This window comes from Cellulophaga sp. 3_MG-2023 (genome assembly GCF_030546975.1).
Taxonomy (GTDB): Bacteria; Bacteroidota; Bacteroidia; order Flavobacteriales; family Flavobacteriaceae; genus Cellulophaga.
Genome location: NZ_JAUOPS010000010.1, coordinates 1 through 57,671, shown reverse-complemented (window position 1 = coordinate 57,671; position 57,671 = coordinate 1). Strand labels below are relative to the sequence as shown.

At 31.5% G+C, this 57,671-nt stretch carries 58 protein-coding genes; 37 read left to right on the top strand and 21 right to left on the bottom strand.

What is annotated here, in order from left to right:
- Window positions 1-44: 44 nt before the first annotated feature.
- The 9 genes from Q4487_RS16905 (at window position 45) to Q4487_RS16865 (ending at window position 6,751) form a co-directional block, all read left to right on the top strand.
- The gene (locus tag Q4487_RS16905; protein WP_303545356.1) at window positions 45-608 is read left to right on the top strand and encodes a Crp/Fnr family transcriptional regulator; all 564 of its coding nucleotides are present in this window, start codon (window positions 45-47) and stop codon (window positions 606-608) included.
- Between the two features lie 60 nt (window positions 609-668).
- Window positions 669-1,247 carry an NAD(P)H-dependent oxidoreductase gene (locus Q4487_RS16900; RefSeq protein WP_303545359.1) on the top strand — a complete coding sequence of 193 codons (579 nt, stop codon included), beginning with the start codon at window positions 669-671 and terminating at the stop codon, window positions 1,245-1,247.
- 167 nt (window positions 1,248-1,414) lie between these two features.
- Window positions 1,415-2,008, top strand: coding sequence for a hypothetical protein (locus Q4487_RS16895; RefSeq protein WP_303545362.1), 594 nt, complete (start codon window positions 1,415-1,417; stop codon window positions 2,006-2,008).
- 228 nt (window positions 2,009-2,236) lie between these two features.
- Window positions 2,237-3,124: an energy transducer TonB gene (locus tag Q4487_RS16890; RefSeq protein ID WP_303545365.1), complete on the top strand. Its 888-nt coding sequence runs from the start codon at window positions 2,237-2,239 to the stop codon at window positions 3,122-3,124.
- A 79-nt stretch (window positions 3,125-3,203) separates the two neighbouring features.
- Window positions 3,204-3,872: a hypothetical protein gene (locus tag Q4487_RS16885; protein WP_303545367.1), complete on the top strand. Its 669-nt coding sequence runs from the start codon at window positions 3,204-3,206 to the stop codon at window positions 3,870-3,872.
- Window positions 3,873-3,972: 100 nt separating this feature from the next.
- Window positions 3,973-4,662 (top strand): M949_RS01915 family surface polysaccharide biosynthesis protein, encoded by a 690-nt coding sequence (locus Q4487_RS16880; RefSeq protein ID WP_303545370.1) that lies wholly within the window; start codon window positions 3,973-3,975, stop codon window positions 4,660-4,662.
- Window positions 4,663-4,957: 295 nt separating this feature from the next.
- On the top strand, window positions 4,958-5,572 hold the full coding sequence (locus tag Q4487_RS16875; protein WP_303545373.1) for a hypothetical protein: 615 nt from the start codon (window positions 4,958-4,960) through the stop codon (window positions 5,570-5,572).
- 198 nt (window positions 5,573-5,770) lie between these two features.
- On the top strand, window positions 5,771-6,259 hold the full coding sequence (locus Q4487_RS16870; protein WP_303545375.1) for a DinB family protein: 489 nt from the start codon (window positions 5,771-5,773) through the stop codon (window positions 6,257-6,259).
- Window positions 6,260-6,580: 321 nt separating this feature from the next.
- The gene (locus Q4487_RS16865) at window positions 6,581-6,751 is read left to right on the top strand and encodes a hypothetical protein (protein WP_303545378.1); all 171 of its coding nucleotides are present in this window, start codon (window positions 6,581-6,583) and stop codon (window positions 6,749-6,751) included.
- Between the two features lie 121 nt (window positions 6,752-6,872).
- On the opposite strand, the gene purU is transcribed toward Q4487_RS16865, so the two are convergent.
- Entirely contained in the window at window positions 6,873-7,718 is an 846-nt protein-coding gene (purU, locus tag Q4487_RS16860; protein ID WP_303545380.1) for a formyltetrahydrofolate deformylase, read from the bottom strand.
- A gap of 144 nt (window positions 7,719-7,862) precedes the next feature.
- Between purU and Q4487_RS16855 the strand changes: the two genes are divergently transcribed.
- On the top strand, window positions 7,863-11,312 hold the full coding sequence (locus Q4487_RS16855) for a methylmalonyl-CoA mutase family protein (RefSeq protein ID WP_303545383.1): 3,450 nt from the start codon (window positions 7,863-7,865) through the stop codon (window positions 11,310-11,312).
- Window positions 11,313-11,404: 92 nt separating this feature from the next.
- Here Q4487_RS16855 and Q4487_RS16850 read toward each other — a convergent pair whose 3' ends face one another.
- A complete protein-coding gene (locus Q4487_RS16850) occupies window positions 11,405-11,794 on the bottom strand; it encodes a hypothetical protein (RefSeq protein WP_100895299.1) in 390 nt (129 codons plus the stop codon).
- Between the two features lie 114 nt (window positions 11,795-11,908).
- Between Q4487_RS16850 and Q4487_RS16845 the strand changes: the two genes are divergently transcribed.
- From Q4487_RS16845 to Q4487_RS16835, 3 genes are all read left to right on the top strand, one after another.
- On the top strand, window positions 11,909-12,361 hold the full coding sequence (locus Q4487_RS16845; protein ID WP_303545388.1) for an Lrp/AsnC family transcriptional regulator: 453 nt from the start codon (window positions 11,909-11,911) through the stop codon (window positions 12,359-12,361).
- 70 nt (window positions 12,362-12,431) lie between these two features.
- Window positions 12,432-13,265 carry a mechanosensitive ion channel family protein gene (locus Q4487_RS16840; protein WP_100895301.1) on the top strand — a complete coding sequence of 278 codons (834 nt, stop codon included), beginning with the start codon at window positions 12,432-12,434 and terminating at the stop codon, window positions 13,263-13,265.
- Window positions 13,266-13,388: 123 nt separating this feature from the next.
- On the top strand, window positions 13,389-14,801 hold the full coding sequence (locus tag Q4487_RS16835; RefSeq protein WP_303545392.1) for an alpha/beta hydrolase: 1,413 nt from the start codon (window positions 13,389-13,391) through the stop codon (window positions 14,799-14,801).
- On the opposite strand, the gene Q4487_RS16830 is transcribed toward Q4487_RS16835, so the two are convergent.
- Together Q4487_RS16830 and Q4487_RS16825 are read right to left on the bottom strand one after the other, a co-directional pair.
- A complete protein-coding gene (locus tag Q4487_RS16830) occupies window positions 14,782-15,549 on the bottom strand; it encodes a DJ-1/PfpI family protein (protein WP_303545395.1) in 768 nt (255 codons plus the stop codon). The two genes, Q4487_RS16835 and Q4487_RS16830, sit on opposite strands and share 20 nt — an antisense overlap.
- The gene (locus Q4487_RS16825) at window positions 15,546-16,748 is read right to left on the bottom strand and encodes an MFS transporter (RefSeq protein WP_303545397.1); all 1,203 of its coding nucleotides are present in this window, start codon (window positions 16,746-16,748) and stop codon (window positions 15,546-15,548) included. Before Q4487_RS16825 ends, Q4487_RS16830 begins: the two co-directional genes overlap by 4 nt.
- A 223-nt stretch (window positions 16,749-16,971) precedes the next feature.
- On the opposite strand from Q4487_RS16825, the gene Q4487_RS16820 reads away from it, so the two are divergent.
- Complete coding sequence (locus Q4487_RS16820; protein WP_100895305.1) at window positions 16,972-17,622, top strand: DUF1684 domain-containing protein; 651 nt, start codon at window positions 16,972-16,974, stop codon at window positions 17,620-17,622.
- Window positions 17,623-17,692: 70 nt separating this feature from the next.
- Here Q4487_RS16820 and Q4487_RS16815 read toward each other — a convergent pair whose 3' ends face one another.
- From Q4487_RS16815 to crcB, 4 genes are all read right to left on the bottom strand, one after another.
- Window positions 17,693-18,709 carry an outer membrane beta-barrel protein gene (locus tag Q4487_RS16815; protein WP_303545402.1) on the bottom strand — a complete coding sequence of 339 codons (1,017 nt, stop codon included), beginning with the start codon at window positions 18,707-18,709 and terminating at the stop codon, window positions 17,693-17,695.
- A gap of 116 nt (window positions 18,710-18,825) precedes the next feature.
- Window positions 18,826-20,106 (bottom strand): ammonium transporter, encoded by a 1,281-nt coding sequence (locus Q4487_RS16810; protein WP_198519421.1) that lies wholly within the window; start codon window positions 20,104-20,106, stop codon window positions 18,826-18,828.
- Between the two features lie 32 nt (window positions 20,107-20,138).
- Window positions 20,139-20,477 carry a P-II family nitrogen regulator gene (locus Q4487_RS16805; protein WP_100895307.1) on the bottom strand — a complete coding sequence of 113 codons (339 nt, stop codon included), beginning with the start codon at window positions 20,475-20,477 and terminating at the stop codon, window positions 20,139-20,141.
- Window positions 20,478-20,730: 253 nt separating this feature from the next.
- Window positions 20,731-21,102, bottom strand: a complete 372-nt coding sequence (gene crcB / locus Q4487_RS16800; RefSeq protein WP_100895308.1) for a fluoride efflux transporter CrcB — start codon at window positions 21,100-21,102, stop codon at window positions 20,731-20,733.
- A 543-nt stretch (window positions 21,103-21,645) separates the two neighbouring features.
- Between crcB and Q4487_RS16790 the strand changes: the two genes are divergently transcribed.
- Window positions 21,646-22,032 (top strand): nucleoside triphosphate pyrophosphohydrolase family protein, encoded by a 387-nt coding sequence (locus tag Q4487_RS16790; RefSeq protein WP_100895311.1) that lies wholly within the window; start codon window positions 21,646-21,648, stop codon window positions 22,030-22,032.
- A 51-nt stretch (window positions 22,033-22,083) separates the two neighbouring features.
- Here the strand turns inward: Q4487_RS16790 and Q4487_RS16785 are convergent, their stop codons facing one another.
- A complete protein-coding gene (locus Q4487_RS16785; protein ID WP_303545478.1) occupies window positions 22,084-23,151 on the bottom strand; it encodes a branched-chain amino acid aminotransferase in 1,068 nt (355 codons plus the stop codon).
- 107 nt (window positions 23,152-23,258) lie between these two features.
- Between Q4487_RS16785 and Q4487_RS16780 the strand changes: the two genes are divergently transcribed.
- The 9 genes from Q4487_RS16780 to Q4487_RS16740 all read left to right on the top strand — a co-directional run bounded on the left by Q4487_RS16780 (window position 23,259) and on the right by Q4487_RS16740 (window position 31,563).
- On the top strand, window positions 23,259-23,762 hold the full coding sequence (locus tag Q4487_RS16780; RefSeq protein ID WP_303545413.1) for a DUF4920 domain-containing protein: 504 nt from the start codon (window positions 23,259-23,261) through the stop codon (window positions 23,760-23,762).
- Between the two features lie 4 nt (window positions 23,763-23,766).
- The gene (mnmD, locus tag Q4487_RS16775; protein WP_303545416.1) at window positions 23,767-24,429 is read left to right on the top strand and encodes a tRNA (5-methylaminomethyl-2-thiouridine)(34)-methyltransferase MnmD; all 663 of its coding nucleotides are present in this window, start codon (window positions 23,767-23,769) and stop codon (window positions 24,427-24,429) included.
- 100 nt (window positions 24,430-24,529) lie between these two features.
- The gene (locus Q4487_RS16770; RefSeq protein WP_100895315.1) at window positions 24,530-25,090 is read left to right on the top strand and encodes a nucleotide exchange factor GrpE; all 561 of its coding nucleotides are present in this window, start codon (window positions 24,530-24,532) and stop codon (window positions 25,088-25,090) included.
- Window positions 25,091-25,099: 9 nt separating this feature from the next.
- The gene (gene dnaJ / locus Q4487_RS16765) at window positions 25,100-26,221 is read left to right on the top strand and encodes a molecular chaperone DnaJ (protein WP_303545420.1); all 1,122 of its coding nucleotides are present in this window, start codon (window positions 25,100-25,102) and stop codon (window positions 26,219-26,221) included.
- Between the two features lie 153 nt (window positions 26,222-26,374).
- Window positions 26,375-27,304 carry an ABC transporter ATP-binding protein gene (locus Q4487_RS16760; RefSeq protein ID WP_303545423.1) on the top strand — a complete coding sequence of 310 codons (930 nt, stop codon included), beginning with the start codon at window positions 26,375-26,377 and terminating at the stop codon, window positions 27,302-27,304.
- Window positions 27,304-28,641: an ABC transporter permease gene (locus tag Q4487_RS16755; RefSeq protein WP_303545426.1), complete on the top strand. Its 1,338-nt coding sequence runs from the start codon at window positions 27,304-27,306 to the stop codon at window positions 28,639-28,641. Before Q4487_RS16760 ends, Q4487_RS16755 begins: the two co-directional genes overlap by 1 nt.
- A 1-nt stretch (window position 28,642) precedes the next feature.
- Window positions 28,643-29,488, top strand: a complete 846-nt coding sequence (locus tag Q4487_RS16750; protein ID WP_100895319.1) for a mechanosensitive ion channel family protein — start codon at window positions 28,643-28,645, stop codon at window positions 29,486-29,488.
- Between the two features lie 35 nt (window positions 29,489-29,523).
- Window positions 29,524-30,390 (top strand): DUF6268 family outer membrane beta-barrel protein, encoded by an 867-nt coding sequence (locus Q4487_RS16745; protein ID WP_100895320.1) that lies wholly within the window; start codon window positions 29,524-29,526, stop codon window positions 30,388-30,390.
- Window positions 30,391-30,399: 9 nt separating this feature from the next.
- Complete coding sequence (locus tag Q4487_RS16740) at window positions 30,400-31,563, top strand: sigma-54 dependent transcriptional regulator (RefSeq protein ID WP_100895321.1); 1,164 nt, start codon at window positions 30,400-30,402, stop codon at window positions 31,561-31,563.
- A gap of 73 nt (window positions 31,564-31,636) precedes the next feature.
- Here the strand turns inward: Q4487_RS16740 and Q4487_RS16735 are convergent, their stop codons facing one another.
- The 6 genes from Q4487_RS16735 to Q4487_RS16710 all read right to left on the bottom strand — a co-directional run bounded on the left by Q4487_RS16735 (window position 31,637) and on the right by Q4487_RS16710 (window position 36,547).
- Entirely contained in the window at window positions 31,637-32,014 is a 378-nt protein-coding gene (locus Q4487_RS16735; RefSeq protein WP_100895322.1) for a PH domain-containing protein, read from the bottom strand.
- A 14-nt stretch (window positions 32,015-32,028) separates the two neighbouring features.
- Window positions 32,029-32,382, bottom strand: a complete 354-nt coding sequence (locus tag Q4487_RS16730) for a hypothetical protein (protein ID WP_100895323.1) — start codon at window positions 32,380-32,382, stop codon at window positions 32,029-32,031.
- 47 nt (window positions 32,383-32,429) lie between these two features.
- Window positions 32,430-33,209 carry a carboxypeptidase-like regulatory domain-containing protein gene (locus Q4487_RS16725; RefSeq protein WP_303545433.1) on the bottom strand — a complete coding sequence of 260 codons (780 nt, stop codon included), beginning with the start codon at window positions 33,207-33,209 and terminating at the stop codon, window positions 32,430-32,432.
- A gap of 158 nt (window positions 33,210-33,367) precedes the next feature.
- The gene (locus Q4487_RS16720) at window positions 33,368-35,185 is read right to left on the bottom strand and encodes a DEAD/DEAH box helicase (protein ID WP_100895325.1); all 1,818 of its coding nucleotides are present in this window, start codon (window positions 35,183-35,185) and stop codon (window positions 33,368-33,370) included.
- Between the two features lie 155 nt (window positions 35,186-35,340).
- The gene (locus Q4487_RS16715) at window positions 35,341-35,970 is read right to left on the bottom strand and encodes a DUF4337 domain-containing protein (RefSeq protein WP_303545437.1); all 630 of its coding nucleotides are present in this window, start codon (window positions 35,968-35,970) and stop codon (window positions 35,341-35,343) included.
- Window positions 35,963-36,547, bottom strand: coding sequence for a non-canonical purine NTP diphosphatase (locus tag Q4487_RS16710; protein WP_303545440.1), 585 nt, complete (start codon window positions 36,545-36,547; stop codon window positions 35,963-35,965). The genes Q4487_RS16715 and Q4487_RS16710 overlap by 8 nt, the downstream gene beginning before the upstream one ends.
- Before the next feature lie 95 nt (window positions 36,548-36,642).
- On the opposite strand from Q4487_RS16710, the gene Q4487_RS16705 reads away from it, so the two are divergent.
- Together Q4487_RS16705 and serA are read left to right on the top strand one after the other, a co-directional pair.
- Window positions 36,643-37,095, top strand: a complete 453-nt coding sequence (locus Q4487_RS16705; protein ID WP_100895328.1) for an isoprenylcysteine carboxylmethyltransferase family protein — start codon at window positions 36,643-36,645, stop codon at window positions 37,093-37,095.
- 147 nt (window positions 37,096-37,242) lie between these two features.
- On the top strand, window positions 37,243-39,135 hold the full coding sequence (serA, locus tag Q4487_RS16700) for a phosphoglycerate dehydrogenase (protein WP_303545443.1): 1,893 nt from the start codon (window positions 37,243-37,245) through the stop codon (window positions 39,133-39,135).
- 65 nt (window positions 39,136-39,200) lie between these two features.
- Here the strand turns inward: serA and Q4487_RS16695 are convergent, their stop codons facing one another.
- The 3 genes from Q4487_RS16695 to rlmH all read right to left on the bottom strand — a co-directional run bounded on the left by Q4487_RS16695 (window position 39,201) and on the right by rlmH (window position 42,477).
- Window positions 39,201-40,352, bottom strand: coding sequence for a hypothetical protein (locus Q4487_RS16695; protein WP_303545446.1), 1,152 nt, complete (start codon window positions 40,350-40,352; stop codon window positions 39,201-39,203).
- 9 nt (window positions 40,353-40,361) lie between these two features.
- The gene (locus Q4487_RS16690; RefSeq protein ID WP_303545449.1) at window positions 40,362-41,918 is read right to left on the bottom strand and encodes a thioredoxin-like domain-containing protein; all 1,557 of its coding nucleotides are present in this window, start codon (window positions 41,916-41,918) and stop codon (window positions 40,362-40,364) included.
- Between the two features lie 85 nt (window positions 41,919-42,003).
- Complete coding sequence (gene rlmH / locus Q4487_RS16685) at window positions 42,004-42,477, bottom strand: 23S rRNA (pseudouridine(1915)-N(3))-methyltransferase RlmH (RefSeq protein WP_303545452.1); 474 nt, start codon at window positions 42,475-42,477, stop codon at window positions 42,004-42,006.
- A gap of 124 nt (window positions 42,478-42,601) precedes the next feature.
- Here rlmH and nadC point away from each other — a divergent pair, with 124 nt between their 5' ends.
- The 4 genes from nadC to priA are packed head-to-tail and all read left to right on the top strand — an operon-like array spanning window position 42,602 to window position 47,337.
- Complete coding sequence (gene nadC / locus Q4487_RS16680) at window positions 42,602-43,459, top strand: carboxylating nicotinate-nucleotide diphosphorylase (RefSeq protein WP_100895333.1); 858 nt, start codon at window positions 42,602-42,604, stop codon at window positions 43,457-43,459.
- A complete protein-coding gene (locus Q4487_RS16675) occupies window positions 43,459-44,445 on the top strand; it encodes a YihY/virulence factor BrkB family protein (RefSeq protein WP_100895334.1) in 987 nt (328 codons plus the stop codon). Before nadC ends, Q4487_RS16675 begins: the two co-directional genes overlap by 1 nt.
- A complete protein-coding gene (locus Q4487_RS16670) occupies window positions 44,432-44,872 on the top strand; it encodes a DUF2147 domain-containing protein (RefSeq protein WP_303545457.1) in 441 nt (146 codons plus the stop codon). The genes Q4487_RS16675 and Q4487_RS16670 overlap by 14 nt, the downstream gene beginning before the upstream one ends.
- A gap of 8 nt (window positions 44,873-44,880) precedes the next feature.
- Window positions 44,881-47,337, top strand: a complete 2,457-nt coding sequence (gene priA / locus Q4487_RS16665; protein WP_303545460.1) for a primosomal protein N' — start codon at window positions 44,881-44,883, stop codon at window positions 47,335-47,337.
- A gap of 57 nt (window positions 47,338-47,394) precedes the next feature.
- On the opposite strand, the gene Q4487_RS16660 is transcribed toward priA, so the two are convergent.
- On the bottom strand, window positions 47,395-48,087 hold the full coding sequence (locus Q4487_RS16660) for a LytTR family DNA-binding domain-containing protein (RefSeq protein WP_100895337.1): 693 nt from the start codon (window positions 48,085-48,087) through the stop codon (window positions 47,395-47,397).
- Between the two features lie 289 nt (window positions 48,088-48,376).
- Here Q4487_RS16660 and rpsF point away from each other — a divergent pair, with 289 nt between their 5' ends.
- The 6 genes from rpsF (at window position 48,377) to hisS (ending at window position 54,742) form a co-directional block, all read left to right on the top strand.
- Window positions 48,377-48,715 (top strand): 30S ribosomal protein S6, encoded by a 339-nt coding sequence (rpsF, locus tag Q4487_RS16655; protein ID WP_013619894.1) that lies wholly within the window; start codon window positions 48,377-48,379, stop codon window positions 48,713-48,715.
- Between the two features lie 2 nt (window positions 48,716-48,717).
- Window positions 48,718-49,017, top strand: coding sequence for a 30S ribosomal protein S18 (gene rpsR, locus Q4487_RS16650; RefSeq protein WP_170854752.1), 300 nt, complete (start codon window positions 48,718-48,720; stop codon window positions 49,015-49,017).
- Window positions 49,018-49,030: 13 nt separating this feature from the next.
- Window positions 49,031-49,483 carry a 50S ribosomal protein L9 gene (rplI, locus tag Q4487_RS16645; RefSeq protein WP_303545463.1) on the top strand — a complete coding sequence of 151 codons (453 nt, stop codon included), beginning with the start codon at window positions 49,031-49,033 and terminating at the stop codon, window positions 49,481-49,483.
- A gap of 100 nt (window positions 49,484-49,583) precedes the next feature.
- Entirely contained in the window at window positions 49,584-52,739 is a 3,156-nt protein-coding gene (locus tag Q4487_RS16640; protein ID WP_303545465.1) for a carboxypeptidase regulatory-like domain-containing protein, read from the top strand.
- A gap of 66 nt (window positions 52,740-52,805) precedes the next feature.
- Window positions 52,806-53,276 carry a DUF6495 family protein gene (locus Q4487_RS16635; protein ID WP_303545466.1) on the top strand — a complete coding sequence of 157 codons (471 nt, stop codon included), beginning with the start codon at window positions 52,806-52,808 and terminating at the stop codon, window positions 53,274-53,276.
- A gap of 89 nt (window positions 53,277-53,365) precedes the next feature.
- The gene (hisS, locus tag Q4487_RS16630; protein ID WP_303545468.1) at window positions 53,366-54,742 is read left to right on the top strand and encodes a histidine--tRNA ligase; all 1,377 of its coding nucleotides are present in this window, start codon (window positions 53,366-53,368) and stop codon (window positions 54,740-54,742) included.
- A 90-nt stretch (window positions 54,743-54,832) separates the two neighbouring features.
- On the opposite strand, the gene Q4487_RS16625 is transcribed toward hisS, so the two are convergent.
- Together Q4487_RS16625 and Q4487_RS16620 are read right to left on the bottom strand one after the other, a co-directional pair.
- A complete protein-coding gene (locus Q4487_RS16625; protein ID WP_303545470.1) occupies window positions 54,833-55,381 on the bottom strand; it encodes an NUDIX domain-containing protein in 549 nt (182 codons plus the stop codon).
- Between the two features lie 53 nt (window positions 55,382-55,434).
- Window positions 55,435-56,523, bottom strand: a complete 1,089-nt coding sequence (locus Q4487_RS16620; protein WP_100895343.1) for a M42 family metallopeptidase — start codon at window positions 56,521-56,523, stop codon at window positions 55,435-55,437.
- A gap of 96 nt (window positions 56,524-56,619) precedes the next feature.
- Here Q4487_RS16620 and Q4487_RS16615 point away from each other — a divergent pair, with 96 nt between their 5' ends.
- Window positions 56,620-57,300 carry a DUF4294 domain-containing protein gene (locus Q4487_RS16615; protein ID WP_303545475.1) on the top strand — a complete coding sequence of 227 codons (681 nt, stop codon included), beginning with the start codon at window positions 56,620-56,622 and terminating at the stop codon, window positions 57,298-57,300.
- The last annotated feature ends 371 nt before the right edge of the window (window positions 57,301-57,671 follow it).

Here is a 57,671-nt window from a genome sequence, read left to right as displayed (position 1 = left end):
CGCTAATTTTTATACACTAGATCGTTGGCAGTAATTAAAAAAAAATGAGGAACTACCTACAAGCATTTGATATTTTAAGCGAAAAAGAGATAGATCTTTTTGAGAGTAAAGTGCGTAATAAGAAATTGAAAAAAGGAGATTTTTTTATTAAAGAAAATCGAATATCCAAAGAAGTAGCATTTGTGGTTTCTGGTTTGTTTAGATCATTTTATTATTCGTCATCCAAAGAGGAAGTTACCTATTGTTTTACCTTTTCAAATTCTTTTGTAAGTGCTTACTCTTCTTTTCTGTCACAAGCAAAAACTATTGAAAATATTCAGGCATTAACAGATATAGAATTATTAACTATATCAAGAGAAGAAATTTTAACTTTAGAGAAATCGAGTACTAATTGGCTAAAATTTTTCAAATTAATTGCAGAACAAGAATACATCAAAATGGAAAAAAGAGTTTTCTTGTTGCAAAAAGAATCCGCAGAAAAAAAATATAAAGATTTACTAATAAATCAACCTGAATATTTACAATCAATCCCTTTAAATTTTCTGGCTTCATATCTAGGAATTACCCAAAGGCATTTGAGTAGAATAAGAAAAACGATTACGAATTAGACAAATGTCCTTTTAAAAAACTAAGTAAGTATTGTTCTTTGTTTAAAAGAAAGAACAAATATGAAACAAGTATTGGTTATAAATGGGCATCCTGATAAAGAAAGCTTTAATTACGCATTATCAGAAGCTTATATAAAAGGAGTACATAAAACAAGCTCTATAATATCTCAAATTAATATTGCGGAATTAGATTTTAATCCTAATCTGCAATTTGGTTATAGAGAACGAATGGAATTGGAACCTGATTTGGTAAAGGCTATAGAGAAAATTAAAAAGGCAGACCATATTGTTTGGGTTTTTCCAATGTGGTGGTATGGTTACCCAGCTCTTATGAAAGGATTTATAGACAGAACATTTTTGCCGTCAATTACATATCAACCGATAGAAGGAAAAGCGTTACCTGAAAAACTATTGAAAGGAAAATCTGCACGACTAATTATTACTGCAGATACGCCAAAATGGTATGATTTTTTGATAATGAAAAGTCCAACAATCAATCAATTTAAAAACGGAACTTTAAAGTTTTGTGGAATAAGCCCTGTGAAAACAACTTATATTGCCTCAGTAAAAAAATCAACTTCAGATTTTAGGGTAAAGTGGTTAAAAAAAGTAACATTGTTAGGAGAAGGTATAAACTAACTTCTGTTAGCAATTTATATAAAAGATAGGAGGGAAAGTTATAAAAATAACTCAAGGAGTTGTTGCTATTATAAGGTTAAGTGTTTATACGTTAAAACATTAAATATAAGTTAATTCTTTGTTTTTAAGTAAGTCTTAGATTACTTTTAAAACAAAAAACAAACATTATGAAAACTTTAAAAATTACATTGATTCTATTTTTTATGGCTATTTTTTTTGTCAGTTGTTCTAATTCTGAAGATTCTGAATTTTATAATTTAGAAAACAGAGAAGTTGTCTATGTGGATGATAGCAAATCTACTTATGAAGTAGGAGACATTCTATGGTTAAATATGAATGTAGAAAGCAAGCAGAACGATGATAGGTCAGACAAAGAAATTGACATTTATAACTTAACTAATGCTTCAGAAACATTTTACGGTTTTTCGGTTTTTTTAATCGAAGATGATAATTTTTCACCTGTAACATTAGAACAAGAAAACTTAGTAGAAGAAATAGGGAAGTTAAATTTATCTGTAAATACAGTACCTGAAAATTCAGAACTTTTAGGAGTAGCTCCTTATAGTGAAGGCAACTATAAATTACGTGTAGGAATAAAATTAGAAAAGGCTGGTAATTACTTTATAGCCAATGCTAGCCTAGGTTTAGGAGAGCAAATGCTTACATTTAATCCTACTAACGGAAAAGATGTTCAAATAAACTTTCATACTAAAATAAGGAATTCAGATGCTAACGGAAGATTTCTTTTTACGGTAAAATAAGAGTAAATAGTGTTTTAACAATAATTTAGAAGCTAAATTTTTAGTCTTGTAAACTTTAAGATTGCTAATGCCATTAAGCATTAGCAGTCTTTTTTGTTAGAAATTATAAGTTTCTGCAGAAAAAGTTTAATGCCAAATATGAATTAAAAACTAACGAATATAGGTTGATGGTTACATTAGTCTCAAAAATGTTTAATATTTACGTTGTTAACTATACAATAAAACATTATGAAATTAAAAATAGCTTATAGCACGTTCTTTGCCACTTTGTTTTTTACAGTCACATTAAGTGCGCAATACAACCAGACTAATGGTGATGGTGCAGAAATAACTTCTTACAGACCTTTTGAAGTGGCTACTGATTATGCCAACTTTAGCAAATGTATAATGCCTAGTGCAGGAGCACAAAAAGCTTGTTTTACAGACAAATTACAAGAGCTTTTTAATGAGAATTTAAAAATGCCTAAAGATTCTATTTCTCAAAACTTTAATGGAAAAGTATATTTTAACTTTTTTACAGATGATAAAGGAGAGCTAGAGTCTACAGAGATTTTTAGTAGACCAGAAACTAAATTTATTGGAGAAAAAATAGATGTGGTTCTAAAAAAACTCCCAACCCTTAAAGTAGTTCAATTAAAAGATACGGCTGTTAGTACAGGTTATGTGTTGTATGCCAAATTTACCCCAGAAGAACCTATTCGTTTAAAGGTTGTAGATATTAAGGTAAGTAAAGAAAATTTAAAAGAAAATGAAAAAGAAGAAAATGATGTACCTTTTGTAATTGTGGATGATGTACCCGTATTTCCTGGTTGTGAAGATATGGCCATAAGTAGTAGGAGATCTTGTTTTCAAAATAAACTAGGTAAACACATTGCTAAACATTTTAGATACCCAGAAGAAGCTCAAGAATTAGGTATAGAAGGTAGAGTAAACATTATGTTTCTTATTGATAAAGATGGATTTGTAAAAAACATAAAAACCAGAGGACCGCACCCTTTATTTGAATTGGAAGGGCGAAGAATTTTCACAAAACTTCCTCGTATGACTCCGGGGAAAGTAAAAGGGAAACCTGTAAGAGTACCTTTTAGTATACCTTTGACTTTTAGACTTAACTAATTACTATTAATAAAGGCTTTTGGAGTAGAGTAATAAAAAACAAAAATGAACTACCATTATAGGCAATAGCTAAAACCTTATGAAAAATCAGTTTATATTTATAATAGCATTCTTTTTTATATTTTTTCAGATCTCTTGTTCTAAGAAAAAAGAATCTAAAATTAACTTTAAAGATTTTGAAATTAATTTATCAAAAGACGAAGAACCACCTTTAATTTTAGAGGTAAAGTCTAAAAATGATATTCAATATTTTGTAGAGAATCAGTCAAAAAAATGGCAAGGGATAGCTAAAGATTCAGAAACAATAATTAGTGTTTACGATTGGAAATTATTTCCGCATAACAATATTGCTTTTGAATATCCAAGAACTTATAGTTTTGAAGCAGATTTGACTACAACTAGCAATATTTGGACTTTATCTGGTAATGATTTCAAGATTATGATTATAAGTCTAAAAAAATCAATATCAGTTAAGGAATATGTAGATGGAATGGTTAGCCAGTTTGGACTGTCTAACTGTTCAACAAAAAAAATAACTAAACAAATAAACTCATATGATTTAGAAGGTATGAGTTTGTTAGTTTCATTAACAGGAGTTAATTTAGAAATGGAAATTTTTGAAGTAGTTGATACTAATGGAAAAAGTAGCTTGCTTGTGTTTCAAGATTCTTTAACAGACGAAAAAGACAATAGTAAAGAGTCTAAAAAAACTATGAGAAAAATAGACCAAACTTTTAAGGTGTATTAATATGATTAGTAAAAGCTTATTTGTAGGCCTTTAGATGTTGAATATTAAGTTTTTAAATTAGTTGCATATTTTGCAAAACATACAATAATCGCCATAAAAAATGAATAAAATTATAATAGTATTGTTTCTTTTTATTTGCAATGTTACGCTTGCGCAAAGCTTAAATATTACAAGTAAACAACTAAGTGAAAAAGAAATTGATTCTGTTTTTACAACTAATGTTAAAGATAAGCTTCAAATAAATTTTCCTATTTATAGAATTTATCAATTTAATGATAAAATAGGGCCGCATTTTATTGTAATGACTGAGAATGAAACGGAATGTGAAGAGTTAGATAAATGTTTTAAGACCCTAAAAGGGTATTGTTTTTTGCTTAAGAACGATGATTTTAAGCTAAAATGGACTTTTAAAGATTACATACTACCTGATACATATGAATATACAATTTCTCATTGGACAAAGTACTTTAAAATAGATGATTATAACAAAGATGGTGTTGTAGATCCAATTGTTGTTTATGGTACCAAAGGTATGAATGATAATGATGATGGAAGAATAAAAATATTGATATACTACAAAGGTGAAAAAATAGCAATAAGACACCAAAACGGAGTACATGACAATGAAAGAAACACACAAGTAGATAAAAAGTTTTACACTTTGCCATTAGAAATACAAGCCCAAGTAAAAACTATTATAGAAAATATAGAGGAAAATAATCACGGCATTTTTCCTGCTGGTTGGGAACAGGCTATGAAAAATAAGGAAACTAAGTTTGATGAAAATTGAAAAAATGAACTTATAATGAGTTTTATATTTAGAGTTATTTATAATTAAGTTTATAGTAACAGAAAAGGCTTTATACCATTCACTAAAGCCTTTTATACTATTTATAGTCTTATACTAGTTTATTTAAGTAGCTCTATGCCTTTTTTATTACGCCATCAATTTATTTTTTAAGCTTCACAAAATAAAACCAATACTAACCTTCAGCTTTAATTTTATAAAAATGAATTCAAAATCGTATTTTTTACTATTTCTTATGTTTACGTCTTGTATTTCAATCAAGAATAGAGAAAAATTAATGAATATAGACAGTATTGGGTTGACTGCTAATGAATTGAAATTAAACGGATATTATTATCAAGAAAAAAGTTATGAAACCTATCCCTATTACCGAAACGAATATGGTGGTTACAGCCAAGATAAAAATAAAAAATACAATCAAATAAGAATTTTGCCTATTGTATTATACCCTGATGGAAGTGCCAATCAATTATCATCATTTTCGGGAACGCAAGATAATTCTGCTTTTAACTATGGAATTAAATGCTCTCTTGAAGATAATAATACAATTGAAAGCGCATACGAACATTTTGAATGTTATTTAAAAAATAGACCAGAAGACAATTATATTTTTATAAATAAAAAAGCTGAAATTTGGAGTCAAGGCGTTTTTAAAACAGATGAAAACAAAATTGTTCTGCAGATATTTTACAATTCAAGAGGAAATTACTATTTGTATGAAGAATCCGGAAAAATTATTAATGATACTACTTTCATCTTAAATAAAGCGAAAGACTTTGAGACAGGAAAAGAATTTGAAATTAATAAAAAATATATGTTTAAGGCAGTGGGAGATATGCCTAAAATTGAAAGCTATATTTTGAAAAACAAAAATAAGTTTGATAAAAACTAAAGTTAATAAACTAAAAATAAAGCCAATTGTCTACACAACCTAAACATAATACTGATTTTAGTGCAAAACGGAAAAGTTCTTATACATTTACAATATTTTTAGATTTAAAACCAATACTTTGGTAAGCTTTTAGGACATTAAAAGCATTGTATTTTAAATGTTAAAGTGTCAATGGGGGGTAATACAAAAACAATAAAAATGGAAAAGTATATAAAGCAACTAGAAGAGAATACAAGTGTATTACTTAAAACTGTAAAAGGGTATTCAGTTGATAAACTCACTGTAAAACATGGCGAAGAGTGGAGCGTGTTAGAGATTTTAGAACACATTTATATAACAGACAAGGTTATTTGTGGTATTGTTCTTAAACCATCAGATAAGGAATCGATAACTAAAGAGCTATTTGGGCAAAATAAGTTAGAAAATATTTTAGTGCACCAAAGAGAAATAAAAATTAAATCGCCAAATTTACTTCAGCCTAAAGGTAATTTTAAGAACCTTTCAGAATTTAATTCAGCTTTTATCCATTTAAGAGAGTCTTTAAAGGAGGATATCAAAGCAGAGAAACTTATTGTTGATAACAGAATCCATAATCACCCTTTTTTAGGAGAAATGACAATAACAGACTGGTTAAATTTTATATTATTTCATACAGAAAGGCATTTAAAGCAAATTGAAGAAAAATAAGTACTTGTCACAAAAAAAATATGAAGAAAAACGGTATATTAATTTTGTTAGGAGTAATAATTATGGGTTTAAAGTGAGGTAGTATATAAAACGTTATTCAATATTTGAACAAAAGCATTTATGAGGAAAATTTATTTTATAATAATAGCAATTACTTTAAGTTCTTGTTTAGATTTTTAAAAAAAAGATAATAAATTATTAGAAAGATTAAGGGGTAATTGGGAAATTGTATTTATCTCAAAGTACGATGCTAAATATGATAATCTTAATTTTTTAAATGATTCTATTATAGTTTGTAAATCTGGTAAAGAAGTTGATACATTGTCTTATGAATCTGGTTTGCGTTCTATAATTTTAATATACCCAGAAGGAGATACATCATATTTTTATGTTACCGACTTAAGTGATAAACACTTAACTTTAAGAGAAGATGTGTCTCATTTGTTTAAATCCGAAGTATCTATTCATTATGAAAGGGAATTTGGTAAATAAAGTCAAAAAAAAAGCTGCTAACAATTAAACACACTACAACGGACATTAGTTTTGTAGCTTATAAAAATGTTACACATATAAAAACTTTGTAATAAGATTTTGTATTCTAGAACACATCAACCTATATAAAAACAATAGTCTTATTATTAAATACCATTGTTTTGCGTTCTATATGTAATTTTACACCTCTTGCCAATACAATTTTTTCTAAATCTCTACCTTTTGCAATTAAATCTGTAATGCTGTGTGTATGAGATACCGTAGTAACATCTTGTTCAATGATAGGTCCTTCGTCTAAATCTGCTGTTACATAGTGGCTTGTTGCACCAATAATTTTAACACCTCTTTTATAGGCTGCGTGGTACGGTTTTGCACCTGCAAATGCTGGTAAAAAAGAGTGGTGTATGTTTATTATTTTGTTAGGGTATTGGTCTATTACAGTCTGACTAACAATTTGCATATACCTAGCTAAAACAATAAAATCTACATTGTATTCTGCTAGTAGAGCCAATTGTTTTTCTTCGGCTTCTATTTTAGTTGCTTTGGTTACTGGTATATGGTAAAATGGAATATTAAATTGGTTAGCAATACTTTTTGCTTTATCGTGGTTGCTAATAATTAAAGGGATGTCTACAGCTAATTCACCAGAGCTATGTCTACTTAATAAGTCATACAAACAATGATCATACTTGCTAACAAAAATGGCCATCTTAGGTATAGTAACCTCTTTATGTACCTCCCATTTCATTTGGTAAGTAGGTGCTAAAGCTTTAAAGCCATTATTAAAGTCTTCTAGGGTTAGCGTGTTGCCAAACTCACTTTCTAATCGCATAAAAAAAGTAGCACTTTCTTTATCTACGTATTGGTCTATGTATACAATATTTCCTCCTTTGGTATGTATAAAATTGGTTACAGTGCATATAATACCTGCTTGGTCTGGGCAGTTAATAAGTATAGTTAGCTTCATAAATAATAAAATTAAGCTAACTAATTTAGGGTATTATCAAATAAGCACCCTAGCTTTCTTATATTTTTATAATATTGAATGTTTTTAGTGTAGATTTTTGCAATTTTCGTAAATTGCAAGTCTAAAATTAGCTATTTAATACGAATGGAACAACAGAAACCGTATACCCCAAAAAATAAAATAAGAATTGTTACAGCAGCGGCTTTGTTTGATGGGCACGATGCAGCAATAAATATAATGCGTCGTATAATACAATCTACAGGTGTAGAGGTAATACACTTAGGCCATGACCGTAGTGTTGCAGAGGTAGTAGATTGTGCTATACAGGAAGATGTAAATGCAATAGCAATAACATCATACCAAGGTGGGCATAACGAGTATTTTAAATATATGTATGATTTGCTTCAGGAGCGTGGAGCAACGCACATAAAAATATTTGGCGGCGGTGGCGGCGTAATTTTACCAGAAGAAATTAAGGAATTAATGGATCATGGTATTACTAAAATTTATGCACCAGATGATGGTCGTAAATTAGGCTTACAGGGTATGATTAATGATTTGGTAGAGAAGAGTGATTTTCCTGTGCCTGCATTAAAATTACCAGAAAATACAACGGTATCTAAATCGATAAAAAATAAAGATATAAATACCATTGCGCGTTTAATTAGTCTTGCAGAAAACAGACATGAAGAGTTTGTAGAGTACTTTTCTAAAGTTGAAAAGCCGACTAAAAACGTACCTGTACTTGGTATAACTGGTACTGGTGGTGCTGGTAAATCTAGTTTGGTAGATGAGTTGGTAAGGCGTTTTTTATTAGATTTTCCTGATAAAAAAATAGGATTAGTTTCTGTAGATCCGTCTAAAAGAAAAACTGGTGGAGCACTATTAGGTGACCGTATACGTATGAATGCTATTAACGATGATCGTGTTTATATGCGTTCTTTAGCAACAAGGCAATCTAATCTTGCGCTGTCTAAATATGTAGAAGAAGCAGTAGAAGTTTTAAAAGCTGCAGAATACGATTTAATTGTATTAGAAACATCTGGTATTGGTCAGTCTGATACAGAAATTATAGAACACAGTAACGTATCTCTTTATGTGATGACACCAGAATTTGGTGCCGCTACACAGTTAGAAAAGATTGATATGTTAGATTTTGCAGATTTAGTAGCTATTAATAAGTTTGATAAGCGTGGTGCTTTAGATGCAATTAGAGATGTAAAAAAACAATATATGCGTAACCATAATTTATGGGATACGCCACAAGAAGATATGCCAATTTTTGGTACAATGGCTAGCCAGTTTAACGATCCTGGGATGAACAAGTTGTACACCAGAATTATGGAAACATTGGTAGAAAAAGCTAATGCAGATTTAAAATCTACTTTTAAATTTGGAAACGAGATAGAGGAAAAGGTTTTTGTTATACCACCAGCTCGTACACGTTATTTATCAGAAATTGCAGAAAATAATAGAGGGTATGATGCTACTGTAGTAACGCAAACCAAAGTTGCACAACGTTTATACGGAGTGTATCAAACTATATTATCAGTTTCTAATACAACAAAAACTGAAGCTGCTTTATTACTTAAAAATGGTTTAGATACAGTTGCCATTTTAGAAGGTGTAAAAGAGGCAGCAGACAAAGACTTTTTAGACTTGCTTTTTAAGGAGTTTGATAGGGTTAAAATGAATTTAGATCCTTACAACTGGGAAGTTATTATTACTTGGGATGCCAAAGTAAATAAATACAAGCAACCTGTTTATAGTTTTAAAGTAAGAGATAAAGAAATTAAGATAGACACGCATACAGAGTCGTTATCTCATTCACAAATACCAAAAGTTGCTTTACCAAAGTACCAAGCTTGGGGAGATATTTTAGGTTGGTGCTTGCAAGAAAATGTTCCTGGAGAATTCCCGTATGCATCAGGTTTATACCCGTTTAAAAGAACAGGTGAAGACCCAACGCGTATGTTTGCGGGTGAAGGCGGACCAGAACGTACCAACAGACGTTTTCATTACGTAAGTTTAGGTATGCCTGCAAAAAGGCTTTCCACTGCTTTTGATTCGGTTACTTTATACGGTAACGATCCAGACCACAGACCAGATATTTATGGTAAAATTGGTAACGCAGGGGTTTCTATATGTTGTTTAGACGATGCTAAAAAATTATACTCTGGGTTTGATTTAAGTCATCCTATGACATCAGTTTCTATGACCATTAATGGTCCGGCTCCTATGTTATTAGGTTTCTTTATGAACGCTGCAATAGATCAAAATTGTGAAAAATATATCAAAGAAAATGGCTTAGAAGCACAGGTTGAAGCTAAGTTTAAAGAAGTATATGACAGTAAAGGGTTAGAGAGACCAGTTTATAACGGGGATTTACCAGAAGGTAATGACGGTTTAGGTCTTATGTTACTGGGTTTAACTGGTGATATGGTTTTACCTGCAAATGTATATGCAGAAATAAAAGCAACTACTTTAGCGCAAGTACGTGGTACGGTACAAGCTGATATTTTAAAAGAAGACCAAGCGCAAAATACGTGTATATTTTCAACAGAATTTGCGTTACGTTTAATGGGAGATGTACAGGAGTATTTTATAGAAAAGCAAGTAAGAAACTTTTATTCGGTTTCTATATCTGGTTATCATATTGCAGAAGCTGGTGCAAATCCAATAACACAATTAGCATTTACACTAGCAAATGGCTTTACGTATGTAGAGTATTACTTAAGTAGGGGTATGGATATTAATAAGTTTGGTCCAAACTTATCATTTTTCTTCTCTAACGGTATAGATCCAGAATATGCTGTAATTGGTAGAGTTGCACGTAAAATATGGGCAAAAGCACTAAAATTAAAGTATGGTGCAGACCCAAGAGCGCAAATGCTTAAGTATCATATACAAACATCTGGTCGTAGCTTACACGCACAGGAGATAGATTTTAATGATATTAGAACAACATTACAGGCATTGTACGCTATAAATGATAACTGTAACTCATTACACACAAATGCTTATGATGAGGCTATTACTACACCTACAGAAGAATCTGTTAGGCGTGCAATGGCAATACAATTAATTATTAATAAGGAATTAGGTTTAGCTAAAAACGAAAACCCAATTCAAGGTGCATTTATAATTGAAGAGTTAACAGAACTTGTAGAAGAAGCTGTTTTATTAGAGTTTGATAGAATTACAGAACGTGGTGGTGTTTTAGGTGCAATGGAAACAATGTACCAAAGATCTAAAATACAAGAAGAGAGTTTGTATTATGAAACATTAAAACACACAGGAGAGTTTCCTATAATTGGTGTAAATACATTTTTAAGTTCTAAAGGATCGCCAACAGTATTACCAGCAGAGGTTATACGTGCTACAGAAGAAGAGAAACTAGCACAGATTGATACTCTAAAAAGTGTACAAGGGAGAGCTGCTAATGCAGAGGAATTATTAGAAGACTTGCAACAAGCTGCTGTTAAAAATGAAAACATTTTTGAGAAGCTAATGGAGGTATCTAAAGTATGTACATTAGGGCAAATAACAAGTTCGCTTTTCCAGGTAGGAGGGCAGTACCGTAGAAATATGTAAACGCAAGTAGGACAAATTTTTATAGAGTATTATAAAGTAAAAAATCACCTAATGTAATGTTAGGTGATTTTTTTATTCTGTAACTATGTGTATTAGCGTAAAGACCTACGCCAGTTTTTGTATGATTTTCTAAAGCTTCTAATCTCGGTACGTAAAAGGTTTAGGTATTCTTGTTCTTTTACACCGTGGTGTTCTAAACCATTACAATAGCTTAAGATGTTTCTGGTAATAGTATTAATAAATTTAATGCTGTGTAGTTTTGTATGCTTACAATCGCTACGTTCTGCTTGCTCTATTTGTATAGGCAACAAAATGGCATCTGTAAGTATAGAGTTGGCCATTATATCTCTTAGGCTACTAGACTTATATAGCTGCAATAAATCTTTATTGTAGCTAAAATAAGAAGCTAGTTCTCTACTAGTGTGGCAAAGCGATAATGCTTTTTTATAAACCGGTACTGTACTAAGATTTCTATATGGCATTGTACTTACTATTATATCATAAAATTACATTCTTATTCTTATTGTTTTAATTATGAATATAAAGTGATTTTTTATATTTACTTTTGATTCTAAATATTTTAAACAATAAAGGCTTTGAATAATAAGATTGATACAATTAGCTGGAAAATTCTTAGCTACCTGCAAAAAAATGCAAGAGAATCTTTTGCAAATATTGGTAGGCAAGTAGGCTTATCTGCACCGGCAGTTGCAGAGCGAGTAAAAAAAATGGAAGACCTTGGTATTATTACAGATTACAAGGCAATGGTGTCCCATACAGAAACCGGTTACCAGTTAAAAGCAATTATTACTTTACGTGCTTTTATGGGTAAACTAAAGCCTTTTTTAGAACTGGTTGGTACTTTTGATGAGGTCATAAACTGCTACCGTATAACTGGTAACGAAAATATTATTATGGAAGTTGTACTCAGAAATCAATTTCATTTAGAGCAATTTATAGATAGATTAATACAATATGGAGAAGCACGTACACATATTATTTTGTCTGATGTAGTTTCTAATGCTCCCATTAAAAAAATTGAGGGCTAGAACACAGGTTTACTAGTAAATTTGTAATTTGCGCCTTTAAATAAAAACATCATTTTTTAGTATAGTTAAAATGCAAGCAGAAGATTTAGACGTTATTGGAAAATACTTACAGATAGCAACAGATAAAGCGGTGTTTTTTTTGCCACGTATTATTGGTGCAGGTTTAGTTATTTGGATAGGCTTTAAACTGGTTAAAAAAGTATTAAAAATGGTTGGTGTTGCCTTAGAAAAAACAGGCATTTCTAAAACACTACGCCCATTTGTATCTTCTTTAGTTGGAGTACTACTAAAGGGTACAGCTTTATTTATAGCGGCCTCAATTGTTGGTGCAGATTTAACAGGATTAATGGCAATTTTAGCAGCTGTTGGTTTTGCTGTTGGTATGGCTTTGCAAGGTAGTTTAGGAAATTTTGCCTCTGGTATTTTAATACTTACGTTAAAACCATATAAAATTGATGACTGGATTCAGCTTGAAGATAAATTTGGTAGAGTTTCTGAAATAGGAATTTTTAGTACTGATATTATTACTCCAGGAAATAAGGTATTAATTATACCTAACTCTAAAATCACAGATTCTGTTGTTACTAACTTTTCAGAAAAAGGAATGATTAGGTTAGAGCTTTTGGTAACAATGCCATACTCAGAAAGTTTTCCTAAAGTAGAAAAAATTATTATTGACGCGTTGTTAGAGCTTCCTAGCGTATTAAAAGATCCAATTCCGGATATAGGTATACAAACTTTTGATACCCATAGCATACAGTTATTGGTTAGGCCTTTTGTTAATCCAGATGATTACTGGCCAGTTACTTTTGAGGCTAATAAGGCTATAAAAAACGCTTTTAGTAAGCACGGTATACAAGTAGCTTACTCAGAAGGTGTAGAAATGGGAGCTATAGGAGATTAATTTTTTTTAATAAAGTATTTTCTTTTGGCTAGGTTTTTGATGCTTTATATAGAGTTAAAAACAAATATTAATAGTAATTTAGTTTTTAACATCAACTAACTAAAAACCAAAAGACTTTAGCTTGTGAAAAAATTAGTATTTCTACTGTTGGTATCTCTAAGTTTGCAGATTTCTGCTCAAGAATTAACATTAAAAAAAGGAGCTGTTGTAGACAACATAAAGGTAGGAGATTCTTTGCCGTATAGTTTTTCTCTTTTACTTCCATCAAACTTTACAGTTAATAAAAAATGGCCTGTTGTATTTATTGTAGATTATAACAATAGGGAAAAACAAGTAATACGCTTAATGGCTAATATTGCAGAGGAAAAAGGCTATGTTTTGGCTGCATCAAACAATTTAAACGATACTATTTCAATCTCTAAAAATATTTTAGCATTTTCAAAAACTTTTAATGCTGTGGTAGGAATGTTGCCTATTGATGAAAATCAAATTTATACATCTGGTTTTAATAGAGCTGGTAGGTTGGCATCTACAATTCCTGCATTTATTTCTAATATAGATGGTGTACTGTCTTACAACTCTCCTGTTGGTAATATTGAAATTATTAACGTTAAAAAGCCTTATCAGTATATTGGTATAGTTAGTGACTATAATTTTAATTATACAGAAATGATAGCTAATAAAGAGTTGCTTAATAAGTTAAAAATTCCAAATCAGTTATTAATAGAAGAGTCTACAAATAATTGGCCTTCTACAAATAATATGTCTAAAGCACTAGATTTATTTAAAATGTCTGCTATGGCTAAAGGTAATGTGGCTGTAGATAGTTTATTTATAAATAATAATTACAATACTACGCTTACTACCATTAATAAATTAGTTGCTTCTAATAAGCTTAAAAAAGCTAAAAACTTGGTAGATAGATCTATAATGGTGTATAAGCCTTTTAAAAAAATAGATTCTTTAAAGGATAAAAGTAATGAATTACGTAAAAATAAAATTTATAAGTCATTAAAGCGTGCAGAAAATAATGTGTGGTTTAAAGAACAAAATTTAAAAAATGATTATGCATATTATATAGAAGAAGATGCGTACACTTATAATTTTAATAACCTTGGTTGGTGGGCACATCAGGTAGAAGAGATTCAAAAATTTAAAAGCGGCACAAACCAGGAGCAGCAAAAAATGGGACACAGGTTGCAGGGGTATTTAAATGCATTAACAGATGACTATATAGACAATGCTTTAGCTGTAGAAAATACAGATTTTGATTCATTAAGTTTCTTGTATATGTTAAAAACCATAGTAGCACCTAAAAATTATGAATCTTACCTAAAAATAATATCTTTAAGTGCTAAGAATGATGATTTTGGAACATCGTTATTTTACTTGGAAGAATTACTTAAAAATGGGTATACTGATGCAGATAAACTTTATAATTTAGAGTCTACCACATTGTTAAAACTTACACCAGAGTACAACCAGCTAATTGAAAAGTACCTTAAAAAAGGACGATTTATTCTTGAGGAAGAATAAGGTGCGGTACTTTGTTTACATCCCAGTCTATAACCAAGCCACCAGCTAATGACTGTGCTACCTTTTTACCGTATAGATATTCACATAGGTAAAGAGCGGCTTCAAAACTTTTGGCTCCACCAGCCGAGGTAATATATTTTTTATCGTGTACAAATAATACATTGTCTGCAACTTTTAAATTAGGAAACGTTTTTTTGTATAGCGCAATATCACTAGGAAAGGTGGTTGAGGTTACATTATCTAAAACACCAGCTTTTGCAAGTACAAAAGCACCATCGCAATGCGATGTTATAAATAGAGCTTCCTTATTCACTTTTTTTACAAAATTAAGTATCTGGGTGTCTTTTAAATCAGAATCTAAATGATGCTCTGCGCTTGGTACAACCAATATATCTATTTTAGGTAGTTTATCTTCAATATAATTGTAGTCTGGTAAAATACGTACACCTTCAAACGTAGTTATTGGCTCTAAGGTGTTAGCAACTGTAAAAACATTCATCGCTTTAATATTTTCTCTAAACTTAGTATGCTGAAAAATATCAAAAGGAGCTGTAAACTCAGTATTAAAAGTGCCATCCATAATTAAAAAAGCAACGTTGTAACGTGTAGAATCTAGCTCAGGATAAAATCGTTCTTCAGTAATATTTTCAATAATTACTTCTGTTTCTGTAGTTTCTTTTTTCTTATCTGTACAGGCAAAAGCAAGACTAACTAGTGTTGCTAATATTATATAATTTAGTTTTTTCATTTGTTTGTAATTGTTATTTGTTTTAAAATTAAAAGCAACACCACGCCAAGTACAGCTATTCCTGTAATAGTATTCCAGGTAAATATATAACCATTATTTGCAATAGAGTGCATACCAAAGTTATGAGCAAAAATATGCGAAATAGAAAAAGCAATACTGTACAAAGCCATATATTCTCCTTGTTTACCACGTTTAGAGCGCTCCATAGCAATAGCATTAGAAAACGGAAAAGCTATCATTTCTCCCAAGGTCATTAGCAACATTCCAACAACTAAAATTCCTACCCAAGAGAAAATATTAAGTAGTATAAAGCTCAGTCCAACTAATATTAAACCAAAAATAACATAACTAGCCTTAGAGTATTTAAGTTTTTCTAGATATTTAATAAGTGGCATTTCAAAAGCAAATATTAAAAAGCCATTCATTGCTAGTAGTAGTCCAATTTTAAACTCACTAAGTTTATATACATCACTATAATATACAGGTACGGTAGAAAAATATTGTACAAAGCAAAAGCCAAATAATACCATAGAAGCAATAAATACCCAGTAATAACCGTCTAAATAGGCAGATTTTGGACTTTTGTTTTTAGTGCTATCCATAACCCGTGCTTTTTTAGGATTTAAAACAACAAGTAGTAAAATACTAGCCAGTACGCACGTTAAGCCATCTACCCAAAAAAGACCAATGTAACCTAAAGATGTAATTATAATACCACCTAAAGCAGGCCCAGCAGAAAAACCAAGGTTAATAGCAAGTCTAATAAGTGTAACAGATCTTGTTTTGTTTTCTGGTTTACTATAGGCAATTAAAGCAACAAAAGCTGCAGGTCTAAAACAATCTGCAACAATCATAAGCACAAAAATACCAGCACAAATACTGTAGTAATCGTGTAAAAATTGTAGTCCAATAAATAAAATACCACTGGTAAATAAGCTAAAAAGCATTACTTTATAATACCCAAATTTATCTGTAAGTGTGCCGCCAAGCCAAGACCCAATTAAAGATCCTGCGCCAAAGCAAGACATAACCACGCCAACATTTTCTAAGGTTAAACCAACATCATTTTTTAAATAAAGTGATAAAAACGGAATAACCATTGTTCCGGCTCTGTTTATAAGCGTGATAAGTGCTAGCCACCATACTTCTGTAGATAAACCCTTAAATGAGTCTATGTAGTTTGCGTAAAGTTTTTTCATTTTGGTTGGAATAAAAAAAGCCTGGCGAAAATTTATCGCCAGGCTTGTTAGTAATATAATATGTTTATTTCAATATTAAATACAGCAGCGCTGGCACCTTTGTAAGGTACAGATAGCAACAGATTTATATATTGAAAGTATTTGCATTTTCTTTTATTGAAAAACAAAGCTAAGTAAAAAAGTAATAAGTTGTACTTTTGTTATATTAATTTAATGTGATCTAATGAGGTATTCTATATTTTTATTTTTAATGGTGTTATTAAGTTGTAATGGGCAAAAAAAATACCACACTAATGAGGTTGAAGAAAAAATAGCGGCAGCAAAATCTGATAAGCTAAAAGGTATTTTAGAGTATCATAAGGAGTTAAATGATGAGTATAAAGATGCTAAAACATCACCATTACCTAACAAATACAGAAAAAATTTTGAAGGGTTAGAGTTTTTTGAGCCAGATACAAATTATATTGTAAAAGCAAGATTGGAATTAGTTTTAGGAGCACAATCTTTTTTAATGCCAACTACAACAAATCAAAATCAAGAATATAAATTGTACGGTAGATTATTTTTTACTTTAAATGGTAAAGATTTGCAATTAGAGGTGTATCAAAATCAACAATTAATAAAGCAAAAAAAGTACAAAGATCATTTGTTTTTGCCTTTTTTAGATAATACAAATGGTAAAGAAACGTATGGAGGGGGTAGGTATATAGAGTTATCTGAGCCAGATGAAGATTTTATTATGATAGATTTTAATAGAGCCTACAACCCATATTGTGCCTATAGTAAAAAGTATTCTTGTCCTGTTGTACCTATGGTTAACACTTTAGATACAGAAGTTAGAGCAGGTGTAAAAGCATTTAAAAAAGAGGAATAAAAAAGAAGAAAGCCCAGCGCACATACTGGACTTTCTTCAACAACCAAACTATAAACTAAACTTAATTTTTTTAAAAAGAATAAATTGCAGCAATTAAAAAGGTAGATAAGCTTTTTGATGGATCTCCGTCGTTATCTAAAAACGGCTCATTATTGCTCCAAGCATCTAACCTAACCTCTGGCTTAATTGTTAAATCTTCAACAGTAAAGCTACCAGTTAAAGTAGTTGCAAAAACACTAGGTTCATTATCTAAACCATCAACTAACTGAGTAAAATACTCGCCTCTTAATCCAAAAGTTGCAGTTTCAGAAGCTTTAACTTGTGGGTACAAAGCTACACCAGCAAAACCATTACCGTCATTGTCTGCATACGCACCGTTAATACCTAAGTAAAAGCTATCAGATAAATCAAAACCACCAGTATAGTCAATTTCAAAACCTAGGTTAGCTTTATCATCATAATATAAATTTAAGTACTGGCCAGCATACCCTAATTGCGCACCTAATGCGTACTTACTAGTTAAATTATTATCTACATCTGTTACGTTCATTACAGCAAGCATAAGACTAAAGTCATCAGACAATGTAAAATCTGCTTTTAAACCAGTATGAGAAAAAGGTCCACTTGAAAATAGGTGAGATGTACTGTAGTTAAAGTTACCTACAGGAGAAATAACCTCGTAACCTAAATACGTATTAAAACGCCCCATTGTTAACTTTGTTCCTTCGCTTACATTCCAATATGCGTACAATTGGTTAACATTTAAACCTGTAATAGCTTGCTCACCTCTTGGACCAAATACAAGGTCTGCTACAGCTCCTGTTTTTTCACCCTCATAACTAGCAATAATATTAGCCATACCTAGTGCAAAACCAGTTTCATTAGCAAAGGAGGTTAAAGGAGCTATTGGTTCACCTTCAGATGCTTTATCATCTGCAGTTAAATTTGTTCTAAAATACGCATCTACAGATCCGCTAATTTCTAATTTTTTATCTTCTTCTTCCTGAGCAAAAATTAATGCAGAGGATAACATAACTATTGAAAATGATATTTTTTTTAAGTAATTTGTTGTCGTATTCAATTTCATATTAAATAAATTATAAACCCTTTAATATTAGGGGTTTGTTAGTGATTTTGTTTTGTGTTATTGAAACATTTTATGACGGAGCGTTCTGCCAAACGCTCCGTTTTTGTTTCTGTTGATTATTTTTCAGTTGTTGTAAACTCAGGATATACTTCAATATCGTGTTCATGAACATCTAAACCTTCTAATTCTTCTTGTTTAGAAACTCTTAAACCAATAGTTTTCTTTAGTATAAAAAGTATAACAAATGTTGTTCCTGCAGCCCATAAAATGTAAGCTAAAGAACCATATGTTTGCACTAGTAGTAAGCTAGCTCCACCACCGTTTAATAGTCCGCCATCTAGGGCAAAAACACCTACTAAAACGGTACCTATAAAACCACATACACCGTGTACAGATATTGCACCTACTGGATCATCAATTTTTAATTTTCTATCTATAAATTCAATAGAAAGTACAACTGCTATACCACAGATAAGACCTATAGCTAATGCTCCCCATGCGTTTACGGCACCACAACCAGCAGTAATACCTACTAAACCAGCTAAAGCACCGTTTAATGTCATAGATATGTCTGGTTTTCCGTACTTAATCCAAGTAAAGAAAAGAGCTGCAACTGCGCCAATAGCAGCGGCTAGGTTTGTATTTATAATAACACTTCCTGCAGCAATAGTGTTGTCTCCACCCCAAGCTAATTGAGATCCGCCATTAAAGCCAAACCATCCTAACCATAAGATAAATACACCTAAAGCACCAAGAATCATATTGTGTCCTGGTATAACATTTACTTTTCCGTTTTCATATTTTCCTATACGTGGGCCAACTAATATAGCTGCAACTAAAGCAGCGCCACCACCAACGGCGTGTACTACAGAAGAACCAGCAAAATCTACAAAGCCAGCTACATTTAACCAAGCATTATCGTCAAAAGGCCAGTACCAGCTACCAGAAATAGGATATATAATAGTTGTTAATATTGCAGAGAATATTAAGTATGTAGAAAATTTAGTACGTCCAGCTATAGCTCCAGATACAATTGTGGCAGCTGTTGCGCAGAAAACTGTCTGAAAAAATAGATTGTACCAATCTGTTGCAGAAAAGAAAAAGTATCCTTGTTCTGTTGGACTTGTTCTAAAGAATCCGCCTAAAACAGTGTCGCTACCGTACATAATACCGTAACCAACTGCCCAAAACATAATAGATCCTACACAAAGGTCCATAATGTTTTTCATTATAATGTTACCAGAGTTTTTACTACGCGTAAAGCCAACCTCTACTAATGTAAAGCCAGCCTGCATAAAAAATACTAGTATTGCTGCGATTATTATCCATAATGCACCCATATCACTATTGATGCTCTCAACAGCTTTAGTTAGTGCTTCTTGTTGTTCGTTAATCATAATCTTAAATTTTAATAGTGTCTTTGGTTTGGTTAGTTTATTCCTGCGTGTCCGTTTTCTTTAGTTCTTATACGGTATGCATCAATAATTTCAGATACAAATATTTTGCCGTCACCTACATTGCCTGTGTAAGCAGCATCTAAAATTGTGTTTACAGTTTTTTCTAAAAATTCGTCTGAAACTATAATAGATAAGTATCTTCTTTGGATATCAGTTGTGCTGTAAGATATACCTCTGTAGACGTGTCCCTGCTTTTCATTTCCAACTCCTGTAACATCCCAGTAGCTAAAAAAGTTTACTTCAATTTGGTGTAACGCTTTTTTTACATCATCAAATTGAGATTTTCTAATAATTGCTTCAATTTTTTTCATATCGTTTAGTTAATTACAGGGTAAATGTATTTAATTATGTGTTAGCCCTATTAAATTAATAGGGTTGAAATTAAATTTTTATGATATAAATAAAATAACCCCCACTTTAAATGGGGGTAATGTAATTATTATTTAATTTTTTGTTAAAATGATATTTAGATAATGAATAATTTGAGTACAAAGGGGTATTTAATAGCAAAAATGCTACTATTGGGTGTTAATAATAGAAATAATATGATTTTTTTAAGAAGTATTATAAGGATTTAGAAATCCAGAAGCCCGCTATTACGGCAAATATGCCAATAGTAATACTTAATAAGGTGTATAGTGCAAAATGTAAAAAGTCACCACTCTTTAATAAAGTTTGATTTTCAAATGCAAATGTAGAAAATGTAGTGAAGCCTCCGCAAAAACCTGTAGCTAAAAGTAACGCTTGGTTTTCTGTAAGGTAATTGCCTTTTAAAGTTAAGCCTATAATAAGACCAATAAGTAAGCTACCTATTATATTAACTAAAAAAGTTCCTAAGAAATAGGGTTGAAATGAATTATTTAGAGTTTTGCTTATAAGAAAACGCAAAACACTTCCTGCTCCTCCGCCCAAAAAAACAAGTAACAACTGTTTCATACCTTACAAAGGTAAAAAACTATATTGCTTTTTTGTATTTTGTAGAGATTATATTAAGTGGGTATACTTTAGCAGTGTTTTCTGCTGTAGCTTTACTAATAGATTTTTTTGTTTTAGAGCTATTACGATTAACGCTAAACACTAGAAGTAAGGCATTTATAGCCACTAGGATAAATAAGATGTTAAGGAAAATAGTCATTAGGCAGGTTTTTTTATCAGTACAACGCAAAAATACGTGTTTTCTTACACTATAACGAAGAAAGTCTATTTTTTGTTGTGTGTTGCTTGATTTTTGTTATGAATGGTAAAAAAACGTTAATTTTTTAGAAATTGCTTAATAATAAACAAGGAGATTATGAAGATAATAAATGTAATTGCTACCCATTTTACACCAGAATAATTTTTTAAATGCAATTTTTTGTCCTTTTTATATGTAATTACAATAATAACAGTAAAAACAATTACAAAAAGAGCAGCAAATATATATTGTCCGGTGGTAAACATATTTCTATTTTTGTGCAAAACTAACGTAAAATAATACAAATGAAAAATAAACTTAAAGCAGTAGAGTTATTTCATAAATCTTTTGGAGCAGGAGTTTCTGAAGAATTAAAATCAGATCTAGGAGAGCAAAAGAACTTATTGCGTTTTAACCTTATGGATGAGGAAAATAAGGAGTATTTAGAAGCTGCCAATAATAAAGATATGGTAGAGGTTGCTGATGCTTTAGGTGATATGTTATATATTTTATGTGGTACAATATTGGAGCACGGTATGCAGTATAAAATTGAAGAGGTCTTTGATGAGATACAACGTAGCAATATGAGTAAGCTTGGAGCAGATGGTAAACCAGTGTATAGAGAAGATGGTAAAATATTAAAAGGGCCAAACTATTTTAAACCAAGTATAGAAGCTATTCTTAAAAAATAAAAAAAGTGCCTAATTAGGCACTTTTTTATATTATATAGGTTGGTAATAAGATTATTCAACCTTAAAACGCCATCCAAATTTATCTTCAGCTTTGTTGTATTGTATGCTAGTGATACTATCTTTTAATAAAGTAGCATAACTATCGTCAACAGTAGGTAGCATATAATCTGTATCTCTAAAGCCAAAACCAGCAATAGGAGAAATAACAGCTGCAGTACCTGCACCAAACATTTCTTTTAAGCTACCATCTTTTGCGGCATCTACTAATTCTTGTACTTTAATTTTACGAACCTCAGTTTTTATACCTTGGTCTTCAGCTATTTTTAAAATACTTTTACGTGTAATACCATCTAAAATACGGTCACTAGTTGGGCACGTTAATAAAGTATCATTAATACGTACAAAAACGTTCATTGCACCTGCCTCTTCAATATACTCGTGTGTATTATCATCTGTCCAAATAACTTGTTGGTATCCTTTGTCTTGTGCTAATTTAGTTGGGTAGAACTGGCCAGCATAGTTACCACCAGCTTTTGCAAAACCAACACCACCATTTGCAGATCTAGAATATTTTTCTTCTATAAGTACTTTTACTTCTCCAGAAAAATAAGAACCAGAAGGTGCACCACAGATTATAAATTTATATTCATCTGCAGGAGATGCATGAAAACCATTACCAGTTGCAAACATAAAAGGTCTAATGTATAAAGAACTTCCAGCAGATTGCGGAATCCAATCACTATCAGTCTTTAATAGTGCTTTTAACCCTTCCATAAAGTAATTTTCTGGAATTTCAGGAATAGCTAATCTTTTTGCAGATAAGTTTAAACGTTTGTGATTATCTAAAGGACGAAACATCCAAATAGCATCTTGCTCATCTTTATATGCTTTCATTCCTTCAAAAATAGATTGTCCGTAATGAAAAATCTTAGAAGATGGATCTAAAGATATTGGCTGGTAAGGAACAACCTTTGGAGCTTCCCAGGCACCATTTTTATAATCGCAGACCAACATATGATCCATATAAATACTTCCAAACGAAAGATTATCAAAATCAACATCGTTTATTTTACTGTTTTTAGTCTTTTCTACACTAATTTGATTTGTAGTAACATCCATAGTATTCATAATTTAAGATCATAAAATTAATCAATTATCAGTACTAGTGCTTCTTTTTTAGATTAAAATTGTTCAAATTTGCATTCTATCACTAAATTTTATCAGATATGAAAAGTTTTAACATTTTGCTTGTAGTAATTTTATTGTTTATGTCTTGCAAGGAGGCAAAAAAAGAAACAGTAGTTCAGGAACCTGAGCAAAAAATAGAAGAATTAGCATCTTTTGGAGAAAAAATAACAGTAGATAACGCTAAGGTAACCAAAGAAATGGCAGTTGTTTATCATAATTTAGCAGTTACAGACACGGTAACAACTAAGTTTAAGGGTAAGGTATTAGATGTTTGTCAGTCTAAAGGGTGTTGGATGAAATTAGATTTAGGAGATGGTGAACAAGCAATGGTAAAATTTAAAGACTATGGTTTTTTTATGCCTAAAGATATTGCAGGTAAAGAAGTTGTAATAAACGGAAAAGCTTTTATAGAGCAAATGTCTGTAGACGAACAGCAGCATTATGCAGAAGATGGTGGTGCAACTAAAGAAGAAATAGCGCAAATTACTGAGCCTAAAAAAACCTACAGGTTTGAGGCAGATGGTGTGCTTTTAAAAGAATAAATATTTGAAACGTAAAATAATAACAACAGGTGATGGTTCTAAAACCATACAAATAGAGGATTGGAACGAGCAGTACCACTCTATACACGGAGCGGTGCAAGAAGCTTATCACGTATTTATAAAACACGGCTTATCTTTATTTAAAGATGAGCCTGTTTCTATTTTAGAAATTGGTTTTGGTACAGGATTAAATGCTATAATTACAGCGTTAGAGGCTTTTAAAAGTAATTTAACTATTAATTACACTGGTGTAGAGGCTTATCCTGTTTCGTTAGAAGAAGTATCGCAATTAAATTATATAGAGCAGTTAAATGCTGAAGAATCTGCAGATGTATTTGCTAAAATGCATAAAGTAGAATGGGAGGTAAGTAATACTATTTTGCCAAATTTTCAGCTTTTAAAGAGAAAACAAGATTTTTTAGAGATTACAGATAAAGTTACTTATAATCTTATTTATTTTGATGCTTTTGGCGCTAGGGTTCAGCCAGAACTTTGGACAGAGACTGTTTTTAAAATAATGTACAATGCGTTAAAAACTAACGGAGTGTTGGTAACATACGCAGCAAAAGGTAGTGTTAGGCGCGCTATGTTGGCAGTTGGTTTTAAGGTAGAACGCTTGCCAGGACCTCCAGGAAAAAGAGAAATGTTAAGAGCAACTAAGTCATAAGTAGTTTTTTACAATAAACTTTAGTGACATTTTGACATTTTTAAAGAAATGGCAGTACTTTTGCCATCTTAAAATCCAAGACATTAAACGTTAGCATATAATGAGTAAAAAAGATAAAGCTGAAGAAGTAGCACAAGAAGAAAAAATAAACAAAGCTGCTGAAGAAGTTAAGGAAAATGCAGAAGCTCCTGTTGAAGAAACAGTAGAGTTGTCTGTAGAAGAACAATTGCAACAAGACTTAGCAAAAGAAAAAGATAAGTTTTTACGTTTGTTTGCTGAGTTTGAAAACTATAAAAAGAGAACGTCTAAAGAGCGTATGGACTTGTTTAAAACAGCAGGTCAAGAAGTTATAGTATCAATGCTTCCAGTTATGGATGATTTTGACAGAGCAATGAAAGAAATTTCTAAGTCTGAAGATAAAGAGCTAGTTACTGGTGTAGAGCTAATACAAAATAAATTTACAGAAACTTTAAAGGGTAAAGGTTTATTGGAGATAGAAGTTGCGCAAGGTGATGCATTTAATGCAGATGTACACGAGGCTATTACTCAAATTCCTGCTCCGGATGAAAAGTTAAAAGGTAAAATTATAGACGTAATAGAGAAAGGATTTACGTTAGGAGATAAAATTATTCGTCACCCAAAAGTAGTTGTTGGGAACTAAAAATAAGAAATGAAAGAAGATTTTTACAGCATATTAGGCATCACTAAAAATGCAACTGCAGCAGAAATAAAAAAGGCATACCGTAAAAAAGCAATAGAATTTCACCCAGATAAAAATCCTGGTGATGCTAAGGCAGAGGAGATGTTTAAAACAGCAGCAGAAGCATATGAAATTTTAAGTGACCCTGATAAAAAAGCAAGATATGATCAATACGGTCACGCTGCCTTTGAAGGTGGTGCTGGCGGTGGTGGTGGCGGCTTTGGCGGCATGAACATGGATGATATCTTTAGTCAGTTTGGAGATATCTTCGGCGGTGGCGGCTTTGGTGGTGGCTTCGGCGGCGGTTTTGGCGGTGGCCAACGTAGAGTAAAAGGTTCTAATCTTAGAATTAGAGTTAAGCTTACTTTAGAGGAGATTGCTAATGGCGTAGAAAAAAAGGTCAAAGTTAAACGCAAAGTGCATGCAGACGGTGTTACTTATAATACTTGTACTACTTGTAATGGCTCTGGGCAAGTAACTAAAATTGCAAATACAATTTTAGGTAGAATGCAAACTTCTGCTACTTGTAGCACTTGTGGAGGTAGTGGTCAAATTATAGATAAAAAACCAGCAGGTGCAGATGCACAAGGTTTAATAGCTAAAGAAGAAACTGTATCTATTAAAATACCAGGTGGTGTAGAAGATGGTATGCAGTTAAAGGTACCAGGAAAAGGAAACAGTGCGCCAGGTAATGGTGTTAACGGTGATCTAATAGTACTTATAGAGACAGAGGAGCACAGTACTTTAAAAAGAGAAGGTGATAACTTGCATTATGATTTATATATAAGTATTTCTGAAGCAGTTTTAGGTACTTCTAAAGAAATTGATGCTGTTGGCGGAAAAGTGCGTATTAAGCTAGAAGAAGGTATACAGTCTGGTAAAATATTACGTTTAAGAGGTAAAGGTATTACAAGCTTAAATGGTTATGGTAGCGGAGATCTTTTAGTACACGTAAATGTGTGGACACCAAAAGAACTTAATAAAGAACAAAGAGAGTTTTTTGAGCGTATGGCTGGCAATGAGAATTTTGCTCCACACCCAGAAAAATCTGATAAATCTTTCTTTGAGAAAGTTAAAGATATGTTCTCTTAAAGAGTAAAAGAGTAAAAGAGTAAAAGAGTAAAAGAGTAAAAGAGTATTGAGCAGTGCTTATCACTGCTCATTTTTTTTCCCATCCTTATGTAAATAAGGGTGGGTTTTATTTTTATATGCTACCATTTATCTATCTTTGGAAAAATTGTGAAAATGAGTACTATTTTGGCGGCAAAAGGTGTTTCTAAAAAATTTGGAGACCATACAGCCCTAAACAATGTTTCCTTAGAAATTCCTAAGAATTGTATATATGGTCTACTTGGACCTAATGGCGCAGGAAAAACTACGCTAATACGTATTATAAATCAAATTACTTTTCCAGATACTGGTGCTGTTTTTTTTGATGGCGAACCCTTAAAACCAGAGCATATAGCAACTATTGGTTATTTGCCAGAGGAAAGAGGTTTGTATAAAAGTATGAAGGTTGGTGAACAGGCTTTGTATTTGGCACAGTTAAAAGGTTTGTCTAAGGCAGAAGCTACAAAACGACTTAAATATTGGTTTGATAGGTTAGATATAGGAGATTGGTGGAATAAGAAAGTGCAGGAATTATCTAAAGGTATGGCGCAAAAAATACAGTTTGTTGTAACTGTACTTCATCAACCTAAATTATTAATTTTTGATGAACCTTTTAGTGGTTTTGATCCTATAAATGCTAATATAATAAAGGATGAAATTCTTCACTTAAAAGAAGAAGGTGCTTCAATAATATTTTCTACTCACCGTATGGAATCTGTAGAAGAATTGTGCGAGTACATAGCACTTATTCATCAATCAGAAAAAATACTAGACGGAAAATTATCAGACATTAAAAAAGAGTATAAAAACAATATTTTTAATGTAGGGTTGCAAGTATCTGAGCAGAATGATGTTTTAAAGAAGTTGGAAGAAAAACATAAAATATGGACACCATCTTACAATGAGCAAGATGAGCAGTTAGATTTTAAAATACAATTGCCTTCTAATGATACAGGTGCATTGTTAGGGTATTTATCAGAAAAAGGAAAAGTAAACCACTTTGTAGAAACAATACCGTCTGCAAACGATATTTTTATACAAACCGTAAAAAGCAAAACAAAGTAGTGGGTAAATTAAGCTTAATTATAAAAAGAGAGTATTTAGCTAAAGTAAAAAACAAGTCGTTTATAATAATGACTTTTTTAAGTCCTATTTTAATGGTAGGTATGGTTGCTTTGGTCTTGTATTTAGCAATGCTAAATGATAGTGATAAAAGAGTTATTACTGTATTAAATGAGAGTAGTTTTTATGCAGATGATTTCATAAATACAGAAAGCACATCTGTAGTGCGTTTTAAAAATATAAGTTTAGAGCAGGCTAAAGATTCTACAGAGCAACTTGGTTACTATGGTTTGGTTTTTATACCAAATGGTAAAACTTTAGAAGATGTGGCAAAATCTTCATATTTTTTCTCTAAAGAATCTCCTACAGATGGTTTTTTAGAGGATTTAGAAGATATTTTTCAATATAGATTAAAACAAAAAAGATTAGAGAGTTTAGGGGTTTCAGAACAGCAGTATAGTTCTATTAGTAAAAACTTTTCTATACATACGGCTACATTTCAAGGAAAAGAAAATTTAAAAGGATTAAACGAGCTTAACGCTATAATTGGTGGTGGTTTTGGCTATTTAATAATGATGTTTATTATAATCTACGGTAGTTTTGTAATGCGTAGTGTAATAGAAGAAAAAACTAGTAGGGTAATAGAAGTTATCATTTCATCGGTTAAGCCTTTTCAGTTAATGATGGGTAAAATAATAGGAACATCTTTGGCGGGTGTAACTCAGTTTGTAATATGGGTGGTATCTGGTTCTATTTTATTTTTAATTGTATTTTTAATTTTTGATTTGGATATGACTGCCTTGCAAAATGGTAGTTCTAGTTTACCGCAAGCGCAAGCTGTGAAAATGGCAAGTGGCGGTATGGAGGATAACATACAACAATATGCCGAAATGTTTTTACAAATACCTTGGGTATCTTTGTTTAGCTTTTTCTTGGTATATTTTGTTTTAGGGTATTTAATTTATAGTTCTATATATGCGGCAATAGGTGCTGCTGTAGATAATGAAACGGATACGCAACAGTTTATGTTACCTGTAATATCACCACTAATGTTAGCTATTTATGTTGGTTTTATTTCGGTTTTTAGTAACCCTCATGGGCCGGTGGCAGTTGGGTTTTCTTTATTTCCGTTAACGTCGCCAATAGTAATGTTAATGCGTTTATCTTCTGGTATAGGAGAAGGTGGTGTGCCAGTTTGGCAATTGGTAGTTTCTGTTTTGTTATTAATAATTACCTTTTTATCTATTGTGTGGTTGGCAGCAAAAATATATAGAATAGGTATTTTAATGTATGGTAAAAAGCCAAGTTATAAAGATTTATATAAGTGGTTAAAATATTAATATGGAAGAGTTAAAAAATATTCTTAAATACTTAAAAGACTTAATGTCTTACAAGTTGGTAGATGGTGATAAAGTAGTTATTACGGTAAGTACTTTGGTTACTATTGTGGTGGCTATTTTGGCTGTTACCTATATTTTAAAACTCATACATAGAATAGTTGTTGCTAAATTACCGCAAGATGATAAAAATAAGTTTTTAAGTATATTTAATTTTTTAAAGTACTTTTTGTACATCCTAGCAGTAATAACTGTTTTGCATTCTTCTGGTGTAGATTTAACTGTTTTGCTTACTGCATCTGCCGCTTTATTTGTTGGTTTAGGTTTTGCACTGCAATACCTTTTTCAGGATATAATTTCTGGAATTTTAATTATTTTAGATCAATCTTTACATATAGGAGATATTATAGAGGTAGAGGGTAAAGTTGGTAGAGTTTTTGAAACTAGATTAAGAACAACAAGGGCTTTAACTAGAGATGACAAGGTGATTGTTATACCTAATCATAAATTTTTAACAGATAGTATTTACAACTATACTCAAAACCATAAAACTACAAGAGAAAATGTAAAAATAGGTGTTGCGTATGGTAGTGATGTAGAATTGGTGTCTAAGTTGTTATTAGAGATTATAGATGGTAAAAAAGGAATTCTAAAAAATCCGGCACCTTTTGTACTATTTGAAGATTTTGGAGATTCTGCACTTATGTTTTCTGTGAATTATTATACTAATGATAGTTACGGCGACCCTAGAATTAAAAGTGATTTGCGTTTTTTAATAGACGCGGCTTTTAGAAAAAATAATATTTCTATCCCTTTTCCACAAAGAGATATACATATTATTAATAAATAATTTAGTTGATATTTACGTATACATTAGTGTTTTATATGAAGAAGCTTTTATGGGTTTGTATATTTCTAATGGTACAATGTGCTTTATCACAAAGCTCAGACATTGTAAGGTTAGAGTATACTACTTTGCCAAAAAAAGAGTCGTCTAGAAGTATTTCTAGATTTAGATTCTTAGCAAATTTACCTATTAAATTAAATGATGAAAATTACATAATTACTGGTGCGGAATATGGTATCATAGACTTTGCAAACGATAGTATTTATGAGTTTGATGATAAGGAGTTAGAGAAATTAAGAATTGTAGATCTTAACTTGGGTTATGCGCATATTTTAAATGAAAAATGGACTTTTATTGGTTTGCTAACACCAAGGTTGGCTTCTAATTTTATTAACGGAGTGCAGAAGGAAGATTTTAATTTAAATTATTCTGTGCTTGCTATAAAGGCAGATATGAAAAAGGAAAAACCTACTCGTTTAATACTGGGCTTGTCTTATAATAATGCAACAGGTTTTGATGTTCCTTTACCAATAGTAAGTTACTATAAAAAATTTCATCCTAATTGGTCTTATATGGTTGGTGTTCCTAGAATGGAGTTTAAATATCATTTAAAACAGCACCACACATTTAAAGCGGCATTATTATTGGATGGTTATTTTGTAAATGTGCAAAATGATATTGCTTTGCCAGATAATGATTTAGGCTCTGGTTTGTCTTTATCTGTTGTGGTAGGTGCTTTTGGTTACCAATATAATATTAATAAAAACATTTCTTTTTATTGTTTAGCAGGTCACACTTTGTCTCAAAGGGGTTTGTTAAGAGATGAAGAAAGAAAAAGTGTATATTCGTTATATGACGATGGTAATGTATATTTTAAAACAGGATTTAAAATAGGAATTTTTTAAAACACGTATATGTCAAAAATACTAGTAATAGAAGACGAAGCTGCAATACGCAGAGTTTTGGTAAAAATTTTATCGGAGGAGAGTGATACCTATAATGTTGAAGAGGCAGAAGACGGTTTAAAAGGTATAGATGCTATTAAAAAAAACGATTATGATTTAGTTTTGTGTGATATTAAAATGCCTAAAATGGATGGCGTAGAGGTATTAGAGGCTGCACGTAAATTAAAGCCAGAATTAGCTTTTATTATGATATCTGGTCACGGAGATTTAGATACGGCAGTAAATACAATGCGTTTAGGTGCTTTTGATTATATATCAAAACCGCCAGATTTAAATAGGTTGTTAACTACGGTACGTAATGCATTAGATCGTAAAGATTTAGTGGTAGAAAATACCAAGTTAAAAAAGAAAGTAAGTAAAAACTACCAAATGGTAGGGGAGAGTGATGGCATAGCTTTAATTAAAGATATGATAGAGAAAGTAGCCCCTACAGATGCGCGTGTTTTAATTACAGGGTCTAACGGTACAGGTAAAGAATTGGTTGCGCATTGGTTGCACGAAAAAAGTCCACGTAGCAAAGCGCCATTTATAGAAGTAAATTGTGCAGCAATACCATCAGAATTAATAGAGAGTGAACTTTTTGGTCACGTAAAAGGAGCGTTTACATCTGCAGTAAAAGATAGGGCAGGTAAGTTTGAAGCAGCAAATAAGGGAACTATTTTTTTAGATGAAATAGGAGATATGAGTTTGTCTGCGCAAGCTAAAGTATTGCGTGCCTTGCAAGAAAGTAAAATATCTAGAGTAGGTACAGATAAAGATATAAAGGTTGATGTTAGAGTAGTAGCAGCTACAAACAAAGATTTAAAAAAGGAAATAGCAGATGGTAACTTTAGAGAAGATTTATACCATAGACTGGCGGTAATACTTATAAAAGTACCTGCTTTAAATGACAGGAGAGATGATATTCCTTTATTAATAGCCTACTTTGCAGATAAGATTAGCAAAGAGCAAGGAACTACTAAAAAAGTGTTTTCAGACAAAGCAATTTCATTATTGAAGAGTTATGACTGGACAGGTAATATTAGAGAGTTGCGTAATGTGGTAGAACGTTTAATTATTTTAGGCGGAAAAGAGGTAACAGAGGAAGATGTAAAATTATTTGCTAGTAAGTAATAATAGTTTTAATAAATACAAAAAAGCCTAGATTTTAAATCTAGGCTTTTTTGTATTTATAGGTTTATGAATACTACATCACTTTGCTTCCTAGGTATTTTTGTACTTCGTAAACATCTATGCTTTTATTAAATTTTTTACTTACAGATGGGAGGTTTTCACTAGAAATCCAAATTTTTAATTCAGCATCTAAATCAAAAGTACCAGCTGTTTCTAAAGAAAATCTAGAAATGCTTTTGTATGGCATAGATTTATATTCTGCTTTGCTGCCAGTAAGTCCTTGTACGTCTATTAATATTAAGCGTTTGTTGGTAAACATAAAAGTGTCTCTTACTAATTTAAAGCCTAATTCTACTTGTTCACCGTCTATTAGAAGTCTTCCGTATTTTTCATTAAGTTTATCTACAGATACCTCACTAGCGTTACCAAGTATTTTATTAAATAATCCCATTGTTTACTTAAGGTTTAGTTTGCTTCTTCAGTTTTGTTCTCGTCTTTGTTAAGCAACTTTGCAGATACTTTGTAATCTGCAGTATATATCATTTTTGGTGTTGCCTTTTTTAAATCAAAATAAGCTCTTTTGTACCATTTGGCATCGGTAGCTTTTTTTCTGTAATCTTCATTGGTTTTAGTTGTACCAAATTCTTCATTTATATATGGTTTAATAGCGTGTATTCCAATACCAAAGTATTCTATACGCTCTAAAACCATTGCAAAATCTAACTCAGAGAAATAAAAGTTTTCTTCAGAGTCAAACCCAGTATTTAAATTTTTAAGATCTGTAAAAACGTTCTTCTGTAAAAATTCTAATTTAGTCATAGTTAATCTAAGGTGTATGTATTTTTTAAACAGTAATTTTTATACTGTTATTTTTTTCTGTTTAGTACTTTATATTCTTCGTAGCAACCGCTAATAGCGTCTAAAATTTGTAGGTCGTTGGCAGTTTGTATAAAAGATTTAGAGTAGTTACAGTTGTTTAAAATGTCTTCAATATCTACTTTTTCTAATTGAAGTAATTCTGTTAGTGTTTCTCTATCAAACTTTGCTGCTAGCAAATCTCTAATACGGTCATCTTCTTTAATTTGACGGAGTTTACGCATTTGTGCAGGTTTTTTTCCAAATAAATTACGGAGTAAATCTGCAGGGTTTAATATTGCGCCAAGTACTTTTGTAACTGCACTTGGGTTTTTGTTACCAGCTTCATAACCTGTGTTTAGTCCAGATATTGCGTATTGGTAAGAGTCGTTTAAACTCACGTTTTTAGCGTCTATCTCTAAAAAACCTGTTAGTTGGTATGGTTTAACAACAACTTCTTCTAGCGCAAATGCTAGTTCTGTTAAGGTAATTTCTGTATCCTTAAATTTAAGCATATCGTTAGTTACTTTAATTTTTTGAGATTTAAAACCAAGATACGTTAAGTAAAGTGTGTCGTTAGCAACTGCGGGTATTGTAAACTTACCATCTTGATCTGTAATGGTACCTTTTACTTGGTTTAGGTTTACAATGTGTACGCTAGGCATAGGTTCGTCTGTCTGCGAATTTATAATTGTTGCAGAAAACTCTTTTTTGTTTTCTTTAGCTTTTTTTTCTTGAGAAAATCCAATAAATGTAACTAAACTAAAAAAAAGTAGGATGTATTTGTTCATAAAAAGGTGGTGTCATTTATCTTCTACTAAAAAGTCTAAGATATTAAAGTTTATCTCTTTAGCTGTGGTGTAAGGGTTAAATTTTTGATTTAAGTTGGTAAATAAACAAAAAAAATACGCCGAAGCGTATTTTTTAGTATTCTATTAACTTAAAAAGACTAGTATCTTCTTTTGCTTTTTTTGTTTCCGTATCCTCCACCGCTATCGCGACTTCCTCTACTGTCTTTGCTGCGAGAACGACCTCTGTCTCCACCGCCGCTTCTATTATCTCTTCCTCCACGAGAAGAAGAACGACCTCTGTCGCCACCGCGTCCACCACGATCTCTTCCTCCTCTGCGGCCTCCGCCACCACCAGGGTTGTTAGATATTTCTACGTTAACAAATCTTCCGTCAACTTTAAATTCAGTAAACGTTGCTAATACTTTTTCAGAGTGTTCTGCATCTGTATTAAAGAAAGAGAAACTTTCTTTAACATCTACTTTAAACACATCTTCTTTACCAAGACCAACAGTTTCTTTTAAGAAATCTTTTAATGTCATCCAATCGTAATCATCACGCTCACCAACATTAATAAAGTAACGTACAGAACCACTTGTAGGTATTTCTGCTTTATTTCTTCCGCGTTCATCACGATCTCCTCTTTCTCCACGGTCAGAGCCATTTAAGTCTCTAGTTTTATTGTAGTAGTCAAAGAAACGAGTAAACTCTACAGAAACAATCTTCTTAATAAGATCCTCTTTATCTAAACCTTCTAATATTTCATTAATGGCAGGTAAGTAACTTTCTACTTCCTCATTAATCTTAGTATCTTTAATTTTATTGGCTAAATGGTGCAATTGAATTTCACAAATCTCCATTCCTGTTGGAATCTTTTTTGATAAAAATTCAGTTTGTAGCTTTCTTTCTAAGGCTTTTATTTTACGTAACTCACTACGAGTAACAATAACCATAGATACACCAGATTTACCAGCTCTACCAGTACGCCCACTACGGTGAGTGTATGTTTCTATTTCATCTGGTAATTGGTAGTTTATTACGTGTGTAATATCATCTACATCTATACCACGTGCAGCAACATCTGTTGCAACAAGCATTTGTATTTGTTTTTTACGGAAAGCGTTCATTACCAAATCTCTTTGGTTTTGACTTAAATCTCCGTGTAAAGCACCAGCATTGTAACCGTCTTCAATTAATTTTTCGGCAACTCTTTGTGTATCTCTCTTAGTTCTACAAAAAACAACAGAGAAAATATCAGGATTGGTATCTGCTAATCTTTTTAATGCAGGGTATCTATCTCTACCGCCAACAACATAATACTCATGTTGTACTGTAGTTGCACCTGCATTTTTAGATCCCACTGTAATTTCTTGTGGGTTGTGCATGAATTTTTTAGCAATGGTAGAAACTTCTCTTGGCATAGTTGCAGAGAATAACCACGTAAATTTTTCATCTGGAGTGTTAGATAAAATGTCTTTAATGTCTTCATAGAAGCCCATATTTAACATCTCATCCGCTTCATCTAATACACAGTAATCTAATTTAGAAATGTTAACCATACCACGGCTAATCATATCTTTTATTCTACCAGGAGTAGCAACAACAATTTGTGCTCCTCTTCTAATTTGGTTTGCTTGGTCTGTAATACTAGCACCACCGTAAATTGCAACTACATTAAGTCCTTTTTCGTATTTAGAATACGCTTTAAGCTCGTTTGTAATTTGTAAACAAAGTTCACGTGTTGGTGAAAGTATTAATCCTTGAGTAGTTCTGCTACTAGAATCAATTTTCTGAATTAACGGAAAACCAAAAGCTGCAGTTTTACCAGTACCTGTTTGTGCTAATGCTACAAGGTCTGTGTCTTCATTTAAAAGGATTGGAATTGCTTTTTCTTGTACTTCTGAAGGTGATTCAAACCCAAGATCTACAATAGCATCAAGTAGGGACTTGTCTAGCCCTAATGCTTCAAATTTTGTCATAATATGTTATTCTTAATCGCAAATATGTATGTTACATAGAGCGTTTATCATATTATAACTCAGAGTAACACATGCTATACCAGCGGCGTTTTTAATAAAGTGCAAAAGTACTCTAAATATTTTGAATAACCATACAACATAGATAATACTTGTTTTTATGGTGCAAGACTATAACCATATACAGACATAACAACACCAATAACACCAAAAATTATCATTAAAACTACTAATGATTTTTGCAACTTAGGATTGTCATAAATTATGATGCAGACGGCACCTAAAACAATACTTATTTGAAAAAAAAGAACACCAAAATCAAACTTACGAGTGGCAATATCATATTTGTTAGCAAGTACTTTCCACTCGTTAATACCAGTTATTACGCCCATTTTGCCGTCTAAGTCTTGTGTCCACTCTTTTTTTTCTATATTTTTTGATCCAATTAAAATCTCGTGTTTCTCTGCTTTGTATTTTTCAATTTTAGCTTTCGTTTTTTCAATTTTATTGTAAACAAAATCTCTTTTTTCTTCTGCTATTGCATTTGTATAAAGTAGTGCTTCAAGATTGTCTAATTCACTTTCTTTTAAACTCTCTTTTATGCTTTTAGACTGATACCAGCTAGAATAATTGACCAATTTATTGTGAGCAATCATCATTTCTTCCTCTAATTCGCCGTTTACTAATTGAGAAATAGCCATAAGTGCAGCAAAAAATGCAATAAGTACACCACCATATGCTTCTGCACGTTCAGATGCTACTGAAACTTCTACGGTTTGCTTAGGCATTTTTGTATCCTTTTAAAAAAGTAATTAATTGTTGTGTTGCTTTAGCTCTATGGCTTATTTGGTTTTTTGTACTAAGTGGTAGCTCTGCAAAAGTAAGGTTGTAGTTCTCTGGGGTAAAAATAGGATCGTACCCAAAACCATCTTTACCTTGTTTGCTTTTAGTTATTTTACCGTTTACAACGCCTGTAAATATATGCTGTTCCCCGTTTAAATTTAATGCAATAGCAGTTTTAAAATGTGCAGTTCTATTGTTACTATCACCTAAATTGTATAGTAATTTGTTCATATTATCTTCTGCACTTTTTTGTTCACCGGCGTAACGAGCAGCGTAAATACCAGGTTCACCGTTTAAAGCATCTACTAGTAAGCCAGTATCATCAGAAAAACAAGGTAAGTTATATTTTTCTGTAACGTAATTTGCTTTTTGTTTGGCATTACCTTCTATGGTATCTGCGGTTTCAGGAATATCATCAAAACAACCAATATCTGTTAAAGAAACCAGTGTAATGTTTTTAGGAACAAGAGCCTCTACCTCTTTAAACTTGTTAGTGTTATGCGTTGCAAATACTATTTTCATTGGTGATGCTTATTTGTTTTTTGTAATTCTTTAGGTGAAAACCTAAAAAAACAAGCGCAAAAGTAGTAATTTTATTTTCTTAAAAATAGTAATGTATGTCTTTAAAGCTTCCGCCAGTAGTAGTGGTTTTTGTGTTTGGATTGGTAATGTATGTTTTAGCTAGGTTTTTACCTTTTGGAATTTTTGATTTTTTTGGAAGAACAATGCTTTTAAAAGGTTTGTTAGTGGTTATGCTTTTGGTTTTAGCAGCATCAACCTATAAATTTTTAAAAGCCAAAACAACAGTAGATCCTAAAAACCTTAACAAAACTAGTGCATTGGTAACTACAGGTATTTATAAGTTTACAAGAAACCCAATGTATTTAGCAATGTTGTTATTACTTATTGGTTGGGGTTTATTTTTAAGCAATGCTTTTAATATGTTAATAGCAGCTGGTTTTGTGTCTTATATGAATGCTTACCAAATAAAACCAGAAGAAGAAATGTTAACCCAAAAGTTTGGTAAAGAATATACGAGTTACACTAAAAAAGTGCGTCGTTGGTTTTAATTTTATTATCATATTCTTAATTTAAGGGTGCTTAAAAAACAATTTTTATAGCATATGTGATGATACGCCTTTTTTGCTTTAATTTTATTTTGATTTAACTGCTTAAACACTAATATTTTTTACTTTTACTACTTAAATTTTTTTAAAATGGTAGACCAAGGGAGAAAATATGTTTTTGATTTTGATAGCACTCTAACCAGAGTTGAAGCTTTAGATGTTTTAGCTGAAATTACATTACAAGGTAATGCTAACAAAGATGAAATTATTAAAGAAATACAAGAAATTACCAATCTAGGAATAGATGGCGATATCTCCTTTACAGAATCCTTGGAGAAGCGTATAAAACTTTTAAACGCTCATAAAAGTCATTTAACACAATTGGTAGAAGAGCTTAGAGATAAAATTTCTAAGTCTATAGAAACTAATAAAGAGTTTTTTCATAATTATTCTGATGATATTTATGTTATTTCTTGTGGTTTTAAAGAGTTTATAGATCCTATTGTAGAGGAGTATAACATACCAGCAGAAAAAGTGTATGCTAATACTTTTAAGTTTGATGAGGATGGTAATATTGTTGGTTTTGATGAAGCTAATGTATTGGCGTCTCACAACGGAAAAATTGAATGCCTTAAAAATCTACATTTAGAAGGAGAAGTACAAGTAATAGGAGATGGGTATAGTGATTATGTAATGCGTGAAGCTGGTATTGCAGATAAGTTTTTTGCATACACAGAAAATGTGAGCAGAGACAAAGCTACAGATAATGCAGACCACGTTACACCTAATATGGATGAGTTTTTGTTTGTAAACGATTTACCAAGGAAAATATCATACCCAAAAAATAGAATTAAAATATTGCTGTTAGAAAATGTGCATCCGGCAGCATTTCATAATTTATCTGAAGATGGTTTTTCTGTGGAGTTAGTAAAACACAGTCTACCAGAAGAGGAATTAATAGAAAAATTAAAAGGAGTACACGTTTTAGGTATTCGTTCTAAAACACAAGTAACCAAAAAGGTATTAGAAGCTGCAGATAAGTTATTGGTAGTAGGTGCATTTTGTATAGGTACTACGCAAATAGATTTAGAAAGTGCTAAAAAAAGAGGAGTTGTTGTTTTTAATGCTCCGTATAGTAATACACGTTCTGTTGTAGAGTTGGCTATTGGAGAAATAATCACGTTAATGCGTAATGTATTTCCTAGAAGTCAGGAAATTCATAGCGGGCAATGGAATAAAACTGCTATAAACTCTAGAGAAGTACGTGGTAAAAAATTAGGAATTGTAGGTTATGGTAATATTGGTAAGCAATTATCTGTTTTAGCAGAAGCTATAGGTATGCGAGTGTATTATTATGATGTTAACGACCAGTTAGCACTTGGTAATGCAATTAAATGTAATACACTAGAAGACTTGTTAAATGTGTCTGATGTTGTTACGTTGCATATAGATGATAACCAAGCTAACAAAAACTTTATTGGTGAACGAGAAATTAAGCAGATGAAGAACGGAGCTATGCTTATAAACTTATCTCGTGGTTTTGTAGTAGATATACAAGCTTTAGTAGCAGCACTAAAAAGCGGAAAAATTGGCGGAGCAGCAGTAGATGTTTATCCAGAAGAACCACGTAGTAATGGTGAGTTTTTTACGGAGCTACAAGGGTTAGAAAACGTAATATTAACACCGCACGTTGGTGGTAGTACAGAAGAAGCGCAAAGAGATATTGCAGATTTTGTACCTAATAAAATTATGGAATATATAAACTCTGGTAATACCGTAGATGCTGTAAATTTCCCTAGTATACGTTTGCCAAGACAAACAAATGCGCACCGTTTTTTACATATACATAAAAACGTACCAGGTATAATGGCTAAAATAAATAAGGTTTTAGCAGAATACGAAATGAATATAACAGGACAGTATTTATCTACAGACAATGAGGTTGGGTATGTAATTACAGACTTAGATAAAAAGTACAATAAAGAAGTTATTAAAGCTCTAAAAAAGGTAGAAAACACTATTAAATTTAGAGTGCTTTATTAGTATTGTATGTGTTACAAGTAAATAAAAGGACTGTACTTAAAAGTGCAGTCTTTTTTTATTACATCTTATTCTAGAAAATTTTTAACTACAGTTTTTATAAAAAATATGTTCTTTTTTCTTTTTAATTTATAAGTAATAACATTTCCTAGTTTTGTTTTTAGTTGCTCTATTTCTGTTTTGCTTAAATCTTTAACAGGAGTGTTATTTATTTCTAATATTTGATCATTTAAAGAAACTTTTGCGGTATTAGTTTTATTAGTAAAAGTGGTGCTCACAAATGCCTTTTTACCTCTTTTTATAATTTTAAAGCCATCAGTAATTAATTCAGACGCTACCTTTACTTTATCTCTAGATTGTTCTAGTATTAGCTTGTTCTGGTTACTGTAAATGGTAAAGTGCTTTAGCATTCCGCCTCCTATAAAACCAATAAATTTATTGTTGGGAAAATTGTTTAGTGTTGTATTTGCAATATCTACTAGCACACCATTGTATGTTTTGTTCCCAACAAGTACTTTAGTTTTATTAGTTATAAGTGTATTGTTTAAGCCAGAAGTATGTGCTGTTGGCATAGTTACGTCAACATAACTAAAATTGTCTCTAATACTTTTTTTTAATTCGTGTAAGTTATTGTTGGGGTAGTTTAACAGCGTTACATTTCTGCCATTTCCTGTATCTACCATAAAGTGGCCAGATAAAACTGTGTCACCAATTGTAACTGTACCGTAAATTTCATAAAAACCGTACAGGTATAAATTGTCTTTGTTTTTTATTAATAGGATAGTATTACTTTCTTTTAGGTTCTGCTCTTCATTATTGCTTAGTGTTATTAGCTTTTTATGGTAATCAACTTTTACATTAAATTGTCTAAAAAAGTCTAGGTTTATGGTTGCTTTATGAAAAGCATTAGAATCGTACTCGTTAATTAATACACTTCTTATGTTATCTTCTTTTTTTAAATAGCGATTAAATGTATCTCCTAGAGAGACTGATACATCTTTTTTAATTAAATCTATGTTGTTTTTTATGGCAAATTTATGATCAATATTAAAACCACTAGAGCCGGTGTCGTACATAAAATAACAAGAGGTGTTATTTATTTTACCTTTTATAAAAATTCTGTTTTTAACTAATTTAAAAGGAAGTGTATGTACTATATTTTGAGAAAATAAAGAGGTAGAAAAACTAAATAATAGTATGTAAAGGAGTTTTGTTTTCAATTATTAGTACTATTTAGTAGATGCTATTTTATTTATAATTCGGTTAAAATTTATACTGTCTGATGGTCTTGGAGCGTTTTCTAAAATAATTTCATTGTTTTTGTTTAAAATAGAATATCTAGGAATTGTTTCTACTCTTAAATACTTTAGAAGTTTAGGGTATTTAGTGTTTAATAATAAATACTGTTCTTTGCCCTCTAGTTTAAACTCTAATGTTTTGGATTTTTGTAACCACTGTTTCTGATTTTTATCAATAGAAATGTAAATCCAGCTAACATTTTGTTCTTTAGATAAATTGTTTTTAAAGCTAGAGCTCTTTTTAATTTCAGTAATACAGGGACCGCACCAACTAGCCCAAAAATCTATAACTTTTATTTTATCTTCACTTTGTTTTAAAATATCTTTTAACTGTATGGTGTCACCTTTAATAGTTAACAATTTTTCGTCTAAAACAATATTAGGAAGTTCTAGATTTAAAAGCTTTATTTTTTCTTGAATAATAGTTAATTCATTTACGTAAGATGCATTTTTTAGTAAAGGCTTATACTCGTTAATAACCTTATTAAGTATATCTACATTAGTTTTGCTGTTTCCAAATCCTTTTTCATAATAATCATAAATAAGTCTGCTTATAGCAAAATGCTTTAATTCTCCGTCTAGGTTTTTTTCTATAAAATCTTTTTCTTTTGCAAAGGTTTTTTCTGAATAATCTAGATAATCATAAGTAACAAAATAGTGCCTAATAAAATCAGTAAGGCTTCTTTTAAAATAATCATTATTGATTAATTCTGGTTTTTTAAAGTCAGTTATGGTAACATTGTTAAAGTATTCTTTTGGGTTAAAAATTTCTTCAGATTTTAATTTTTCAGTTTTATTTACTGTAGAAAAAACACTTTCTGTATTGTTAAAATAACTTACGGAGCACTCCGACTTTATATTTCTAGGAGCCATTAAGTTGTATAAATATTCATATTCTATTTCTTGGCCAACAAGACTTTTAAAGTGGTTAGAAACTACATTGTTTTTTATATAAGATTCATAGAATAGTTTTTTTGCGTTATATACATAAGAGCAACTGTCTTTGTATTGCTTAATGTTATTTTTAAACGTAGGCCACTTTAACTGTAAAGAATCTAAAGAAGTGTAGAAATTATAATGAGAAGCATTTTTACCTGAAAATTGTAACAGCCCTTTTTCAGTAGAAAACGTTATACTATCACCAGGAGAAACTAAAACACGAGTGTTGTAAAAGTCATCTCCAAAACTCATTAATTCAATAATTTGTGGGTTTTCTATACTATCTAATATATTATTATAAACACTGTCATATACCTTTTTACTTTGACCCTTGTGGTTAGTTCCGTATAGGTAAGAGTAATTTAGGATGTTAAAAAACTCTAGAGCTTTTTTGTCCTTAGATATTCCGCTAATAACAATAGGTTTAAAATTTTTAGTAGTATTTGTCTGTTTAGTGTTAACAGTGGTGGTTTTGTCTTTTTTGCAAGCAAACAATAAACTAAATACTAGAAACAGTGTTGTGATGTATAATAGTTTATTTTGCTTCATATTAAAAACTAGTTTCTTAGTTCTAAAGTATGGTTTTATATCATTAAAATAAGAATAAGATTGTTAAAAATTAGTTAAAGCTAATTTACCTATGATGATAAGGCTCATTTTTTAAAATAGTAAACCCTCTGTAAATTTGTTCAACTACAAACAAACGTACCATTTGGTGAGAGAATGTCATTTTAGAAAGACTAATTTTTCCTTTAGCAGTAGTGTAAATTGCATCACTAAAGCCATAAGGACCTCCAATAACAAAAACCAATTGTTTAATGCCGGCATTCATTTTCTTTTGTAAGTAATCAGAAAAATCTACAGAAGTAAATTGTTTTCCGTTTTCATCTAAAAGTATAAGCACGTCTGTAGAACTCAACTTTTTTAAAATAAGCTCGCCTTCCTTTTCTTTTTGTTGTGCTTCAGACAGGTTTTTTACATTTTTTATATCTGGTATAATGTCTAAATTAAATTTAATGTAGTGTCCTAATCGCTTTTCATATTCAGCAATTAAAGCTTGTAAATTTTTATTATCGGTTTTGCCAATGGCTAGTAGCTTAATAGTCATACCACAAATATAGTGTCAATTTTTAAAAATTATTAGATAACAACTGCATTATGTAGATAATCAAAAAAACAGTTAAAGTTTAATAAAACAATTTAGTAAATTAGCACAAAACAAAAACAAATTAATGATTTCAGAAGAGCAGTTTCAGAAAGAAATAGACCTAATTATAAGCAATGCAATACGCGAAGATGTTGGTGATGGTGACCATAGTTCTTTGGCTTGTATACCTGCAACAGCAACTGGTAAAGCAAAATTATTGGTTAAAGACAATGGTATTATTGCAGGTGTAGAATTTGCTAAACAAGTTTTTGCCTATGTAGATAAAAATTTACAAGTAGAAACACTTATTAATGATGGTGAAACTGTAAAACACGGAGATATTGTTTTTTACGTAACTGGTAGCTCACAAAGTATTTTAAAAGCAGAACGCTTAGTGTTAAACGCTATGCAGCGTATGAGTGCTATTGCTACTAAAACAAACTTTTTTGTAAAATTATTAGAAGGTACAAGTACTAAGATATTAGATACACGTAAAACTACACCAGGTTTACGTGCAGCAGAAAAATGGGCTGTAAAAATAGGAGGTGGAGAAAACCACAGATTTGCTTTGTATGATATGATTATGCTAAAAGATAACCATATAGATTTTGCAGGAGGTGTAACCAAAGCCATAGAAAAAACTAAAGAATACTTAAAAGAAACAGGTAGAGACTTAAAAATTATAGTTGAAGCTAGAGACCTAGATGAAATTAAAGAAATTTTAAAGACAGACGGTGTGTACCGTATTCTTATAGATAACTTTAATTATGAAGACACAAGAACTGCTGTTGCTTTAATAGGAGATAAATGTTTAACAGAATCTAGTGGTGGTATTAATGAAGATACTATTAGGGAATATGCAGAATGTGGTGTAAATTATATTTCTTCTGGTGCACTTACACACTCTGTTTATAATATGGATTTAAGTCTTAAAGCAGTTTAATGTCGGCAGAAATAGAAGCAAAATTAGCAAAAATACCAGTAATAAACTGGATTGTATCACTCTTAAAAAAAGTGACATTACCGGCTTTTGCAGGTTTGTCTTTGTATGATTTAATAGAGCTTTATCTAAACGGAATACTAAAAGGAACCTTATCTACAAGAGCCAGTGCTATTGCATTTAGTTTATTTATGGCTTTGTTTCCATTATTAATTTTTTTAGTAACATTAATTCCTTTTTTAATACCTTATGTAGATTCTGGTAATCCAGACACCAATTTAAATACAGAGTTTATTGCGTATTTGGAGTATGTGCTACCCAATGCTATAAACGACTATTTTTTTGATCAGATTTATGATGAAATAATGAGTCAAAAACGTGGAGGCTTGCTATCATCTACATTTGTACTGTCTATTTTTTTAATAGCAAACGGTGTAAATGCTATTTTTAGTGGGTTTGAGAACTCGTATCACGTAAGTTTAAATCGCCATTTTTTAAGACAATATTTATATGCTTTAATGGTAGGTTTGCTACTATCTATACTAATAATAGTTAGTGCTATTGTTTATATGTATTTTGAGATTTACGTTATAGAAAACATATCAGACACCACACAAGTTTACTTTGGCACAGGTCTTGAAGAAACAGATATATGGACCACCGAGATTGCTAAAGTTGTTTACTTTACATTTTTGTCTTATTTGTCTATTTCAATACTCTACTATTTTGGTACTGCAGAAGGTAAAAAGACAAAGTTTTTCTCATCGGGTTCACTAATGACAACAATTTTATTTGTGCTAACCTCTTACTTATTTGGAGTTTACGTGGATAAGTTTGCAAGATATAATGAATTGTATGGAGCATTAGGAGGATTATTAATTTTGATGGTTTATATTTGGTTAAATGCTAACATCCTTTTATTAGGGTTTGAGCTAAATGCAACAAAGAACTCATTAAAGAAAAAAATTATACAAAATGAAGAAGAATAAAACATTATTTACCATTGCAATTTTATTTTTTGTAGCTCACATAAGTGTGGCTCAATCTGTTTTTGGAAAGTGGAAAACCATTGATGATAGAAACGGAAAAGAAAAAGCAGTTATTGATGTTTATGAGAAAAACGGAAAAATGTATGGGAAAATAATTAAAATTGTTGATCCTAAACGTAGAGATGCTGTTTGTGAAAAATGTGAGGGCGATTTAAAAAACGCTCCAGTCTTAGGTTTGTATATAATTAAAAATGCAGAGAAGTCTGATAAAAACGAATACAAAGGAAAATATCTTTTTGATCCAGAACAAGCAATGACTTTTAGATGTAAAATTTGGTTAGATCCAGACGATTCAGACAAACTAAAAGTTCGTGGTTACTTAGCATTTATTTATAGAACTCAAACTTGGATACGTGTTAAGGAGTAACATACTTTATGCAGCATTTTATAAATGTAATATTACCAATTCCCTTAGAAAAACTATTTACATATAGTGTAACAAGGGCAGAAGCCAATTTTTTAAAAGTGGGTATGCGCGTAGCGGTACCCTTTGGTAAATCTAAAATACATACTGCACTAGTTGCAGAAATACATAGAACAGCTCCTACTTTATACGACGCTAAAGATATTCATCAAATATTAGATGATGAGCCTATAGTTACAGAACTGCAAATTAAACATTGGTCTTGGGTATCTAAGTACTATATGTGTTCTATAGGTGAGGTTTTTAGGAGTGCTGTTCCTGGTGCTTTTTTATTAGAGAGTGAAACACTAATATTAAAAAACCCAGAGTCTACCGTAGATGAAAATACATTAACAGATGAAGAGTTTTTGGTGTTTGAGGCATTAGAACGACAGTCTATGTTAAAAGTGCAAGAAATTGCGGCTATAGTTGATAAAAAAAATGTACTTCCTATTTTAAAACGTTTGTTAGATAAAAACGTAATTTTAACCAAAGAAGAAGTTCAGCAACAGTACAAGCCTAAATTGGTAAGGTATGTTAAGTTGGGAGAAAAGTACAATACAGAAGAAGAGTTAAGTGCGTTATTAGATTTACTTTCTAGAGCACCCAAACAAAGCAATGTTATTTTGTCTCTGTTTCAGTTGCAAGGAAAAAATCAAAAAAAAATAACGGTAAAAGAGTTAGAAGAGAAGAGTAGGTCATCAGCATCTATCATAAAAACACTTATAGATAAAGATATTCTAGAGGAGTTTTATGTGCGTACAGACAGGGTTGTTTTTGATGCTACAAAAAAGCCTTCAGTTTTAAAAGAGCTTAACCAATACCAAGCAGAGGCTTTAGTGGCTATAGAAGAAAGTTTTGCTGAGCGTAAAGTAACCTTGTTGCACGGTGTAACATCTTCTGGTAAAACAGAAGTATATGTAAAACTTATAGCAGATTGTTTAGCAAAGGGGCAACAAGCTTTGTATTTATTGCCAGAAATTGCTTTAACGACACAGTTAATCGCTAGGTTGCAAAATTACTTTGGAGAACAAGTAGCCGTTTTTCATTCTAAATATACAGTACATGAAAGAGTTGAGGTTTGGAATAACGTTTTAACTAACAAGTCTAAGGCTCAAATTGTAATAGGAGCTAGGTCATCTCTGTTTTTACCTTTTACAAACTTAGGCTTAATAATTGTAGATGAGGAGCATGAGGCGTCTTTTAAGCAATATGATCCGGCACCAAGATACCACGCCAGAGACAGTGCAATTGTTTTAGCAAATTATAGTAATTGTAATATCCTTTTAGGATCTGCTACACCAAGTATAGAGACTTTTTATAATGTTAAGCAGCAAAAATACGGTTATGCACAAATTACCAGGCGTTTTGGAGATGTATTAATGCCAGAGATAGAGTTGGTAGATATTAAAGAGTTAAGTCGTAAAAAAAGAATGAAAGGTCATTTTTCTGAACGTTTGTTGTTAGGTATAACAGAAGCAGTTGAGGAAGGTGAGCAAGTAATATTATTTCAAAACAGAAGAGGTTACGCGCCTATTGTAGAGTGTACAACCTGTGGGCACTCTCCACAATGTCCTAATTGTGATGTTAGCTTAACCTATCACCAATATAAAAAACAAATGCGTTGCCATTATTGTAGTTATCATATGGCTTTGCAAAAAAGTTGTTTGGCTTGTGGTATGGCAACTTTAAACACCAAAGGTTTTGGTACAGAACAAGTAGAGCAAGAACTGCAAGAGTTAATGCCAAACCTTAGAATTGGCCGTATGGATTTAGATACCACAAGAGGTAAACATGCGTATGAGAAAATAATTACTTCTTTTGAGAAACACGAGTTAGATGTTTTGGTTGGTACGCAAATGCTAACCAAAGGTTTAGATTTTGGAAATGTGAGTTTGGTAGGTATCATGAATGCAGATAACCTTTTAAATTTTCCAGATTTTAGAGCACATGAACGTAGTTACCAGCTTTTAGCACAGGTGTCTGGTAGAGCGGGTAGAGCGCAAAAAAGAGGAAAGGTGTTAATACAAACTTACAATCCGTATCATCAAATATTACAACAAGTATCTACTAACGATTATGAGGCAATGTATACAGACCAAATTAATGAACGCAGATTGTTTAAATATCCTCCATTACATAGAATTTTAAAAATAACATTTAAGCATAGAGATTATGGTAAGGTAGAAGATGCTTCAGCTTGGTTTGCAAAGTCTTTGCGTGTAGCTTTTAAAGATGATGTTTTAGGTCCAGAATTTCCCGCAGTAGCGCGTATTAGGAATCAGTATTTGAAAAATGTAGTTTTAAAAATTAAAAAAGATCAGCCTTTAGGAAAAACAAAGGAGTACATTAGAAAAATTGAAAAATCTTTTGATACAATAGGTCAGTTTAAAGGAGTAAGAGTAATTTACAATGTAGATTATATTTAAATATAGGACATAAAAAAAGCTGACGTTAGTCAGCTTTTTTTATTTAGTGTATAATTGTTAAACGTTGCTTAGCGCTTCTGCAAGCTCGGTCTTTTTATTTCTACTTAAAGGTATTTGTCTACCATCTACTTCTACGTTTTTGCTATTAAATTTTTCAACTTTTTCTAAGTTTACAATATAAGATTTGTGAATTCTTAAAAACTTATCTTCAGGTAATTGCTTTTCAAAAGATTTCATTGTAGATAAAATTACAATGTTAGCTTCATCTGTAACAAGCTTAATATAGTCACCTAAAGCTTCAATCCATTTAATATCATTTAAAATAACCTTACGTTTTTTAAGATTACTTTTTACAAATATGTGCTCTTCATCTTCTTGTACTCTATGTAATTGCTCATATTTACCAACGGCTCTTTTTACAGAGGCATCAAACCTACTCATTGTAATTGGTTTGTGTAAATAATCTGTTACATCGTAGTCAAAAGCTTTTAATGCATAATCAGGCTTTCCTGTAATAAGGATAACTTGCGGCGGATTTTCTAAAGACTCTAACAAGTCAAATCCGTTTATAATTGGCATCTCTACGTCTAGGAAAATAAGATCAACTTCGTTGTTCTTAAGTCCGTTTTTGGCTTCTATGGCATTGCTGTACTCAGCTACCATGGCTAGGTTGGGATGATTATTTACCAACTTTGCTACGGCCATACGTTGCATAGAGGAATCATCTACAATTATACATCTTAGTTTCATAAATAAGTTGATTTGTGGGGTTAAATCTCGGCTAAAGTACTAAAAATGTCAGATGAATTGCAAGAAAAGATGTGAACATGCACTATTCTGTTGTGTAATTAGCATTAAACGAGTTATGGTTTGCATTTGGGGTTTAGTTGATTTTTTTTGGGGTTTGGTAGATTTTTGGGGTTTAGTTGAAAATTTGGTTTGTTAATAAGTATTTTAAAGTATAACGAAGATTTTTGTGTTTTCTTGTGAGAATAGAAAAAAATAATTACTTTTGCGGACTGTAAAAAAATTATATAATATGAATCATTACGAAACTGTTTTCATTCTGAATCCCGTTCTATCTGATGTACAGATAGAGGAAACAGTTAAGAAATTTGAAGATTTCTTAATTAAAAAAGGTTCCAAAATGGTTGCCAAAGAAAATTGGGGACTTAAAAAATTGGCCTATCCTATTCAACACAAAAAAAGTGGTTTTTACCATTTGTTTGAATTTACTGCACCTGGCGATGTAATTAATGGCTATGAGCTAGAATTTAGAAGAGATGAACGTGTTATGCGTTTCTTAACTGTAAAGCTAGACAAGCACGCAATTTCTTGGGCAGAGAGAAGAAGAACAAAATTAAAAACTAAAGCTTAAGGATTATGTCAGCTATTGAACAACAAGCAAAAGGAAAAAAAGACGGAGAAATCAGGTATTTAACTCCGTTGAACATTGAGACTAACAAGCAGAAAAAATACTGTAGATTTAAAAAATCAGGTATAAAGTATGTAGATTACAAAGATCCAGATTTCTTAATCAAGTTAGTTAACGAGCAAGGTAAATTACTTCCAAGAAGACTTACTGGAACTTCATTGAAGTATCAAAGAAAAGTGGCTGTTGCTGTAAAAAGAGCACGTCATTTAGCATTAATGCCATATGTTGGCGATTTATTAAAATAAAAAAAGCTAAGCAATGGAACTTATATTAAAACAAGACGTACAGAATTTAGGTTTTAAGGATGACGTAGTAGAAGTAAAAAACGGCTACGGAAGAAACTTTCTTATTCCTAAAGGATTAGCTGCTCTTGCTACACCATCTGCAAAGAAGGTTTTAGCAGAGAACTTAAAGCAAAGAGCTCATAAAGAGAAGAAAATTGTTGATGAAGCTAATAAAACTTCTGAAGCACTTAAACAATTAGAAATTAAAATACCAGCTAAAGTTGGTGTTGGTACTAAATTGTTTGGATCTATCTCTAATATAGATTTAGCTGCAGCTATTGAAAAAGCTGGTCAGTCAATTGACAAAAAATTCATTACTATTAAAGGTGGTGCTGTTAAAAGAACTGGGCCTTACAACGCTCAGATTAGATTACATAGAGAGGTTATTATAGAATTTCCTTTTGAAGTTGTAGCAGAAGCTAAATAAATAGTTAATACAATGTTAATAGAAAAAAGAGTTATGCGCGCATAACTCTTTTTTTTTGTTCTAAATTTAGCCTATCTAAAAATAACTAACTTAGAACAATATGAAAAACTATTTATTTTTTTGCTTATCGTTTTTGCTTGTAAGCTTTGCAGCTAGTGCACAGGTTACAACCTCTAACATTAAAGGTTTAGTTGTAGACGACCAAGCGGCTCCTCTTATGGGAGCAAATGTTATAGCTGTACATACGCCAACAGGTACAAAGTATGGAGGTATAACAAATGATGAGGGTAGGTATAACCTATTAAATATGAGGGTAGGTGGCCCTTATACAATTACTGTGACTTACGTAGGTTTTGAAAGTCAAGCAAAGAATAATGTTTACTTAACTCTAGGTAAAACATTTAACTTCAACGTAACTTTAGCAGAGTCTAGTCAAATGCTAGATGAAATTATTTTGGTTCAAGACCAAAGCGGTACTTTTGGTAGTGGTCGTACTGGTGCAGAAACAAGTGTTGGTAGTAGAGAACTTACTAAATTACCAACAATTTCTAGGTCGGCTTCAGATTTCACAAGACTAGAGCCAACGGCAAGTGGTGATTCTTTTGGAGGTCGTAATGATCAGTTTAACAATTTTTCTTTAGACGGGGCAATTTTTAATAATCCTTTTGGATTAGATTCTCCTACTCCAGGTGGTCAAACAGGGTCACAACCAATTTCTTTAGATGCAATAGAGCAAATACAAGTAAGTACTGCTCCTTATGATGTTACCTTATCTGGTTTTACTGGAGCTTCAGTAAATGCAGTTACAAAAAGTGGTACAAATGAATTTCATGGTACTGTTTATGGTTTTTTTAGAAACGAAGATTTAACAGGTGGTAAAATTAAGGGTGAAGATGTAATTAAGCCTAAATTAACTCAAAATCAATATGGTGTAAGTATTGGAGGTCCAATTGTTAAAAATAAATTGTTCTTTTTTGCAAATTTTGAAAAAGAAGAAAGAGATGATTTAGGTACTAACGGGTGGATTCCTAATACAGGTTCTGGTAGTATTGGTGAATCTAGAGTTTTAGAGAGCGATTTAATGGCTGTGCAATCTGCTTTAGCTGGTATTGGTTATAATACAGGTCGTTATCAAGATTTTACCTATGGTGGGGAGTCTACTAAAGGTATATTTAAATTAGATTGGAATATTAATGACAATAACAGGTTAGCTGTTATTTACAATTTTTTAAATTCGTCTAAGGAAAAACCTGCTCACCCAACAGCTATTAGGCAAAGGGGACCAAACTTTACAACTTTACAGTTTGAGAATTCTGGATATGAAATAAATAACAACTTAAAATCTTTTCAGATAGAATTAAATTCTACTTTGTCTGAAACTATGACAAATAAATTGCAAGTAGGTTATTCTCATTTTGATGATTTTAGAGATGCTTTATCTTCTCCAATTCCAGCAATGACTATTCAGGATGGTAATGGGTCTAATTATATTGTGGTAGGTCACGAGCCTTTTTCAATTAACAATACATTAGATCAAAAGGTTTTTCAATTTTCAAACAACACAAATATCTTTAAAGGAGATCATACCTATACTATAGGTTTCTCTTTTGAGAAATTCGATTTTAAAAACTCATTTAACCTTGGAGCATATGGTTATGGTGATGCCAGAGGTTATGCGGGTGCTTTTGGTGCATTTGGTAGTTTAGCAGATTTTCAATTAGCAATAGATAACGGTTTAATTTCTGATGCTATTACAAATGCTGAAGGTATAAATACAGCAAACAATGCTAATGATACTTGGAGTTTGGCAGAAACTAGTGTTGGTCAAATGGCATTTTATGTGCAAGATGAGTGGAATGCTACTGAGAATTTTAAATTAACTTACGGAGTTCGTTTTGATAAGCCTTTGTTTTTTGATACTGCAGACAAAATACGAGAAAACATTGCAAGAAAAGGTACGTATGTGCCTAGTATACCTTATTACAATCCAGAGACAGGAGAAGAGGTGTTTATAGATTCTGAAGAATTGCCAAGTAACCAATGGTTAATTTCTCCTAGAATTGGTTTTAATTGGGATGCAAAAGGAGATAATTCTTTACAAGTACGTGGTGGTACTGGTTTATTTACTGGTAGATTGCCATTTGTATGGTTAGGTAACCAAGTGCAGGGTGTAGATGTGTTTTATTACCAAACGGTAGATCCAGATTTTAAATTTCCACAAGTGTGGAGAACTAATTTAGGTTTAGATAAAAAGTTTGAAAACGGTATTATTGGAACTTTAGATGTTTCTTACACTAAAGATTTAAATGCTGCTCACGTTCAAAACTGGGGATTAAGAGAGCCAACAGGTACATTAGTAGGTCCTGGTGGAGATAGACCTGTTTATTTATCTGGTGATACAGGTAATAATGCTTATGTGTTTACAAATTCTGATAAGGGTAGAGTGTTTAATGTTTCTTTAAAAGGACAAAAAACATTTGATAATGGTTTGTATGCAATGGTTGCTTATAGTTATTTAAATGCGCAAGATGTAAACTCTATTGAAGCAGAAATTACAGGTGATGCTTTTGAATTTAATCCTAATGCAGGTAATGCTAATTCAGATGTATTAAGTCATTCTAAATATGGAGATACACACCGTTTTATTGGTGTTCTTTCTAAGAATTTTGAGTACGGACAAGGAAAATGGAATACAACAATTTCTACATTTTTTGAGTATGCTAAAGGAGCAAGGTATAATTATACGTATGCAGGTGATATAAATGGTGATGGTTCTGGTCAAAATAACGATTTATTATATGTACCTACTTCATCAGAAATTAGTCAAATGCAATTTTCAGGTGCAGGACAAGCAGAAGCTTTTGAAGCGTATATTCAGCAAGATGATTATTTAAAAGATAATAGAGGTGAATTTATGGAGCGTTACGGAGCACTAGCGCCATGGAGAGGTCGTTGGGATCTTAAATTTTTACAAGATTATAAGTTTGCTAATAACAATAAAATACAATTTAGTATAGATGTGCTTAACGTTGGTAACTTAATTAATTCAGATTGGGGTATTGTACGTCAGCCTAATAACATTAGTCCGGTTGGTGTTAGTTTTCCAGATGCTAACCCAGACCCAGAGGTATATGAAGCAGACCGTACACAAGAGCCAACATATACTTTTGATCCTAGTTTAACTAAGACAAATGGGTATGATGCTAGTTTATTGTCTAGATGGCAAGCGCAATTTGGTTTACGTTTTATCTTCTAAGAAAATAAAATAATTTTAATTATTAAAAGGCTATGCTTATGCATAGCCTTTTTTTATTTTTGCAAAATGAAATATGCAAGACTAACAAAACAACAACTAGAAGAATTACAACCTGAGTTTGTAAACTTTTTAGCATCACAAACAATAACTGCTGAAGAGTGGGATACTTTAAAAAAAGAAAAACCACAAGTAGCAGAAGAAGAGTTGGATGTTTTTAGTGATTTAATTTGGGAAGGTGTATTAACTAAAGTACAATATTTAGAAAATGTATCTGCACAGCAAATGCATTTGTTTCATTTAGAGGAAAAAGAAATGAAACTGCTTTCTGTTAAGGTTATGAATCCAGATGTAGACTTAACTACAGAATTAGGTTTTAGTTGGTTTAAGAAAAATTGGCAGTCAGACTTTGTAGAGTACTTAACAGCTTCTAAAATTTATACAGAAGATAAAAATTTAGATAAGTTTAATTTAATTAAGCAAGGAGCTGTAATTACCAAAGGAGATTTATATAAATGGTTTGATAATATTATTAGCTAATCTAAGCTAAATCAACTATCAATAAAACAATATTAATAGCTTTTTAATAGAGCATCAAGAGTGGTTATCATTCTACATATTTAAAATTTATGGCACAAAAACCATCAATACCAAAAGGAACAAGAGATTTTTCTCCATCAGAAGTAGCAAAAAGAAATTATATTTTTGATATCGTAAAAAAGCATTTTCAGACTTTTGGTTTTCAGCCTATAGAAACACCTTCTTTTGAAAACTCACAGACCTTAATGGGTAAGTATGGTGATGAAGGAGATAGACTTATTTTTAAGATTTTAAACTCGGGAGATTACTTAAGTAAGGTTAATGATGAAACTTATACAGAGAAGAGTTCAACTTCTCTAACAGCTAAAATATCAGAAAAAGCATTGCGTTATGACCTTACCGTACCTTTTGCACGTTACGTAGTAATGCATCAGAATGAAATTGATTTTCCTTTTAAAAGATATCAAATTCAGCCTGTTTGGAGAGCAGACAGACCACAAAAAGGTAGGTTTAGAGAATTTTTTCAGTGCGATGCGGATGTTGTGGGTTCAGATTCTTTATTACAAGAAATAGAGCTGGTGCAATTGTATGATGCTGTTTTTACAGATTTAAAGCTTACAGGAGCAACAATTAAATTAAACAACCGTAAAATACTTGCTGGTATAGCAGAAGTTATAGGAGCAAAGGAACGCTTAATAGATTTTACTGTTGCTTTAGATAAGTTAGATAAGATAGGTGTAGACGGTATTACTAAAGAAATGCTAGGAAAAGGTATTTCAGAAGAAGCAATACAAAAAGCAACACCTTTATTTTCTTTATCTGGCACAAATAAAGAACAATTGCAAGTTTTAGCAGAGTTGCTTAAAGATTCTGAAGAAGGTAAAAAAGGAGTAGAGGAGCTTACTTTTATTATTGATGCAGTTGAAAAATTAGGTTTGCAATCTGCTAATCTTACCATAGATGTTACTTTGGCACGTGGATTAAATTATTATACAGGCGCTATTTTTGAAGTGGCTGCCCCAAGCGGAGTAAAAATGGGCTCTATTGGTGGTGGTGGCCGTTATGACGACTTAACGGGAATTTTTGGTTTAAAAGATGTTAGTGGTGTAGGTATTTCTTTTGGTTTAGATAGAATTTACTTGGTGCTAGAAGAGTTAGGTCTTTTTCCAGAGGCTATAGATAAGTCGTTGGATGTGCTTTGTGTTAATTTTGGCGATAAAGAAGCTTTTGCGGCTTTAGAGTTAATTACAGAATTACGTAAAAACGGAGTCAAGGCAGATGTGTACCCTTCATCAGTAAAAATGCAAAAACAGATGAAGTATGCTAATAAGCGTAATGTTCCTTATGTTATTATAATAGGAGAACAGGAATTATCTGATGGTAACTTTGTTGTAAAGAATATGGAAAAAGGAGATCAGCAAACATATAAATTATCTAAAGTGTCTGAGTTTGTAGCTGCGCTATAAGAATTATAACAGATTCAAATTTTATAAAACTGCTATTCAACTTATTTGGGTAGCAGTTTTTTTTAATTCGTTTTTTTATCAGTTTAAAAATTACAAAAGTTTTTCTATCGCTTCTAAAACAGTATTGTAATACGTTATATTATGTGGGACATACAGTTTCTTTTTCTCGGTGCTCCTTAATTCCAATTTAAAATCCGAAATAAGTTTAAGTTGTAAATTTTCAACTTCACTATCTTGTTTTGTTAGTGAATTTAAATCTGTTTTTAATTTACATATAAAAGTGTGATGAAATTCACAATCTATCAAATCATCAGAATGTTTTTGGGTAGACTTAAAACAACCTATTTTTAATAAATCAGTCTTTAAAACAGTAATACCTATTTCTTCTTTAATCTCTCTTAAAGCAGAATCAATAATGTTTTCCCCAGCGCCAATATGTCCTGCTACAGAGATATCCCAGAGTAGAGGAAATGTATCTTTGCTTTTGGCACGTTGTTGCAGTAGAATTTCTTTTTTGTTAGTGTAAAACCAAATATGTGTTGTTTGGTGAAACCAACCATTTATGTGGGCTTTAGACTTTAAAGCTGTTTTTCCGGTAAAATTACCCTTACTGTCTAAAATATCTATAAGTTCATCCATATGGCAAAAGCAAAAAAAAAAGCCTCTTTTGTTATAAAAGAGGCTTGGTGTTATTAATCAAAGTAACTAAAAGTTTCTCCGTCTTTAATATTTAATAGTGTTTCGTAAATTAAACGAATCACGTTTTCAACATCATCTCTATGTACAGTTTCTACAGTTGTGTGCATATAACGTAGCGGTAAAGATATTAGTGCAGATGCAACTCCTCCGTTACTATAGGCAAAAGCATCAGTATCTGTACCGGTAGATCTAGACGCTGCCATACGCTGAAAAGGTATTTTGTTGGCTTCTGCAGTTTCTATAATGCGCTCTCTAAGTTTGTTTTGTACAGCAGGAGCATAAGAAATTACAGGTCCAGAACCAATTTCGGTAAAACCTTGTACTTTTTGCTCAATCATAGGAGTAGTGGTGTCATGGCAAACATCGGTAACAATAGCAACATTTGGTTTTATGGTTTGCGTAATCATTTCTGCACCACGTAAACCAATTTCTTCTTGTACAGAGTTGGTAATGTATAAACCAAAAGGTAATTCTACTTTGTTCTCGTGTAATAAACGTGCAACTTCAGCAATCATAAATCCGCCAGCTCTATTGTCAATAGCTCTACAAACAAATTTGTTTCCGTTTAAAACTTTAAAAGTGTCAGGGTAAGTAATCACGCAACCAACATGTACACCCATTTTTTCAACTTCTGCCTTGTCCTTAGCGCCTATATCAATACAAATATTGTCTAATTTGGGAGCTTCTTCTTTTCCTTTGTTTCTAGTATGTATGGCTGGCCATCCAAAAACACCTTCAACTATACCATTTTTTGTATGTATGTTAACCCATTTAGATGGTGCTATTTGGTGGTCGCTTCCACCGTTTCTAATAACATATAGTAATCCATTGTCAGAAATGTAATTTACATACCATGAAATTTCATCAGAGTGTCCTTCTATAACAACCTTATATTTTGCATCAGGATTAATAACACCTACAGCAGTACCGTATGTGTCGGTAATAAAAGTATCTACATAAGGTTTTAGGTAGTCCATCCAAATTTTTTGCCCTTCCCACTCGTAACCCGTAGGAGCGGCATTATTTAAATATCGTTCAAAAAAATCTAACGATTTCTCTGTAATAATCTTCTTTGCGCTCATAAACGTATATATTTAGATACAAATTTAATAATATTCACTTTTAATTAATAATATCATTACGTCTTTATCGTTAATTTTACGAACCATATATATTGTATGAAAATAATAAAAGGCATATCATTTATAACGTCGTTGTTGTTTACGCTCTTAAGCACAGCGCAAATAGAGTCTCAAAAAGACTCTGTAGATTTGGAGTTATATAAGATAGAAGGAGATTCTGTTTATGATACATCTATATCTTTAAATGAGGTTTATGTATTTGGACCATTAAAATTTGCTTCCAAAGAAGAGAAATTACGCTATTATATACTAAGAAGAAAAACATTAAAGGTGTATCCTTATGCAAAAATGGCAGCAGAAAAGCTAGTTGTGTTAAATGACAGTCTGCAAAAGTTAAATAAAAAGTCTAAAAAACGAAAGTACACCAGGAAAGTTCACAAAGAAATTGAGGATCAGTTTTCAGAAAGACTAAAAAAATTAACCCGTACAGAAGGTCAAATTCTAATAAAACTAATTAATAGGCAAACGGGAGATACTGCTTTTGGTCTAGTAAAAGAACTCAGAAATGGTTGGAGGGCGTTTTGGTACAATACTTCGGCTAAGTTTTTTAAAATAAGTATAAAGGAAGAATATCATCCAGAAAGTGTACATGAAGACTACTTAATTGAGGATATTTTACAGCGTGCCTTTGCAAAAGGACGACTAAAAGAGCAGCCTACAGTCTTAAATTATGATTATACTTCACTGAGCAACAAGTGGATATATAAAAAAAAGTAGTTCATATCTCTTGTTTCATTTCAAAAAACATATTATATTTAATGCCCCTTTTAAAGGTGTTGTTGTTTTTTAGGTTGATGATCGCCATTCAATAGTTAAAGTAATAGGGTTTAAGGGTAGTTAAAACTCGCGGGCTGATATTTTTTTAAAAAGCATCAAAAAAGAATAGGTTTTAAACGTCTGAAAAATAGCGCAGTAAAGCTTGTTTTAAAAATACTTTTAAAAAAGATGCAAAAAAGACTTGTGGTGTTAGAAAAGCTGCCTATATTTGCACCCGCTAACGGAAAAACAAACGTTATTAAAGTTAGCAAAGTTCATTGAGAAAAGCGTAAAATTAGTTTAAAAATAAGGTTAAGAAATAAGTTAAAAAA

What these genes read in the sequence shown, in the direction of transcription:
- Q4487_RS16905 (WP_303545356.1), top strand. Translation starts at nt 45, where the DNA reads ATGAGGAACTACCTACAAGCATTTGATATTTTAAGCGAAAAAGAGATA.
- Q4487_RS16900 (WP_303545359.1), top strand. Translation starts at nt 669, where the DNA reads ATGAAACAAGTATTGGTTATAAATGGGCATCCTGATAAAGAAAGCTTT.
- Q4487_RS16895 (WP_303545362.1), top strand. Translation starts at nt 1,415, where the DNA reads ATGAAAACTTTAAAAATTACATTGATTCTATTTTTTATGGCTATTTTT.
- Q4487_RS16890 (WP_303545365.1), top strand. Translation starts at nt 2,237, where the DNA reads ATGAAATTAAAAATAGCTTATAGCACGTTCTTTGCCACTTTGTTTTTT.
- Q4487_RS16885 (WP_303545367.1), top strand. Translation starts at nt 3,204, where the DNA reads ATGAAAAATCAGTTTATATTTATAATAGCATTCTTTTTTATATTTTTT.
- Q4487_RS16880 (WP_303545370.1), top strand. Translation starts at nt 3,973, where the DNA reads ATGAATAAAATTATAATAGTATTGTTTCTTTTTATTTGCAATGTTACG.
- Q4487_RS16875 (WP_303545373.1), top strand. Translation starts at nt 4,958, where the DNA reads ATGAATATAGACAGTATTGGGTTGACTGCTAATGAATTGAAATTAAAC.
- Q4487_RS16870 (WP_303545375.1), top strand. Translation starts at nt 5,771, where the DNA reads ATGGAAAAGTATATAAAGCAACTAGAAGAGAATACAAGTGTATTACTT.
- purU (WP_303545380.1), bottom strand. Translation starts at nt 7,718, where the DNA reads ATGAAGCTAACTATACTTATTAACTGCCCAGACCAAGCAGGTATTATA.
- Q4487_RS16855 (WP_303545383.1), top strand. Translation starts at nt 7,863, where the DNA reads ATGGAACAACAGAAACCGTATACCCCAAAAAATAAAATAAGAATTGTT.
- Q4487_RS16850 (WP_100895299.1), bottom strand. Translation starts at nt 11,794, where the DNA reads ATGCCATATAGAAATCTTAGTACAGTACCGGTTTATAAAAAAGCATTA.
- Q4487_RS16840 (WP_100895301.1), top strand. Translation starts at nt 12,432, where the DNA reads ATGCAAGCAGAAGATTTAGACGTTATTGGAAAATACTTACAGATAGCA.
- Q4487_RS16830 (WP_303545395.1), bottom strand. Translation starts at nt 15,549, where the DNA reads ATGAAAAAACTAAATTATATAATATTAGCAACACTAGTTAGTCTTGCT.
- Q4487_RS16825 (WP_303545397.1), bottom strand. Translation starts at nt 16,748, where the DNA reads ATGAAAAAACTTTACGCAAACTACATAGACTCATTTAAGGGTTTATCT.
- Q4487_RS16820 (WP_100895305.1), top strand. Translation starts at nt 16,972, where the DNA reads ATGAGGTATTCTATATTTTTATTTTTAATGGTGTTATTAAGTTGTAAT.
- Q4487_RS16815 (WP_303545402.1), bottom strand. Translation starts at nt 18,709, where the DNA reads ATGAAATTGAATACGACAACAAATTACTTAAAAAAAATATCATTTTCA.
- Q4487_RS16810 (WP_198519421.1), bottom strand. Translation starts at nt 20,106, where the DNA reads ATGATTAACGAACAACAAGAAGCACTAACTAAAGCTGTTGAGAGCATC.
- Q4487_RS16805 (WP_100895307.1), bottom strand. Translation starts at nt 20,477, where the DNA reads ATGAAAAAAATTGAAGCAATTATTAGAAAATCTCAATTTGATGATGTA.
- crcB (WP_100895308.1), bottom strand. Translation starts at nt 21,102, where the DNA reads ATGAAACAGTTGTTACTTGTTTTTTTGGGCGGAGGAGCAGGAAGTGTT.
- Q4487_RS16790 (WP_100895311.1), top strand. Translation starts at nt 21,646, where the DNA reads ATGAAAAATAAACTTAAAGCAGTAGAGTTATTTCATAAATCTTTTGGA.
- Q4487_RS16785 (WP_303545478.1), bottom strand. Translation starts at nt 23,151, where the DNA reads ATGGATGTTACTACAAATCAAATTAGTGTAGAAAAGACTAAAAACAGT.
- Q4487_RS16780 (WP_303545413.1), top strand. Translation starts at nt 23,259, where the DNA reads ATGAAAAGTTTTAACATTTTGCTTGTAGTAATTTTATTGTTTATGTCT.
- Q4487_RS16770 (WP_100895315.1), top strand. Translation starts at nt 24,530, where the DNA reads ATGAGTAAAAAAGATAAAGCTGAAGAAGTAGCACAAGAAGAAAAAATA.
- dnaJ (WP_303545420.1), top strand. Translation starts at nt 25,100, where the DNA reads ATGAAAGAAGATTTTTACAGCATATTAGGCATCACTAAAAATGCAACT.
- Q4487_RS16760 (WP_303545423.1), top strand. Translation starts at nt 26,375, where the DNA reads ATGAGTACTATTTTGGCGGCAAAAGGTGTTTCTAAAAAATTTGGAGAC.
- Q4487_RS16750 (WP_100895319.1), top strand. Translation starts at nt 28,643, where the DNA reads ATGGAAGAGTTAAAAAATATTCTTAAATACTTAAAAGACTTAATGTCT.
- Q4487_RS16745 (WP_100895320.1), top strand. Translation starts at nt 29,524, where the DNA reads ATGAAGAAGCTTTTATGGGTTTGTATATTTCTAATGGTACAATGTGCT.
- Q4487_RS16740 (WP_100895321.1), top strand. Translation starts at nt 30,400, where the DNA reads ATGTCAAAAATACTAGTAATAGAAGACGAAGCTGCAATACGCAGAGTT.
- Q4487_RS16735 (WP_100895322.1), bottom strand. Translation starts at nt 32,014, where the DNA reads ATGGGATTATTTAATAAAATACTTGGTAACGCTAGTGAGGTATCTGTA.
- Q4487_RS16730 (WP_100895323.1), bottom strand. Translation starts at nt 32,382, where the DNA reads ATGACTAAATTAGAATTTTTACAGAAGAACGTTTTTACAGATCTTAAA.
- Q4487_RS16725 (WP_303545433.1), bottom strand. Translation starts at nt 33,209, where the DNA reads ATGAACAAATACATCCTACTTTTTTTTAGTTTAGTTACATTTATTGGA.
- Q4487_RS16720 (WP_100895325.1), bottom strand. Translation starts at nt 35,185, where the DNA reads ATGACAAAATTTGAAGCATTAGGGCTAGACAAGTCCCTACTTGATGCT.
- Q4487_RS16715 (WP_303545437.1), bottom strand. Translation starts at nt 35,970, where the DNA reads ATGCCTAAGCAAACCGTAGAAGTTTCAGTAGCATCTGAACGTGCAGAA.
- Q4487_RS16710 (WP_303545440.1), bottom strand. Translation starts at nt 36,547, where the DNA reads ATGAAAATAGTATTTGCAACGCATAACACTAACAAGTTTAAAGAGGTA.
- Q4487_RS16705 (WP_100895328.1), top strand. Translation starts at nt 36,643, where the DNA reads ATGTCTTTAAAGCTTCCGCCAGTAGTAGTGGTTTTTGTGTTTGGATTG.
- serA (WP_303545443.1), top strand. Translation starts at nt 37,243, where the DNA reads ATGGTAGACCAAGGGAGAAAATATGTTTTTGATTTTGATAGCACTCTA.
- Q4487_RS16690 (WP_303545449.1), bottom strand. Translation starts at nt 41,918, where the DNA reads ATGAAGCAAAATAAACTATTATACATCACAACACTGTTTCTAGTATTT.
- rlmH (WP_303545452.1), bottom strand. Translation starts at nt 42,477, where the DNA reads ATGACTATTAAGCTACTAGCCATTGGCAAAACCGATAATAAAAATTTA.
- nadC (WP_100895333.1), top strand. Translation starts at nt 42,602, where the DNA reads ATGATTTCAGAAGAGCAGTTTCAGAAAGAAATAGACCTAATTATAAGC.
- Q4487_RS16675 (WP_100895334.1), top strand. Translation starts at nt 43,459, where the DNA reads ATGTCGGCAGAAATAGAAGCAAAATTAGCAAAAATACCAGTAATAAAC.
- Q4487_RS16670 (WP_303545457.1), top strand. Translation starts at nt 44,432, where the DNA reads ATGAAGAAGAATAAAACATTATTTACCATTGCAATTTTATTTTTTGTA.
- priA (WP_303545460.1), top strand. Translation starts at nt 44,881, where the DNA reads ATGCAGCATTTTATAAATGTAATATTACCAATTCCCTTAGAAAAACTA.
- Q4487_RS16660 (WP_100895337.1), bottom strand. Translation starts at nt 48,087, where the DNA reads ATGAAACTAAGATGTATAATTGTAGATGATTCCTCTATGCAACGTATG.
- rpsF (WP_013619894.1), top strand. Translation starts at nt 48,377, where the DNA reads ATGAATCATTACGAAACTGTTTTCATTCTGAATCCCGTTCTATCTGAT.
- rplI (WP_303545463.1), top strand. Translation starts at nt 49,031, where the DNA reads ATGGAACTTATATTAAAACAAGACGTACAGAATTTAGGTTTTAAGGAT.
- Q4487_RS16640 (WP_303545465.1), top strand. Translation starts at nt 49,584, where the DNA reads ATGAAAAACTATTTATTTTTTTGCTTATCGTTTTTGCTTGTAAGCTTT.
- Q4487_RS16635 (WP_303545466.1), top strand. Translation starts at nt 52,806, where the DNA reads ATGAAATATGCAAGACTAACAAAACAACAACTAGAAGAATTACAACCT.
- hisS (WP_303545468.1), top strand. Translation starts at nt 53,366, where the DNA reads ATGGCACAAAAACCATCAATACCAAAAGGAACAAGAGATTTTTCTCCA.
- Q4487_RS16625 (WP_303545470.1), bottom strand. Translation starts at nt 55,381, where the DNA reads ATGGATGAACTTATAGATATTTTAGACAGTAAGGGTAATTTTACCGGA.
- Q4487_RS16620 (WP_100895343.1), bottom strand. Translation starts at nt 56,523, where the DNA reads ATGAGCGCAAAGAAGATTATTACAGAGAAATCGTTAGATTTTTTTGAA.
- Q4487_RS16615 (WP_303545475.1), top strand. Translation starts at nt 56,620, where the DNA reads ATGAAAATAATAAAAGGCATATCATTTATAACGTCGTTGTTGTTTACG.